51 protein-coding genes (1 of these 51 cut by a window edge) are annotated in these 57,671 nt (G+C 73.2%); 35 read left to right on the top strand and 16 right to left on the bottom strand.

The window, feature by feature from the left end:
* The first annotated feature begins 179 nt into the window (after positions 1-179).
* Positions 180-1,673 carry an extracellular catalytic domain type 1 short-chain-length polyhydroxyalkanoate depolymerase gene (locus tag ACZ402_RS08960; protein ID WP_375823021.1) on the top strand — a complete coding sequence of 498 codons (1,494 nt, stop codon included), beginning with the start codon at positions 180-182 and terminating at the stop codon, positions 1,671-1,673.
* A gap of 106 nt (positions 1,674-1,779) precedes the next feature.
* Here ACZ402_RS08960 and nhaA read toward each other — a convergent pair whose 3' ends face one another.
* A complete protein-coding gene (gene nhaA, locus ACZ402_RS08955; protein ID WP_375823020.1) occupies positions 1,780-3,099 on the bottom strand; it encodes a Na+/H+ antiporter NhaA in 1,320 nt (439 codons plus the stop codon).
* A 181-nt stretch (positions 3,100-3,280) separates the two neighbouring features.
* Between nhaA and ACZ402_RS08950 the strand changes: the two genes are divergently transcribed.
* Complete coding sequence (locus tag ACZ402_RS08950; RefSeq protein WP_375823019.1) at positions 3,281-4,192, top strand: YqeB family protein; 912 nt, start codon at positions 3,281-3,283, stop codon at positions 4,190-4,192.
* Positions 4,193-4,935: 743 nt separating this feature from the next.
* On the opposite strand, the gene ACZ402_RS08945 is transcribed toward ACZ402_RS08950, so the two are convergent.
* Complete coding sequence (locus ACZ402_RS08945) at positions 4,936-5,520, bottom strand: DUF1697 domain-containing protein (RefSeq protein ID WP_375823018.1); 585 nt, start codon at positions 5,518-5,520, stop codon at positions 4,936-4,938.
* Entirely contained in the window at positions 5,487-6,953 is a 1,467-nt protein-coding gene (locus tag ACZ402_RS08940; RefSeq protein WP_375823017.1) for an amidase, read from the bottom strand. Before ACZ402_RS08940 ends, ACZ402_RS08945 begins: the two co-directional genes overlap by 34 nt.
* 168 nt (positions 6,954-7,121) lie before the next feature.
* Here ACZ402_RS08940 and ACZ402_RS08935 point away from each other — a divergent pair, with 168 nt between their 5' ends.
* From ACZ402_RS08935 to ACZ402_RS08920, 4 genes are all read left to right on the top strand, one after another.
* Entirely contained in the window at positions 7,122-7,742 is a 621-nt protein-coding gene (locus ACZ402_RS08935; protein ID WP_375823016.1) for a PadR family transcriptional regulator, read from the top strand.
* Positions 7,739-9,385 (top strand): DHA2 family efflux MFS transporter permease subunit, encoded by a 1,647-nt coding sequence (locus tag ACZ402_RS08930; RefSeq protein ID WP_375823015.1) that lies wholly within the window; start codon positions 7,739-7,741, stop codon positions 9,383-9,385. The genes ACZ402_RS08935 and ACZ402_RS08930 overlap by 4 nt, the downstream gene beginning before the upstream one ends.
* A 340-nt stretch (positions 9,386-9,725) precedes the next feature.
* The gene (locus ACZ402_RS08925; RefSeq protein WP_375823014.1) at positions 9,726-11,105 is read left to right on the top strand and encodes a PhoH family protein; all 1,380 of its coding nucleotides are present in this window, start codon (positions 9,726-9,728) and stop codon (positions 11,103-11,105) included.
* Between the two features lie 136 nt (positions 11,106-11,241).
* Positions 11,242-11,481 carry a TM2 domain-containing protein gene (locus ACZ402_RS08920; protein ID WP_375823013.1) on the top strand — a complete coding sequence of 80 codons (240 nt, stop codon included), beginning with the start codon at positions 11,242-11,244 and terminating at the stop codon, positions 11,479-11,481.
* 68 nt (positions 11,482-11,549) lie between these two features.
* Here ACZ402_RS08920 and ACZ402_RS08915 read toward each other — a convergent pair whose 3' ends face one another.
* Both ACZ402_RS08915 and ACZ402_RS08910 read right to left on the bottom strand, forming a co-directional pair.
* Positions 11,550-12,995, bottom strand: coding sequence for a class II fumarate hydratase (locus ACZ402_RS08915; RefSeq protein WP_375823012.1), 1,446 nt, complete (start codon positions 12,993-12,995; stop codon positions 11,550-11,552).
* A 97-nt stretch (positions 12,996-13,092) separates the two neighbouring features.
* A complete protein-coding gene (locus ACZ402_RS08910; RefSeq protein WP_375823011.1) occupies positions 13,093-13,764 on the bottom strand; it encodes a carbonic anhydrase in 672 nt (223 codons plus the stop codon).
* 125 nt (positions 13,765-13,889) lie between these two features.
* Between ACZ402_RS08910 and ACZ402_RS08905 the strand changes: the two genes are divergently transcribed.
* The 4 genes from ACZ402_RS08905 to ACZ402_RS08890 all read left to right on the top strand — a co-directional run bounded on the left by ACZ402_RS08905 (position 13,890) and on the right by ACZ402_RS08890 (position 18,451).
* Positions 13,890-15,182 carry a sugar ABC transporter substrate-binding protein gene (locus tag ACZ402_RS08905; protein ID WP_375823010.1) on the top strand — a complete coding sequence of 431 codons (1,293 nt, stop codon included), beginning with the start codon at positions 13,890-13,892 and terminating at the stop codon, positions 15,180-15,182.
* Positions 15,179-16,228, top strand: a complete 1,050-nt coding sequence (locus ACZ402_RS08900; protein ID WP_375823009.1) for a carbohydrate ABC transporter permease — start codon at positions 15,179-15,181, stop codon at positions 16,226-16,228. The genes ACZ402_RS08905 and ACZ402_RS08900 overlap by 4 nt, the downstream gene beginning before the upstream one ends.
* Complete coding sequence (locus ACZ402_RS08895) at positions 16,228-17,079, top strand: carbohydrate ABC transporter permease (protein ID WP_375823008.1); 852 nt, start codon at positions 16,228-16,230, stop codon at positions 17,077-17,079. Before ACZ402_RS08900 ends, ACZ402_RS08895 begins: the two co-directional genes overlap by 1 nt.
* A 118-nt stretch (positions 17,080-17,197) precedes the next feature.
* Complete coding sequence (locus ACZ402_RS08890) at positions 17,198-18,451, top strand: ABC transporter ATP-binding protein (protein ID WP_375823007.1); 1,254 nt, start codon at positions 17,198-17,200, stop codon at positions 18,449-18,451.
* Positions 18,452-18,512: 61 nt separating this feature from the next.
* Here ACZ402_RS08890 and ACZ402_RS08885 read toward each other — a convergent pair whose 3' ends face one another.
* The 5 genes from ACZ402_RS08885 to ACZ402_RS08865 all read right to left on the bottom strand — a co-directional run bounded on the left by ACZ402_RS08885 (position 18,513) and on the right by ACZ402_RS08865 (position 23,525).
* Positions 18,513-19,478, bottom strand: coding sequence for a carbohydrate kinase family protein (locus tag ACZ402_RS08885; protein ID WP_375823006.1), 966 nt, complete (start codon positions 19,476-19,478; stop codon positions 18,513-18,515).
* Positions 19,475-19,774, bottom strand: coding sequence for an exodeoxyribonuclease VII small subunit (locus ACZ402_RS08880; protein WP_375823005.1), 300 nt, complete (start codon positions 19,772-19,774; stop codon positions 19,475-19,477). Before ACZ402_RS08880 ends, ACZ402_RS08885 begins: the two co-directional genes overlap by 4 nt.
* A gap of 61 nt (positions 19,775-19,835) precedes the next feature.
* Positions 19,836-21,179 (bottom strand): exodeoxyribonuclease VII large subunit, encoded by a 1,344-nt coding sequence (gene xseA / locus ACZ402_RS08875; RefSeq protein ID WP_375823004.1) that lies wholly within the window; start codon positions 21,177-21,179, stop codon positions 19,836-19,838.
* Positions 21,180-21,261: 82 nt separating this feature from the next.
* Positions 21,262-22,725 carry a polysaccharide deacetylase family protein gene (locus ACZ402_RS08870; protein WP_375823003.1) on the bottom strand — a complete coding sequence of 488 codons (1,464 nt, stop codon included), beginning with the start codon at positions 22,723-22,725 and terminating at the stop codon, positions 21,262-21,264.
* A 188-nt stretch (positions 22,726-22,913) separates the two neighbouring features.
* A complete protein-coding gene (locus ACZ402_RS08865; protein WP_375823002.1) occupies positions 22,914-23,525 on the bottom strand; it encodes a transposase in 612 nt (203 codons plus the stop codon).
* 15 nt (positions 23,526-23,540) lie between these two features.
* Between ACZ402_RS08865 and ACZ402_RS08860 the strand changes: the two genes are divergently transcribed.
* Positions 23,541-24,944: an RNA-guided endonuclease InsQ/TnpB family protein gene (locus ACZ402_RS08860; RefSeq protein ID WP_375823001.1), complete on the top strand. Its 1,404-nt coding sequence runs from the start codon at positions 23,541-23,543 to the stop codon at positions 24,942-24,944.
* A gap of 148 nt (positions 24,945-25,092) precedes the next feature.
* Positions 25,093-26,103: a 4-hydroxy-3-methylbut-2-enyl diphosphate reductase gene (locus ACZ402_RS08855; protein ID WP_375823171.1), complete on the top strand. Its 1,011-nt coding sequence runs from the start codon at positions 25,093-25,095 to the stop codon at positions 26,101-26,103.
* Between the two features lie 30 nt (positions 26,104-26,133).
* On the opposite strand, the gene ACZ402_RS08850 is transcribed toward ACZ402_RS08855, so the two are convergent.
* Positions 26,134-27,645, bottom strand: coding sequence for a DNA recombination protein RmuC (locus ACZ402_RS08850; protein ID WP_375823000.1), 1,512 nt, complete (start codon positions 27,643-27,645; stop codon positions 26,134-26,136).
* Positions 27,646-27,766: 121 nt separating this feature from the next.
* Between ACZ402_RS08850 and ACZ402_RS08845 the strand changes: the two genes are divergently transcribed.
* The 3 genes from ACZ402_RS08845 to ychF are packed head-to-tail and all read left to right on the top strand — an operon-like array spanning position 27,767 to position 31,363.
* Positions 27,767-28,657, top strand: a complete 891-nt coding sequence (locus ACZ402_RS08845) for an ABC transporter ATP-binding protein (RefSeq protein WP_375822999.1) — start codon at positions 27,767-27,769, stop codon at positions 28,655-28,657.
* Between the two features lie 17 nt (positions 28,658-28,674).
* Positions 28,675-30,225 carry a hypothetical protein gene (locus ACZ402_RS08840; protein ID WP_375822998.1) on the top strand — a complete coding sequence of 517 codons (1,551 nt, stop codon included), beginning with the start codon at positions 28,675-28,677 and terminating at the stop codon, positions 30,223-30,225.
* A gap of 52 nt (positions 30,226-30,277) precedes the next feature.
* Positions 30,278-31,363, top strand: a complete 1,086-nt coding sequence (ychF, locus tag ACZ402_RS08835; protein WP_375822997.1) for a redox-regulated ATPase YchF — start codon at positions 30,278-30,280, stop codon at positions 31,361-31,363.
* A 57-nt stretch (positions 31,364-31,420) separates the two neighbouring features.
* Here the strand turns inward: ychF and ACZ402_RS08830 are convergent, their stop codons facing one another.
* The 3 genes from ACZ402_RS08830 to ACZ402_RS08820 all read right to left on the bottom strand — a co-directional run bounded on the left by ACZ402_RS08830 (position 31,421) and on the right by ACZ402_RS08820 (position 33,127).
* Positions 31,421-31,714 (bottom strand): DUF1330 domain-containing protein, encoded by a 294-nt coding sequence (locus ACZ402_RS08830; RefSeq protein ID WP_375822996.1) that lies wholly within the window; start codon positions 31,712-31,714, stop codon positions 31,421-31,423.
* A 211-nt stretch (positions 31,715-31,925) separates the two neighbouring features.
* Positions 31,926-32,612, bottom strand: coding sequence for a haloacid dehalogenase type II (locus tag ACZ402_RS08825; RefSeq protein ID WP_375822995.1), 687 nt, complete (start codon positions 32,610-32,612; stop codon positions 31,926-31,928).
* Between the two features lie 101 nt (positions 32,613-32,713).
* The gene (locus ACZ402_RS08820; protein WP_375822994.1) at positions 32,714-33,127 is read right to left on the bottom strand and encodes a VOC family protein; all 414 of its coding nucleotides are present in this window, start codon (positions 33,125-33,127) and stop codon (positions 32,714-32,716) included.
* A 201-nt stretch (positions 33,128-33,328) separates the two neighbouring features.
* Here ACZ402_RS08820 and ACZ402_RS08815 point away from each other — a divergent pair, with 201 nt between their 5' ends.
* The 8 genes from ACZ402_RS08815 (at position 33,329) to ACZ402_RS08780 (ending at position 41,314) form a co-directional block, all read left to right on the top strand.
* Positions 33,329-34,228: a LysR family transcriptional regulator gene (locus ACZ402_RS08815; RefSeq protein ID WP_375822993.1), complete on the top strand. Its 900-nt coding sequence runs from the start codon at positions 33,329-33,331 to the stop codon at positions 34,226-34,228.
* Between the two features lie 161 nt (positions 34,229-34,389).
* The gene (locus ACZ402_RS08810; RefSeq protein WP_375822992.1) at positions 34,390-34,869 is read left to right on the top strand and encodes a carboxymuconolactone decarboxylase family protein; all 480 of its coding nucleotides are present in this window, start codon (positions 34,390-34,392) and stop codon (positions 34,867-34,869) included.
* 48 nt (positions 34,870-34,917) lie between these two features.
* Positions 34,918-35,340, top strand: a complete 423-nt coding sequence (locus ACZ402_RS08805; RefSeq protein ID WP_375822991.1) for a DUF1801 domain-containing protein — start codon at positions 34,918-34,920, stop codon at positions 35,338-35,340.
* Positions 35,341-35,454: 114 nt separating this feature from the next.
* Positions 35,455-35,892, top strand: coding sequence for a hypothetical protein (locus ACZ402_RS08800; RefSeq protein WP_375822990.1), 438 nt, complete (start codon positions 35,455-35,457; stop codon positions 35,890-35,892).
* Positions 35,889-36,218, top strand: a complete 330-nt coding sequence (locus ACZ402_RS08795) for a winged helix-turn-helix domain-containing protein (protein ID WP_375822989.1) — start codon at positions 35,889-35,891, stop codon at positions 36,216-36,218. The genes ACZ402_RS08800 and ACZ402_RS08795 overlap by 4 nt, the downstream gene beginning before the upstream one ends.
* A gap of 432 nt (positions 36,219-36,650) precedes the next feature.
* Positions 36,651-38,504: an ABC transporter family substrate-binding protein gene (locus tag ACZ402_RS08790; RefSeq protein ID WP_375822988.1), complete on the top strand. Its 1,854-nt coding sequence runs from the start codon at positions 36,651-36,653 to the stop codon at positions 38,502-38,504.
* Between the two features lie 246 nt (positions 38,505-38,750).
* A complete protein-coding gene (locus tag ACZ402_RS08785) occupies positions 38,751-40,280 on the top strand; it encodes an ABC transporter permease (protein WP_375822987.1) in 1,530 nt (509 codons plus the stop codon).
* Complete coding sequence (locus tag ACZ402_RS08780) at positions 40,277-41,314, top strand: ABC transporter permease (protein ID WP_375822986.1); 1,038 nt, start codon at positions 40,277-40,279, stop codon at positions 41,312-41,314. Before ACZ402_RS08785 ends, ACZ402_RS08780 begins: the two co-directional genes overlap by 4 nt.
* Before the next feature lie 65 nt (positions 41,315-41,379).
* Here the strand turns inward: ACZ402_RS08780 and ACZ402_RS08775 are convergent, their stop codons facing one another.
* Complete coding sequence (locus tag ACZ402_RS08775; protein ID WP_375822985.1) at positions 41,380-41,958, bottom strand: PH domain-containing protein; 579 nt, start codon at positions 41,956-41,958, stop codon at positions 41,380-41,382.
* A 65-nt stretch (positions 41,959-42,023) separates the two neighbouring features.
* On the opposite strand from ACZ402_RS08775, the gene ACZ402_RS08770 reads away from it, so the two are divergent.
* The 9 genes from ACZ402_RS08770 to ACZ402_RS08730 all read left to right on the top strand — a co-directional run bounded on the left by ACZ402_RS08770 (position 42,024) and on the right by ACZ402_RS08730 (position 55,322).
* A complete protein-coding gene (locus ACZ402_RS08770; RefSeq protein WP_375822984.1) occupies positions 42,024-43,856 on the top strand; it encodes an ABC transporter ATP-binding protein in 1,833 nt (610 codons plus the stop codon).
* Between the two features lie 115 nt (positions 43,857-43,971).
* Positions 43,972-45,918 carry a BCCT family transporter gene (locus ACZ402_RS08765; protein ID WP_375822983.1) on the top strand — a complete coding sequence of 649 codons (1,947 nt, stop codon included), beginning with the start codon at positions 43,972-43,974 and terminating at the stop codon, positions 45,916-45,918.
* A gap of 116 nt (positions 45,919-46,034) precedes the next feature.
* Positions 46,035-47,945: a translational GTPase TypA gene (gene typA, locus ACZ402_RS08760; protein ID WP_375822982.1), complete on the top strand. Its 1,911-nt coding sequence runs from the start codon at positions 46,035-46,037 to the stop codon at positions 47,943-47,945.
* A 28-nt stretch (positions 47,946-47,973) separates the two neighbouring features.
* Entirely contained in the window at positions 47,974-48,996 is a 1,023-nt protein-coding gene (locus ACZ402_RS08755) for a PIG-L family deacetylase (protein ID WP_375822981.1), read from the top strand.
* A gap of 10 nt (positions 48,997-49,006) precedes the next feature.
* Positions 49,007-49,456: a hypothetical protein gene (locus tag ACZ402_RS08750; RefSeq protein WP_375822980.1), complete on the top strand. Its 450-nt coding sequence runs from the start codon at positions 49,007-49,009 to the stop codon at positions 49,454-49,456.
* Between the two features lie 76 nt (positions 49,457-49,532).
* Complete coding sequence (locus ACZ402_RS08745) at positions 49,533-52,430, top strand: VanW family protein (RefSeq protein WP_465285851.1); 2,898 nt, start codon at positions 49,533-49,535, stop codon at positions 52,428-52,430.
* A 32-nt stretch (positions 52,431-52,462) separates the two neighbouring features.
* Positions 52,463-53,368 (top strand): hypothetical protein, encoded by a 906-nt coding sequence (locus tag ACZ402_RS08740; RefSeq protein ID WP_375822978.1) that lies wholly within the window; start codon positions 52,463-52,465, stop codon positions 53,366-53,368.
* Positions 53,365-54,327: a prephenate dehydratase gene (locus tag ACZ402_RS08735; protein WP_375822977.1), complete on the top strand. Its 963-nt coding sequence runs from the start codon at positions 53,365-53,367 to the stop codon at positions 54,325-54,327. The genes ACZ402_RS08740 and ACZ402_RS08735 overlap by 4 nt, the downstream gene beginning before the upstream one ends.
* Entirely contained in the window at positions 54,324-55,322 is a 999-nt protein-coding gene (locus tag ACZ402_RS08730) for a prephenate dehydrogenase (protein WP_375822976.1), read from the top strand. The genes ACZ402_RS08735 and ACZ402_RS08730 overlap by 4 nt, the downstream gene beginning before the upstream one ends.
* Before the next feature lie 8 nt (positions 55,323-55,330).
* Here ACZ402_RS08730 and ACZ402_RS08725 read toward each other — a convergent pair whose 3' ends face one another.
* The gene (locus ACZ402_RS08725; protein WP_375822975.1) at positions 55,331-55,633 is read right to left on the bottom strand and encodes a putative acetyltransferase; all 303 of its coding nucleotides are present in this window, start codon (positions 55,631-55,633) and stop codon (positions 55,331-55,333) included.
* Positions 55,634-55,787: 154 nt separating this feature from the next.
* On the opposite strand from ACZ402_RS08725, the gene fdxA reads away from it, so the two are divergent.
* The 3 genes from fdxA to ACZ402_RS08710 form a co-directional block, all read left to right on the top strand.
* Complete coding sequence (gene fdxA, locus ACZ402_RS08720) at positions 55,788-56,105, top strand: ferredoxin (RefSeq protein ID WP_024841122.1); 318 nt, start codon at positions 55,788-55,790, stop codon at positions 56,103-56,105.
* 19 nt (positions 56,106-56,124) lie between these two features.
* Positions 56,125-57,255, top strand: a complete 1,131-nt coding sequence (dapC, locus tag ACZ402_RS08715; RefSeq protein WP_375822974.1) for a succinyldiaminopimelate transaminase — start codon at positions 56,125-56,127, stop codon at positions 57,253-57,255.
* Between the two features lie 126 nt (positions 57,256-57,381).
* Positions 57,382-57,671, top strand: partial view of a citrate synthase gene (locus tag ACZ402_RS08710; RefSeq protein ID WP_375822973.1) — the beginning only. The gene runs 1,009 nt beyond the window's last position; 290 of the gene's 1,299 nt are visible here — the first part of the coding sequence; the start codon lies at positions 57,382-57,384; its stop codon lies beyond the right edge, outside the window.

Here is a 57,671-nt window from a genome sequence, read left to right as displayed (position 1 = left end):
CGCGACGAGCGCGGTGTCAACCCGCGCCGGTCACGATCCGGCCACGGGGCCGACGAGGCGATGTTGACAGGTGATTCAGGTCACACGTAACGTCCGGTTCGCCCGGGTCCGGCGCGCGACGGTGCGCGCCGCAGCGCGTCCGGCGCTGACGGCGACCCGACCTCGACGTGGAGGTTCAGATGGTCAGGCACTCCCTCAGGCGGCGCGGCCGCGCCCGCCGGTCCGCGGCCGCGCTCGCCCTCGGCACGGCGCTCGCCGTCGTGCTCGCGCCGCTCGTCACGGCCCCCGCGTCCGCGGCCGGCTCCTGGTCCCAGCGCTCGGCGGGCGGCATGACGGTCGAGCTGTACCGGCCGACGACCGCGCCCGCGCTCCCCGGCGGTCGGGCGCTCATGGTCTCGCTGCACGGCTGCGTCCAGACCTCGCAGGTGCTCAAGAACGCGGGCAACTGGACCGCGACCGCCAACGAGCACGGCATGGTCGTCGCGATCCCCGCGGCGCCGAGCGGCGGCGTCCTGCTCGGCTGCTGGGACTACTACGACACGAACCACAGCCGGACGAACCCCGCGCGGCACGACGACAACCTGCTCGACCTCGTCTCGGCGCTGCTCGCCGACACCTCGCTCGGCATCGACCCGGACCAGGTGTACGTCAGCGGGCTGTCCTCCGGCGGCGGCCAGGCGATGGTCATGGGCTGCCTCGCGCCCGACGTGTTCGCCGGCGTCGGGATCGCGGCCGGGCCCACGGTCGGGACGACGTCCGGCCAGATCGGGAGCGTCGCGACGACGCTCGCGCAGGCGCGCTCGACGTGCCGGACGTTCGCGGGGACGCACGCGGCGGAGTTCGCCACCCAGGTGACGTCCATCGTCTTCGGCAGCGCGGACACGACCGTCGCGACGGGGTACGGGACGCTGAACGCCCAGGTCATGGCCGACCTCTACGGCGCCGGGACGACGTCGTCGTTCTCCCTCGCCGGGCTCGCGGGGACGAACACGGCGGGCTCCGGCTCGCTGTGGTCGGACGCCGACGGCCCGCGCGTCTCGCTGGTCCGGAACACCGGGCTCGCCCACGCGTGGCCCGCGGGCGGCGGGCCGGGCGGGTCGTACGTGTCGACGAACAGCATCGACTACCCGGCCTACCTCACCGACTTCCTGTTCGAGAACAACCGCCGGGTCGACCGCGACCCCGGCACCGGGCCCGAGCCCGACGTCGTCGCTCCGACGGTCACGATCACGTCGCCGACCGCGGGCGCGACCGTGACAGGGGCCGTCCGGGTCGCCGTCGCGGCGGCGGACGACCGCCGCGTGGACCGCGTCGAGCTGAGCGTCGACGGCACCGCGCTCGCGACGCTGCGCACCGCCCCGTACGCGGACGACTGGGACACGACGGCGCTCGCGGCGGGCGCCCACGTGCTCGCCGCCCGCGCGGTCGACGCGGCGGGGAACGCGACGACCGCACAGGTCACCGTGACGGTGCAGGTGCCCTCCGGACCGTGGTGCGGCACGGCGACGAACGCCCAGCACCAGGCTGCGGGTCGCGCGATCTCCTACGGCGTGGACCCGTACAACCCGTACTACGCGGTGGGCTCGCTCGCGTACCTCGGCCAGGGCGACGCGACGGTCACGACGCTGCGCGAGGCCGCGCCGGGCCGCTACGAGGTCGCGACGACCTGCTGAGCGGGCCCCACGCGGCGCACCGACCGGTGCCGAACCCGGGGATACGGGCGAGCTGGGCCCTCGCCTCGCCCGCAACCCCGGGTTCGGCGAACGCGGACGGCCCGGGTCAGTGCTCCAGGCGGTCCTTCGCGTCGCCGATGTGGTCGGTGACGTCGTCCGGCAGGTCGTCGAGGTTCATGTCGTTGCTGCGCGCACGCCGGGCGTCCCAGCGCAGCGCGACCGCGGCGAGGGCGGCGGCGATCGTCGACGCGGCGAGGACGGCGATCTTCGCCGCGTCGGTGTGGGTCGAGTCCGGGAACGACAGCTCCGCGATGAGGAGCGACACGGTGAACCCGATGCCGCCCAGCAGGCCGACCGGGAGCAGGTCGCGCACCCCGATGCCCGGCGCGAGGCGCAGCGGGGTGAACCGTGTGACGAGCGCCGTCACCCCGAGCACGCCCACGAGCTTGCCCAGCACGAGGCCGAGGACGATCGCGAGCACGACCGGCTGGCCGAGGACGTCGCCCCCGCCGCCGACGAACGTCACGCCCGCGGCGAAGAACGCGAACACCGGCAGGGCGATCCCCTGGGAGACCGGGCGCAAGGCGTGCTCGAACCGGTGCGTGCGCGACTCGGTCTCGCCGTGCATCGCGAGCGCGGGGACGGTGAAGCCGAGCAGGACGCCCGCGATCGTCGCGTGCACGCCGGACTCGTGGACCAGCACCCACGCGACGACCGCGACGGGCACGAGGAGCCACCACCGGGTGCGCCGTGCCCGGACCAGCACGGCGAACAGCGCGACCGCGACGAGCGCGAGGCCGAGGAACCCGATGCGCAGGTCGGCCGTGTAGAAGACCGCGATGACGACGATCGCGAGCAGGTCGTCCACGACCGCGAGCGTGAGGAGGAACGTGCGGATCGCGGCGGGCAGCCCGCGCCCGAACACGGCGAGCACGCCGAGCGCGAACGCGATGTCCGTGGCCGTCGGGATCGCCCAGCCGTGCAGCGCGCCGTCGTCGCCCGCAAGCAGCACGACCGCCGTGAAGATCGCCGCCGGCACGGCCATGCCGCCGACCGCGGCGAGCATCGGTACCCCGGCCTGCCGTGGGCTCCGGAGGCTGCCCGCCACGAACTCCTGCTTGAGCTCGACGCCCACGACGAAGAAGAAGATCGCGAGCAGCCCGTCGGCGGCCCAGGTCTCGAGGCTCAGGTCGAGGTGCAGGGACAGCGGGCCGATCGAGGCCGGCCCGACCACCGTCTCCGAGAGGGTCGTGTACGCGTCCCGCCACGGGGAGTTCGCCCACAGCAGCGCGAGCAGCGCCGCGCCGATGAGCAGCGCGCCGCCCGTCGTCTCTCTGCTCACCCACCGGCGCAGCCGCACGCGAGGCGAGGGCCGGTCCGTCGACGGGGCGGGGTGGGTGCCGGAGGGCGGGGTGGCGTGGGTCATCGTGCTCCCGGGGTCGCTGTCGTGTCGCACGGCCCGCGGACGCGAGACCGTGGCCGACCAGACTTCCCGGCACACCGTCCTCGATTCTACGGGGGCCGTACCCCGCGCGGCCGACGTGCTCGTCTGGCGATCATCCTCCCGGGCGACGCCGCCCGCGGCCAGCGCACGTGAGGATCGGCAGGTGCCCGACAACGTCCCCCGCCCCGCGCCCGACCTCACCCCGGCAGAGTCCACCGACTCCGCCCCGACCCCGACACCTGCCCCGACGCCGTCCCCGACCCCGTCCCCGGACGGGACGGTGTCGCCGGACGTGCCGACCGTCGTCGGACCGACGGCGCTCGACCGCTGGCTCCTGTGGGGCGGGTCGCCGGTCCTCGGGGCGCTGCTCGCGTACGGGGCGCTCCACCTCGCCGGATGGATGGCGGGACTGCGGTGGGCGCCGTTCCAGGGACTCGCGCGCGCCATCGACGAGCTCCTCGGCGAGCGGGGAACCCTCGGCGTCGCGATCTGCCTCGCCCTCGGGGTCGGTGCCGGGCTCGTGTTCGCCGCGCACGCGGTGCGGGACATCGCGGTCGTGACGCTCGACGCCGCGCACGCAGCCGTCGACCGGCGCGGCGACCGCACCGAGCTGGACCGGGACCACGTCACCGCCGTGCTCGTCGACCGCAAGGACCTCGTCGTGCTCGGCCGTCGGACCCCGACCGCCACCGACCGGCCCACGTCGCCCGCGGCGCGCACCGCACCCGACGCCGGCGTCGACATCGTGGACGGCGACGCTCACGACGCACCGGTCGTCGAGCTCCTGCACGTCCGCACCGAGCTCGCGACCCACCGTCTTGCCGACGCGTTCCGGTCGCACGGCTGGCCGTGGCACGACGGCGACCCGTGGGCAGAGGAGTTCCGGCGCTGGGTCCCCGGCGACCCGTCGCTCCCGCCGAGCGCCGACGCGGTCCTGCGCGCCCGCGCGACGATGCTCCAGGCCGACAAGACGTCCGACGCCGCCGACCTGCGGCGCGAGCTCGCCCGCCTCGACGTCGTCGTCCGCGACGTCGACAAGGTCCAGCACTGGCGCCCGGCCACCCCGCCGAGCTAGAGCCCTGGTTCGTGTGTTCGACGGCGGTCTGGTCACCTTGGGTGGCGGGATGGGTGGTGGTGCCGCGTCTACCATCCGCCGCTCGTTCCTCGCGGCTCCCGCCAGGCCCGCCACGACGCGGCACCACCACCCACCCCGCCCGGCGTCGTCTCGCCCTGGTCTCCGCTCACCTCGGGCGACTGCCCGCGGTGTCGGTTCCCCGAGCATGTTCCCGCTGTCGCGTTCGGTAGCCGCGTGGCACGGTCGTCCCGGCTCCCGGCTCCCGGCTCCCGGCTCCCGGCTCCCGGCTCCCGGCTCCCGGCTCCCGGCTCCCGGCTCCCGGCTCCCGGCTCCCGGCTCTCGGTGCCGTTGCGCCGTGGCCGTGGGTTGCGTCACCGTCGCGACGGTTCTGGTCGTCGCGATGTCGCGTCGAGTCGTGGCGACATGACGTCGAGCAGGTGGTTGTGGTTCGTCGGGGGTGTCTGACGAGCCGTGGTCGCCTGTTCGGCTTACGGGGATGGCCTGGTCGGCCGGGCGGCAGGCCCGTGGTGGGCCGACGGCTGAGCGGTGGGGGTGGACTCGGATGCGAAGGGGCGTCAGAGCGGCGCTCCTAGAACCCACGCCCGAAAGACCAGGGTGAGGGCGCCGCAGCCCCGAGCACCGAGGACACCCGCGCCGCGGACCCGACCCCGCGGGCTTGAATTCCGAGCACGCCTACCTCGCCGGACCACGGCTCTACCCTGCGTGACCCCTCGGCGGGGCGGTCAGGCGGAGGTGTCCTCGGCGAGGGTGAGGAGGCGGGTCATGGTGTTCCAGTTGCGGCCGGTCACCGGGGCGCCGGCGGCCTTCGTGAGGACCGCCGTCGTGAGCTTCGAGCGGCCGATGCCGTCGGGGTAGGCGACGTACAGGACGCCGTTCGCGACGGCGGCGCGCTCCGTCCCGCCGCGGTCGTCGATCGTGGCGGCGCCGTCCGGGTCGACCGGGGTCTCGCCGACGAGGACGAGGAGCGCGGCGGGTCGCTCCTGTGCGTCGTCGGGGAGGGGGTTGCCGCGGACGATCTTGCGCAACCGCTCGGTCGTGAGCACGGCCACGGCGGCGTCGACGCCGAAGCGTTCGGCGACGGCGTCGTGCAGGAGCCGCGCGACGTCGTCGGGACCGGACGCGCCCGAGGTCCCGGGCGCGACGACGAGGTTGCCGCTGTTGACGACCGTGCGGGCGTGCGCGAACCCGAGCTCGCCCGCGAGCTCGCGCAGCGCGGTCGACGGGACCTTGCGCCCGCCCACGTTCACGGCGAACAGCAGGGCGACGTAGGCGGTCACGACGCCGTCCCCGGTCGGCGGTGGGACCACGGCGCGGCCTCCTCCAGGCGGGCGGCGAGGTCGAGGAGGAGCGCGTCGTCCCCGTGGTCGGCGCCGAGCATGACGCCCACGGGGACGGTGGCGGACGACCCGTCGGGGTCGGTCACGTGCGCCTCGCCGAGCGGGAGCGAGATCGCGGGGCGGCCGGTGAGGTTCCACACGCTGGTCCAGGGGGTGAACGCGGTCTGTGCGGCGAAGTCGGCGGCCGGGTCGTCGTCGATCCGCTGGCTGCCGACGAGCGCGGGCGGCTGCGCGAGCGTGGGGGAGAGCACGACGTCGACCCCGGCCCAGGCGGCGGCGACCTCTCGCGTGAGCTGCTGCACCCCGGCGAGGGCGGTGGCGTACGCGAGCCCGCTCACGCCGCGCCCGCGCTCGCGCAACCACCGCGTGAGCGGGACGAGCAGGTGCTCGCGGTCCGGCGGGACGGGGGCCTGGAGCGCGCCGACCGACCACAGGGCGGCGAACGCGTCCCAGCGCTCGGCGCCGAACGGCGGGGGGATCTCGACGACGTCGTGCCCGAACCCTGCGAGGAGCGCGGCGGTCGTGCTGGCCGCGTCCGCGCACGCGGGGTGCACGGGCGCGTCGGCGGCGATCACGGGGTCGAGCAGGAGCCCGACGCGGAGCCGCCGCCCCGACGGTGCGGCGGCCAGGCGTGCGGTGAACGTGTCGCCCGGCCACGGGCGCGCGAGCACGTCGAGGAACGCCGCGGCGTCCCGGACCGACCGGGTGAGGACGCCGTGCGTGGCGAGCCCCGCGCCGTCGACCCCGTACGGCCCGGGGCTCACGAGCCCGCGCGACGGCTTGAGCCCGACGAGCCCGCACGCGCTGGCGGGGATCCGCAGCGAGCCGCCACCGTCGCTCCCGTGCGCGACGGGGACGACGCGTGCCGCGACCGCGGCCGCGGCGCCGCCGCTCGACCCGCCCGCGGACCGTGCGAGGTCCCACGGCGTCCGGGCCGTGGGCCCGACGTCGGGCTCGGTGTAGCAGGGCAGGCCGAGCTCCGGGGTGGTCGTCTTGCCGACCATGACGGTGCCCGCCGCGCGCAGGAGCGTCGCGACGCCGTCGTCGTAGGGCGCCGGGAACGGGTCGATCGCGGCCGACCCGGCGCGGATCGGCACGCCCTCGACCATGGTGAGGTCCTTGACCGGGCACGGGACGCCGAGGAACGGCGGCGGCGCGCCCGGCTCCGTGGACGCGGCGACGAGGGAGCCCGCGCGACGTGCCGCGACGAGCGCGGCCTCCGCGGCGAGCGCCTGCGTGTGCGCGAGGTCGGCGGTGACGACGGTGAACGCTCCGACGTCCGCGCCGACGCCCGTGGCGGCGTCGAGCGTCGCGTCGAGCACCTCCGTCGGGGAGGCGTCGCCGCTCCGGAGCGCGTGGGCGAGGGCGGTCGCGTCGAGGTCGAGCAGGTCGGTGACGCTCATGGCTCGTGAACCTACGCGGCGGGCCGCGACCGCGCGAACCGCCCGGGGTCGACACCCCGCCGGGTCCGGCGTATATTCCAGTCGGAATATTCCTTGCGGACCTCCCTGTCCGGGCCACCTGCCCGCACCGTCCGCCGCCCCCGCCGTGAACCCGTCCCGGAGACGACCGTGCCCGCACCGCGCCTGAGCCCCACGGCGACCCTCGTGCTCGCCGTGCTGCTCGACCAACCCATGCACCCGTACGAGATGCTCGTACGCCTGCGCAAGCGGCGCGACGACCGGCTCGTCCGGCTCAACCCGGGCGCCGTCTACCACGCGGTCGACCGGCTCGAGCGCGACGGCCTCGTCGAGCGCGCGGGCGTCGACCGCGACGGCAACCGGCCCGAGCGCACCCTCTACGCCATCACCGACGCGGGCGTCGCCGCGCACCACGACCGCACGCGCGACCTCGTCCGCGAGACGCCGCCCGAGTACCCGGCGTTCCCGGTGGGGCTCGCGCTCGTGCACGACCTCCCGCTCGAGGACGCCCTCGCCCTCCTGCGGGAGCGCCGGGCAGCGCTCGCGGCCGCGACGGACGGGGTGCGCGAGCACCTCGACGGCGTCGTCACGCGCGGGCTGCCCCGGCGCTACCTGCTCGACGCGTCGTTCCAGCTCCACCAGGCCGAGGCCGAGATCGCGTGGCTCGACGCGACGGTCGCCGACCTCGAGTCGGGCGCGCTGAGCTGGACCGACCAGCCCGCGCCTGCGTTCCGCTTCCCCCGCACGACCTCACCTCAGGAGCCCTCGTGACCACTCCCGCCCCGGGCAGCAGCCCGAGCACGGCCCCGGCGCCCGCCGACGGCGGCTCGCGCGTGGTGCCCCTCGTCGACCTCCACGGCCGCAGCGCCTGGAGCATCCTGCCGCCGCTCATCCTCGGCTTCTTCATGATCATGGTCGACACCACGATCGTGAACATCGCCGTCCCGACGCTCCAGACCGAGCTCGACGCGTCGCTCGTCGCGGTGGGCTGGGTGAACAGCGCCTACCTGCTCTCCTACGCCGTGCTGCTCCTGCTCGCCGGGCGCCTCGGCGACCGGTACGGCCCCAAGCCCGTGTTCGTCGTCGGGCTCGCGGTCTTCACGATCGCGTCCGCGTGGTGCGGGTTCTCGGGATCCATCGAGATGCTCATCGCGGCGCGCGTGGTCCAGGGCGTCGGCGCGGCGCTCATGACGCCGCAGACCATGGCGATGATCACGCGCGTCTTCCCGCCGCGGCAGCGCGGCGCGGCCATGGGCCTGTGGGGCGCGACCGCCGGCGTCGCGACGATCGCCGGACCGCTGCTCGGCGGCGTGTTCGTCGAGTCGTGGGGCTGGGAGTGGATCTTCTTCGTCAACGTGCCGGTCGGCGTCGTCGCGCTGTGGTTCGCGCTCACGCGCCTGCCGCGCCTCGCGACGAACAAGCGCTCGTTCGACGTCCTCGGCGTCGTGCTCTCGGTCGTCGGCCTGTTCGCCGTCGTCTTCGGCCTCCAGGAGGGCGAGACGTACGACTGGGGCACCATCACCGGGCCGATCACGGTCTGGGGCGTCATCGGCGCCGGGCTGCTCGTGCTCGTGGGCTTCGTCCTGTGGCAGCGCCACCTCGGCGACGGCGCGCTCCTGCCCCTGCGGCTCTTCCACTCCCGCAACTTCTCGCTCGCGAACATCGCGGGCATGTCCGTCTCGTTCGCGATGATCGGGATCTTCTTCCCCCTGACGATCTACCTGCAGTCGATCCTCGGGCTGTCGCCGCTGCACGCCGCCCTCGTCAACCTGCCGGGGTCGCTGGTGTCGGGGATCGTGGCGCCGCTCGCGGGTCGCCTGTCCGACAGGGTGCCCGCCAAGTGGGTCGTAGCGACCGGGTTCGGCGTCCTCGCGGTCGCGATCGGGTGGCTCGCCCTGGTCGTCGGCCCGGGGGTGTCGGTCGTGACGATCGTGCTGCCCATGACGCTGTTCGGCATCGGCACCGGCTGCGTGTTCTCGCCGCTCGCCAACCTCGCGACGTCGGGCCTCGACCACCGCACCGCGGGCGCCGGGGCGGGCGCGTTCAACACCACGCGCCAGGTGGGCGGCGTCATCGGCTCGGCGGCGATCGTCGCGACCCTCACCGCGCGCCTCGCCGTCACCCTCCCCGCCGCCGCGCAGGACGCGGCGGCCTCCCTCCCCGAGCAGTTCCGCCAGCAGTTCGTCGACGGCTTCGCGAACGCCGGGTCGCTCCAGGGCGGCCAGGGCGGCTCCTTCCCGCTCCCGCCCGGGGTGCCCGACGACGTCGCGCGCCAGGTGACCGACGCCGCCACCGCCGCGTTCCACCAGGGGTTCGCGACCGCCGTCGGGCAGACGCTCGCGGTCACGGCCGCGGTCCTGGTGCTCGGCTTCGTGTGCGCGATCGCGATGACACCGAAGCACGTCGAGCACTGACCCGCGAGATCGGCCCGTACGTCGCGAGATCGGCCTCCCGAGGGTCGATCTCGAACGCTCGGGCCGATCTCGCGGAGCACGCTTCCGGACCACCGCGTGAACGGAGGGTTAAACCTCGCCCCGGAGGCGTGTCGGGGGTGGTGAGCGGAATCACACCGGCGTAGTTTCGATGAGACGGACGGCACCACCGCCGTCCTCCGGGAGGCCAGCCGATGGGGTTCACGCTCCGCTCAGGAGGGCCGGCACCGGCGCTGCTGAGCCGTGGCACCCACGGCCCGACGGCCGGTCGCCCGCCTCGCCCAGAGAGAGAACGGCGCCCGCGCGCCGGAGGGGAGCCCTCGTGGTCCGCACCTCACCCACCCCCGGTACCTCACCCACCCCGCAGGATGACGCGAGAGACGACGACGCGCGCCGCACGTTCGTCGTCGACACCTCGGTCCTGCTGAGCGACCCCCGCGCGATCGGGCGGTTCGCCGAGCACGACGTCGTCCTCCCGGTCGTCGTCATCACCGAGCTGGAGGCCAAGCGCCACCACGCGGAGCTCGGGTACTTCGCCCGCAGCGCGCTGCGCATGCTCGACGACCTGCGCGTGAAGCACGGCCGGCTCGACGCCCCGATCCCGGTCGGGGACGTCGGCGGGACCCTGCGCGTCGAGCTCAACCACACCGATCCCGACGTGCTGCCCGCCGGCTTCCGGCTGGGGGACAACGACACGCGCATCCTCTCCGTCGCCGCGAACCTCGCGGCGGAGGGGCACGACGTGACGGTCGTGTCCAAGGACCTGCCGATGCGGGTCAAGGCGTCGGCGGTCGGGCTGCGCGCGGAGGAGTACCGCCACGAGCTCGCCGTCGACTCGGGCTGGACCGGCATGGGGGAGATCTCCTTCACGGACGCCGAGGCGGCGTCGCTCTGGGAGCACGAGTCCGTCGAGCTCACGAGCCTCGACCCGGAGGTCGTCGAGGCCGCCGGACCCCTGCACTGCCACACGGGCCTCGTGGTGCACTCGCCGCGCGGCTCCGCGCTCGGCCGCGTCACGGCGGACAAGCACGTGCAGCTCGTGCGCGGCGACCGCGAGCTCTTCGGTCTGCACGGTCGCTCGGCGGAGCAGCGCGTCGCGATCGACCTGCTCCTCGACGAGTCCGTCGGCATCGTGTCGCTCGGCGGCCGGGCGGGGACGGGCAAGTCGGCGCTCGCGCTGTGCGCAGGGCTGGAGGCGGTCATGGAGCGTCGGCAGCACCGCAAGGTCATGGTGTTCCGCCCGCTCTACGCGGTGGGCGGCCAGGAGCTCGGGTACCTCCCCGGCTCCGAGGCCGAGAAGATGAACCCGTGGGCGCAGGCCGTCTACGACACGCTCGGCGCGCTGGTCTCGCCCCAGGTGCTGGACGAGGTGATCGACCGCGAGATGCTCGAGGTGCTGCCGCTCACGCACATCCGCGGGCGCTCGCTGCACGACGCGTTCGTCATCGTCGACGAGGCCCAGTCGCTCGAGCGCAACGTGCTGCTCACGGTCCTCTCGCGCATCGGTCAGTCGTCGCGCGTCGTCCTCACCCACGACGTCGCGCAGCGCGACAACCTGCGCGTCGGGCGGCACGACGGCGTCGCCGCGGTCATCGAGGCGCTCAAGGGCCACCCGTTGTTCGCGCACGTGACGCTCACGCGCTCCGAGCGCTCGCCCGTCGCGGCGCTCGTCACGGAGATGCTCGAGTCGATCGAGGTCTGAGGCGCGTCGCGCGCGCGTCTCCGGAGGCGGGTGAAATCTCCGCGGACGGATCCACGGACCCACCACGGCACGCTACGCTTCGGCCGCCGTCGTGGTGGGCGCCGTGCCCGTCACTCGACTTCCCGGAGGAAGCCCCATGTCCGTCCCCGTCTCGAACCAGGCCACGAGCCCCAAGCTCCTGCTGCCCGCGGTGCTGCTCTGCTTCTTCCTCGGCACGCTGGGCGTGCACCGCTTCTACGTCGGGAAGATCGGCACCGGCGTGCTCATGATCCTCACGCTCGGCGCGTTCGGGGTCTGGACGCTCGTCGACCTCATCATGCTGATCGTCGGCGCGTTCCGGGACAAGGAGGGGCGCAAGCTCACCCAGTGGACCTGAGCGAAGGCTGAACGACGCGGGCCAGGTGCGAACGCACCTGGCCCGCGTCGTGCCGTCTCCGCGGTGGGTCAGGCCTGCGGCGGGCGCGTCATCGACAGCACGTCGAGCGCCTCGTCGAGCTGCGCCTCGGTGACCTCGCCGCGCTCGACGAACCCGAGGTCGATCACGGCCTGGCGGACGGTGAGGCCCTCGTTGACGGAGTGCTTCGCGACCTTCGCCGCCGCCTCGTAGCCGATCACGCGGTTGAGCGGCGTGACGATCGACGGCGACGACTCGGCGAGCGCGAGCGCCCGCTCGACGTTCGCGGTGATCCCCGCGACGGTCTTGTCGGCGAGCACGCGGGACGCGTTCGCGAGGAGGCGGATCGACTCGAGGACGCCCTGGGCGATGACGGGGATCTGCACGTTGAGCTCGAACGAGCCCGACGCGCCCGCCCACGCCACGGTCGCGTCGTTGCCGATCACGCGCGCGGCGACCATGAGCACGGCCTCCGGGACGACCGGGTTGACCTTGCCCGGCATGATCGAGCTGCCCGGCTGCAGGTCGGGGATGAAGATCTCGCCGAGGCCCGTGTTGGGGCCGGAGCCCATCCAGCGCAGGTCGTTGCAGATCTTGGTGAGGGACACGGCGATCGTGCGCAGCGCGCCGGACAGCTCGACGAGGCCGTCGCGCGAGGACTGCGCCTCGAAGTGGTCGCGCGCCTCGGTGAGCGGCAGGCCGGTGTCCTCGACGAGCAGCGCGATGACACGCTGCGGGAACCCGGCGGGCGTGTTGATGCCCGTGCCGACGGCGGTGCCGCCGAGCGGGACCTCGGCCGCGCGGGGCAGGGCCGCCTCGAGGCGCTCGACGCCGTAGCGGATCGCGGCGGCGTAGCCGCCGAACTCCTGCCCGAGCGTGACGGGGGTGGCGTCCATGAGGTGGGTGCGGCCCGACTTCACGACGGTCTCGAACTCGGCCGACTTGGCCTCGAGCGCCTCGGCGAGGTGGCCGAGCGCGGGCACGAGGTCCCGCACGACGCCCGCGGTGGCGGCGACGTGCACCGACGTGGGGAACACGTCGTTGGAGGACTGCGAGGCGTTGACGTGGTCGTTCGGGTGCACGTCGCGCCCGAGCGAGCGCGTGGCGAGCGTCGCGAGGACCTCGTTCGTGTTCATGTTCGACGACGTCCCGGACCCCGTCTGGTAGACGTCCACCGGGAAGTGCGCGTCGTGCGCGCCGGAGGCGACCTCGTCGGCCGCGGCGACGATGGCGGCGGCGACGTCCTCGTCGAGCACGCCGAGCTCGGCGTTCGCCCGGGCCGCGGCCTTCTTCACGCGCGCGAGGGCCTCGATGTGGCCGCGCTCGAGCGGGGTGCCGGAGATCGGGAAGTTCTCCACGGCGCGCTGCGTCTGCGCGCGGTAGAGAGCCTGCGCGGGGACGCGCACCTCGCCCATGGTGTCGTGCTCGATGCGGTACTCGGTCGTCGGTGCGGCCTCGCCGGCGGCGGCGCCGGAGGCCTCGGGAGATGCAGTCATGGGGCCATCCTGCCGCACCGCGCGCGGGCTCCCGCAACCCGCGTGACCCAGGTCACGCGGGGTGCGGGCGGCCCGGCCGGGCGCCGGTGCCGGGGCCTCAGTCGTCGGCGAGCGGTGCCTCGCCGACGTCGCCCACGACGTCGACCAGGCGGGCGCGGCCCTCGGCGAAGTCGTACTCGACGCCGACGATCGCGCAGCGCCCCTCCGCGACCGCGGCCGCGAGCCCGGCGGAGTACGAGTGGAGCATGTCGACCGTGTTGCGCACGTGCTCGCGGCGCAGCACGGCCGGGTCGAGGTTCTCCAGCGAGCCGTTCCCGGCGCCGGTGATCTTCGCGATCGACGGGATGACGCGGTCGACCACGGCGCGGACGAACCCGTCCGCCTGGGCGCCGGTCGTCAGCGTGTCCACCGCGGCTCCGACGGCGCCGCACGAGTCGTGCCCCAGCACCACGACGAGCGGCACGGACAGGAGCTCGACCCCGTACTCGATCGACCCGAGCACGGTCGTGTCGACGACGTGGCCCGCCGTGCGCACGACGAACATGTCGCCCAGGCCCTGGTCGAAGATGATCTCCGCCGCGACGCGCGAGTCCGAGCACCCGAACAGCACGGTGTGGGGGTGCTGCGACGACGACGTCTCCCGCCGTCGGTCCGCGCCCTGCGACGGATGGAGCGGGGCGTCCGCGACGAACCGGTCGTTGCCGGAGCGCAGGGTCGCCCAGGCCTCGGCCGGGGTGAGGGGGGCGGGGGTCGGGGAGGCAGACGTCATGGCCTCATGATCGCAGCCCGCGTCCGCGCAGGCCGGAGCCGTTCGCATGGCGAACCACCGGGTCCGGGTGTAGCCATGGAGGGGGACGCCGGGAGACCGGCTGGCCGCGACCGAGGGGAGCTGACGTGCGTCGACGCACCCGAGCGCTCGCCGTCCTCGTCGCCGTGGGGCTCGTGGCGCCGCTCGCCGCGTGCGGCCCGGGCGACGACGGGACGCCGGTGCTCACGTGGTACATCAACCCGGACAACGGGGGGCAGGCCGACATCGCCGCGTCCTGCACGGAGGCTGCCGGGGGCGCGTACCGGATCCAGACCGAGCTGCTGCCGCGCGACGCCGCGTCGCAGCGCGAGCAGCTCGCCCGCCGCCTCGCGGCGAAGGACTCGTCGATCGACGTCATGAGCCTCGACCCGGTCTTCATCGCGGAGTTCGCGGAGGCCGACTTCCTCGCGCCGGTGCCCGCCGACGTCGCCGACGCGACGACGCAGGACGTCGTGCAGGGCGCGATCGACGCGTCGACGTGGAAGGACGAGCTGGTCGCCATCCCGTTCTGGGCCAACACCCAGCTCCTCTGGTACCGCAAGTCGGTCGCCGAGGCCGCGGGGCTCGACATGTCGCAGCCCGTCACGTGGGACCAGATCATGAAGGCCGCGCAGGACCAGGACAAGCTCCTCGCGGTCCAGGGCGCCAAGGCAGAGTCGCTCACGGTGTGGATCAACGCGCTCGTCGAGGGCGCGGGCGGGCACATCCTCGAGAACCCGGAGGCGCCGGCGGACGAGGTGAAGCTCGGCCTCGACACCGACGCGGGCAAGGCGGCCGCGACCATCATCGGCGAGATCGGCACGTCGGGCGTGGGCGGCCCCGGGCTGCCGAGCGAGGACGAGCCGGCGTCCCTGACGAAGTTCCAGGGCGACAGCGGATCGTTCATGGTCAACTGGCCGTTCGTCTGGTCCTCCACCCAGGGCGCGGTCGACGCGGGGTCGCTCGACCAGTCCCTGCTCGACGACATCGGCTGGGCCCTCTACCCGCAGACCACGGAGGGCGAGGACGCCCGTCCGCCCTACGGCGGCATCTCGCTCGGCATCGGCGCGTTCGGCAAGCACACCGACCTCGCGTACGAGGCGGCGCAGTGCATCGTCAGCCCGGAGAACCAGGCCGAGTACTTCGTGACCAACGGCAACCCCGCCGCGAGCATCAAAGCCTACGACGACCCCGACGTCCAGAAGGCCTTCCCCATGTACGACGTCATCCGCGACTCGCTCGACCAGGCCGCGCCGCGACCGCAGACGCCGTTCTACAACGAGGTCTCCACGGGCCTGCAGCAGACGTGGTACCCACCGGCGTCCGTCGACCCCGACACGACCCCGCAGCAGTCCACCGAGTTCATCACCGCCGTCCTGCGAGGGGAGCGACTCCTGTGAACGCCGGACCTCCCGCCGAGCCCGCACCCCGCGGCCGGCACGCCACGCCGTCGACCACGACCGAGGAGGCTTCAGCCCGTCGCGAGACCCGCCGCGGGTCCCGGGACGACGCCCGCGGCGCGCCCGACGCCGCCGCGAAGGCCGCGCGCAGCGACCGGGCCCGCGCCGAGGCGCGCCTCGGGTGGTACCTCGCCGGGCCGGCGTTCGTCGTCATGCTCGCCGTGACGCTGTACCCGATCCTGCAGGCGGTCTACGACTCGCTCTTCAACTACAAGCTCACCGCCCCGGACGACCGCGCGTTCGTCGGGCTCAACAACTACGTCGTGATCCTCACGGACCCCGTGTGGTGGAAGGCCCTGTGGGTCACCGTCCTCATCACCGTGATCACCGTCGCGATCGAGCTCGTCCTGGGCTTCGCGCTCGCGCTCGTCATGCACCGCGCGATCAAGCGCCTGCGCGGGCTGCTGCGCACCGCGATCCTCGTGCCGTACGGGATCATCACGGTCGTCTCGGCGTTCGCGTGGTTCTACGCGTTCGACATCACGTCCGGGTACGTCAACCACTGGTTCGACTGGGTGCCCGGCATCGGTCCCGACCTCAACTGGTTCGCCCAGCAGGGCACGAGCCTGTTCGTCATCATCATGTCCGAGGTCTGGAAGACGACGCCGTTCATCTCCCTCCTGCTCCTCGCCGGCCTGGCGCAGGTGCCGGGCGATCTCGAGGAGGCCGCGAAGGTCGACGGCGCGACCGCGTGGCAGCGGTTCACGCGCGTCATCGTGCCGAACATGAAGGCCGCGATCATGGTCGCCGTCCTGTTCCGCGCGCTCGACGCGTTCCGCATCTTCGACAACGTCTTCATCATGACGAACGGCGCGAACGGCACCGAGGTGCTGTCGCTGCTCGCCTACCGCACCTCGATCGGCCAGCTCCAGATCGGCATGGGATCGGCCATCTCGGTGCTGCTGTTCCTGTGCGTCGTGCTCATCTGCTTCATCGCGATCAAGCTCTTCAAGGTGGATCTCGCCGGCGCGAGGGGGGAGAAGTGATGGGCAGCGTCCTCAGCACCCGGGCCAAGATCTGGTGGGCCGTCATCACGGTCGTCGTCCTCGTCGGGGCGCTGTTCCCCGTGCTGTCGATCTTCATGACGAGCTTCAAGGCGTCGAGCGACATCAACTCCGGGACGTTCCTCCCGCCGCGGTGGAGCACCGAGAACTACGAGCAGATCCTCGCGTCGGACGGCTCGGCGCAGGAGCTGTTCCTCTCCGCCCTGCGCAACTCGATCGGCATCTCGCTCATCGCGACCGTCATCGCCGTCGTGCTCGCGACGCTGTGCGCCTACGCGATCGCCCGCCTCGACTTCCCGGGCAAGCGCCTCATCCTCACGACGGCGCTCGGCGTCTCGATCTTCCCGGTCGTCTCGATCGTCACGCCGCTGTTCAACCTCTGGCGCAACATCGGCCTGTACGACACGTGGCTCGGCCTCATCATCCCGTACCTGTCGCTCACGCTCCCGATCTCCATCTGGACGCTCGCGGCGTTCTTCCGGCAGATCCCGTGGGAGCTGGAGCAGGCCGCGCAGGTCGACGGGGCGACCCCCTGGCAGGCGTTCCGCAAGGCGATCGTGCCGCTCGCGGCGCCCGGCGTCTTCACGACGGCGCTCATCGCCTTCTTCATCGCGTGGAACGACTTCGTCTACGGCATCTCGCTCACGTCGACGAGCGCCGCGCGCCCGGTCCCGGCAGCGCTGGCGTTCTTCACCGGCGCGTCGTACTTCGAGGAGCCGACCGGAGCGATCTCCGCGGCGGCCGTCGTCGTGACGATCCCGGTCGTCGTCCTCGTCGTGCTCTTCCAGCGTCAGATCGTCTCCGGCCTGACCCAGGGGGCGGTGAAGGGATGAGCACGACCGATCGCCGGGCGACCACCCGGCAGCCGCCCCTGCTGCCCGCCGCGGCACCGCCGCGCCCCGCCCGCGCCGTCGCGCACCGTGCCGCACGCCGAACCCGAGGAGAGAGCTGATGGCGTCGATCACCCTCAAGGACATCGTCAAGCGCTACGGCGACGGGTTCCTCGCGGTGGACCGCGTGAACCTCGACATCGCCGACGGCGAGTTCGTCATCCTCGTCGGCCCGTCCGGCTCGGGGAAGTCGACGGTCCTGCGCATGATCGTCGGGCTCGAGGACATCACCTCCGGCGAGCTCGACATCGACGGCACGCGCGTCAACGAGAAGGCGCCACGCGAGCGCGACCTCGCGATGGTGTTCCAGAACTACGCGCTGTACCCGCACCTCACGGTCGCCGAGAACATCGCGTTCCCGCTGCGCCTCGCCAAGGGCAAGCACAGCGAGGAGGAGATCCGCGAGAAGGTCGAGCGCGCGGCCGACATGCTCGACCTCCGCGAGCACCTGGACCGCAAGCCCGCGAACCTGTCGGGCGGCCAGCGCCAGCGCGTCGCGATGGGGCGCGCGATCGTGCGCGACGCGAAGGCGTTCCTCTTCGACGAGCCGCTGTCCAACCTCGACGCCAAGCTGCGCGGTCAGACACGCACGGAGATCGCCAGGCTGCAGCGGCGCCTCGGCACGACGACCGTCTACGTCACCCACGACCAGACGGAGGCCATGACGCTCGGCGACCGCGTCGCGGTGCTGCGCCGCGGTGTCCTCCAGCAGGTCGCGAGCCCGCGCGGGCTCTACGAGCAGCCCGTCAACCTGTTCGTCGCGGGGTTCATCGGCACGCCGCCCATGAACTTCCTGCCGGGCGAGGTGTCGGGCGGGCGGATCACGCTGCCGTTCGGCGAGTTCGACATGCCGGAGAACGTCGCGTCGGTCGTCGGCGACCGGGGCCTCGTCATCGTGGGGCTGCGGCCAGAGCACTTCGAGGACGCGCGGCTCGTCGACCCGTCCAAGAAGGACCGCGGCCACACGTTCGAGATCCAGATCGACGTCACGGAGTGGCTCGGCGCGGAGCTCTACGCCTACGTGCCGTTCGACATGCACGAGTCCGTGAAGGGCCAGCTCGAGGAGCTGGACCGCGAGCTCGACGGCGAGGGCCTGCGCAGCCAGTTCGTCGTCGCCCTGGACTCCGCGTCGCGCGTGCGCGACGGCGACACGACGGAGCTGTGGTTCGACCCGACGAAGATGATGATCTTCGACCCCGAGACGAGCGAGAACCTCACGCGCGACGACGCCGAGGCCGACCGCATCGAGGAGGAGAACGCCGAGGACCGCAAGCGGTCGCTCGAACGGGCCCAGAAGCAGGACGCCCAGGTCTGAGGTGCGGCGTCGGCCGCCCGGGCGACCCGTCCGGGCGGCCGACGCGCGCCGGGAGACCGGCTCAGGCGGGCGCGAGCTCGGCGCGGCGCGGCGGGTTGGCGCCGGCGCGCGAGACGGTGACGGCGGCGACGGCGGCGCAGCGCTCGAGGAGGCGGGTGAGCGTGGCGGTGTCGACGGCGCGCAGCGCGTCGCGGCGGTCGGCGCCGAGCAGGCCGGCGTCCCAGAGCCCGTCCAGGAGCGCGCCCATGAAGGAGTCGCCCGCGCCGACGGTGTCCACGACCTCGACCCGCGGGGCCGTGACGCGCTGCTCGCCTGCCATGGTCAGAGCGAGGGCGCCCTCGCCGCCGTAGGTGACGACGACGAGCGCGGGGCCGAGCGCGAGCCAGTCGCGCGCGACCGCGACGGGGTCCGTCCCGGGCACGAGCCAGGCGAGGTCCTCGTCGCTGACCTTGACGACGTCGGCGAGCGCGACGAGCGCCTCGATCCGGGCGCGGGCGTCGGCGGGGTCGCCCATGAGCGCGGGGCGGGCGTTGGGGTCGTAGGTGATCGTGGCGGTGTCGCGCGCGGCGGCGACCAGGGCGCGCACGTCGGACGCGCCGGGCTCCAGGACGGCGGCGATCGAGCCCGTGTGTACGGCGAGCGTGCCGGCGCCCGGGGCGGTGCCGGCCGGGACGCGCCACTCCAGGTCGAACTCGTAGGTGGCGGCGCCCTGGCCGTCGAGGTGGGCGGTGGCGACGCTGGTCCGGTCGGCGCCGGTGCTGCCGGGGGCGAGGGTCACGGCGGAGTCGTCGAGCCAGGACCGGACCGCCTCTCCGTGGGCGTCGGTCCCGAGCCAGGTGGCCAGGCGCGCGTCGCGCCCGAGCCGCCCGAGGGTGAGGGCGACGTTGGCGAGGCTGCCGCCGGGGTGCTCGTCGACGCTGCCGTCGGCGCGGTGCACCACGTCGATCAACGCCTCGCCCACCACGAGCACGTGCTCGTGGCGCTCCGGGGCGCCGTCGGTCGCGGGGGCGGCGGGGGAGGTGCTCATCGGTCGTCTCCGGTGGTGTCGTCGGGGGTCTCGTCGGACTCGTCGTGCGTGCCTCCCGCGTCCTGGGAGCGTGCGGCGTCGAGCCGGGCCCGCGCACCGTCGAGCCACTCCTGGCAGCGCGCGGCCAGCGCCTCGCCGCGCTCCCAGAGCGCGAGCGACGCCTCGAGCGGCTCGCCGCCGGCCTCGAGCCGCGCGACGACCTGCACGAGCTCGTCGCGCGCCTGCTCGTAGGAGAGCGTCGCGACGTCGGTCGTGACAGCGTTGTCAAAGGAAGTCACGGCAGTATTCAACCCCATCTGTGCGTCATGGTCGGACCGGGCGTCCGGGAACCGGGCGCCGCGGGGTGCGGGACGCGGCTCACGGCGCGCCCCGGGAGGCGTCGGGCGAGGGCTCGCCGTCGTGCGTGGTGGTCACCGCGGCGTCGAGCGCGCCGCGCGCGAGCCGCACGCGGACGACGTCGCCCGCCGCGACGTCGTCGGGGGAGCGGACCACGTGTCCGTCAGCCCGCTGCACGACGGCGTACCCCCGCTCGAGCGTCGACGCCGGCGACAGGGCCCGGACCTGGGCATCCAGCCGACCGACCTCGCCGGAGGCGCGGACGAGCCGCGTGTCGAGAGCGCGTCGCGCGCGGTCGCGCAGCGCGGCCACCCGCTCGGCGTGGTCGGCGAGCATCGTGCCGGGGGTGGCCAGCACCGGGCGGGACCGGAGGCCGTCCAGCAGCGCCTGCTCACGCGCGACGCGCCCGGCGATCGCCGTCCGCAGCCGGTGGCGCCCCTGGGCCAGGCGTGCCCGCTCCTCCGCGACGTCCGGGACGACGCGCCTCGCGGCGGCCGTCGGCGTCGAGGCGCGGTAGTCCGCCACGAGGTCGAGGATCGGGCTGTCCGTCTCGTGGCCGATCGCGCTGACGAGCGGGGTGCGGCACGCCGCCGCCACCCGGACGAGGGCCTCGTTCGAGAACGGCAGCAGGTCCTCCACCGCCCCGCCGCCGCGCGCGACGACGATCACCTCGACGTCCGGGTCGGCGTCCAGCGCGCGGATCGCGTCGCCCACCTGCTGGACGGCGTGCGCTCCCTGGACCGCGACCTCCCGGATCTCGAACCGGACCCGGGGCCAGCGGGCGCGCGCGTTGACCACCACGTCGTGCTCGGCCTTGGACTCCCGGCCGCACACCAGCCCGACGACCTTCGGCAGGAACGGCAGCGGCCGCTTGCGGTCGGCGTCGAACAGGCCCTCGGCGGCGAGGACGCGCTTGAGGTGCTCGATGCGCGCGAGCAGGTCGCCGACGCCCACCGGACGGATCTCGCGCGCCTGGAGCTGGAGCGAGCCGCGCCGCGTCCAGAAGACCGGCTTGGCGTGCACGACGACGTGCGCGCCCTCCGTGAGGGGCGTGCCGTCCAGCACGCGCGTGGCCGCGGACACGGGCAGCGACATGTCCAGGTCGGTGTCGCGCAGCGTGAGGAAGGCGGTCGAGGTCCCCGGCCTCCGGTTGAGCTGCACGACCTGGCCCTCGACCCACACGGGAGCCATCCGCTCCACGTACTGCTCGATCTTGCGGGCGAGGAGCCGCACCGGCCACGGGTGCTCCGGACTCGTCTCGAGCGCGCGCGCCGGAAGCGGGCCGCGGTCCCCGGGCCGGGCGCCCCGCGCGGACGAGACGCCCGGCCGGGGGGCGTCGTCGGGCAGGGGGAGCGAGGCGGTCACGGGTCCAGCCTGCCGCACCCCACCCACGCCCACCCGGCGCGCCCGCCCGTCGGCACGTGCGCCGCCGGGTCCGCGTGGTCGCTCACGGGGCGAGCAGGTCGACCGTCACCAGCAGGTACCCCTGGGCGCGCAGGTCGTCGATGATGCCCGGCACGGCGTCGACCGTCGTGGCGTGGATGTCGTGCATGAGGACGACGCTCCCCGGCCGGGCGCCCTCGACGGCGCGCCGCCGGGTCTCCGCGGCGTCCTTCGTCTTCCAGTCGAGCGTGTCCAGGTTCCAGAGGATCACCTGCAGCCCCGTGCGGGTCGCGACCGACCGGACGCGGTCGTCGACGTCGCCGTAGGGCGGGCGCAGGAACGTCGGCGTCGCGCCGGACGCCGTGGTGATCGCCTCCTGCGTGCGCTCGAGCTCGGCGCGCACCTCGTCGTCGTCGAGCGTCGTGAGCTGGGGGTGGTCCCAGGTGTGGTTCGCGAGCAGGTGCCCCGCCGCGGCCGTGTCCCGCACCACGTCGGGGCGCTTCTCGACGTTGGTCCCGACGAGGAAGAACGTCGCGGTGACGTGCTTCTCCGCGAGCGTCTGCAGCAGTCGCTCGGTGTCCGCGCCGGGCCCGTCGTCGAACGTCAGCGCGACGCAGCGGTCGACCGTGCAGTCCACTCCCTGCGCGCGCCCCAGCTCGCGGCGCTGCTGCAGCGTCAGCGCCAGCCGGTCGCTCCAGACCGCCTCGGTGGCGCCGAGCACGGCGTCCCGCTGCGCCACCGTCTCGGCGACGGGATCGCCGCCCACGCCGGCGTCGAGCGTCGTGCCGGCGGCGGCGAGCGCGGTGTCGAGCGCCGTGCGGTGCGCCTCGTCCGAGACGAGCCCGGCCGACTCCGCGAGCACCGGTCGCCCCTCGGCGACCGCATCCTCGAGCCCGTCGTACGCCCACTGCTGCCACGCCGTCGCGACGTCCTGCGTCGCGGCGGCGACCGCCGAGGCCGCGTCGTCGAGCGCCTCGGGGGACGGCGTGGACCCCGTGACGACCTCGAACCGCCGTTCCGGCAGGGTCCGTGGGAAGAACGGGTTCGGGCGCGACAGCGCGTCGACCGTGCGGACCTCGACCGGGTACTCGACGGGTGTCCCGACGAGCGACCCGGCCTCCGGCAGCGCCGCCGCCAGCGGGTCGCGCACGGCGGGGTCCTCGACCTGGCCCTCGCTGCCCGCCAGCACGGCACCCCCGACCACCTCCGTCGCGGCGAGCGCGGCGAGGCGGGGCTCGTACGCCGCCACGGCCTCGGCGCGGGCGGTCTCGGCGTCGCGCTCGGCCTGCTCGACGTCGGCGCGGTGCTGGTCGACGGACGCGACCCACCGGTCGTGCTCTACCGTCGCCGCGAGGACCAGCGCGCCTGCCACCACGACCGCGACTCCGGGCACGAGCCACCACCACACGCGCCGTCGCGGCCGTGCCGGTCCGGCGGGTCCGGCGGGGTCGCTGGTCCCTGTGGGGCCGCTCGGGTCGGCGGCGTCGGGGGGAATGTCGGGGTCGGTCGGGTCGAGGTCGTCGGCCATCCCTCGATCCTCACGGGCGCCCGGAGGTCCGGCGACCGGGAGGGCCGTCCCGGTCGGGTGAGATCCGTCTCCGCGCGTCGGCCCCCGCGGACGCTGGGGAGGGGCGGTGGGCCACCGGCGGCGGTGCTGTGAGGAGGGCGGGCCCGGGTCGGAGGTGACAGGCCTCACCGAGGTCGGCGCGCGGGCGCTCACCTAGAGCCTGTCGAACAACTACCCGTGGTGATCAAGGCGGCGCAGGAGGAGTCGGACCTGGGACAGGATGACGAACGCTTCACGGGCGGTGAGTGTGGCTTCCTACTGCCGCACGAGGCGGCGCCGGTTGCCCCACGCGTTCGTCCGCTCGACGACCCGGCGCCCTGGTTGAACGACGAACCTTCCGGCGGGTTGGGGGCCAGAGACGATCTCCAGCTTGTTCCCTGCCGCGGTGCCGCGTCGGCGGGTGCTTGCCCCGTGTAGCCCTTGTCGGCCCAGACATGCGCCACGGACGGCCACGGGTTCTTCGGGCCGCGGACCAGGAGACGGTGAAAGTCGTGCGGGAGCGCCTGCCATGGGATGCCCGTGGTCACGACGAAGAGAAGCGCGTCGACGTACTCGCGCCAACGGTGCTCGCAGGAAGGCCGCCCGCCGCGGGTGTGGGTGGGGATCTCGAGCGCGGGGATGCGCGCCCAGGCCGTGTTGGTCAGGTCGGACGGGCAAGAGCGCCGCGGCGATGGTTCACACGTGCGCCATCGTCCTGACCAGGTCTGACATCCCAGTCGTTGTCGGTGCCGGCCGGTAGCGTCCTGGTCGTGTCGAGGCATACGACGTTCCAGCTGGTGGCTGACCCCACCGGGGAGCAGGCACGCGCCCTGGCCCGGCACGAGGGCGCGGCCCGGTTCGCGTTCAACCAGGGCCTGCGCCTGCACCTGGACGCCCGCGACGCTGCCAAGAACGGCGCCGTGGAGGTGAAGGTCCCATGGACCGGGTTCGACCTGATCAATGCGTTCAACGCGTGGAAGAAGACTGAGGACGCCGGGCGCCGCTTCGTGGTCGACGGTGCGGGTGTCGCCGAGCTGGAGGTCACGGGCCTGGCCTGGCGGACCGAGGTCAGCGCCCAGGTGTTCGAGGAAGCCGTCGTCGACCTCGGCAAAGCCCTGAAGGCGTGGACCGACTCCCGGCGCGGCAAACGCGCCGGACGCACCGTGGGACACCCGAGGTTCAAGAAGAAGAACCATGGGCGCGGATCGTTCCGGATGCGCAACAAGGTGTCCAGGACGACGTCGGGTGAGCGTTCCATGATCCGGCTCGGCGAGAAAGGTCCACGCTCGGTGACCCTGCCCGGCATCGGTGCCATCCGCGTGCATGACGACACCCGCCGCCTGCGGCGCATGCTCGCCCAGGGGCGGGCGCGGATCCTGTTCGCGACCGTCTCCCGCCGTGGTGGCCGGTGGCGCATCAGCGTGAACGTCGAAGCCGCCGACCTGCACCCCGGCGCCCAGCATCCTGTCCGTGACGACGCCGACCACAGCGGGTGGGCGGGCATGGACCGCGGGCTGCACACACCCGTCGTCGTCGCCCTGGCCGACGGCACCCAGACCCTGCGCATCGACGCCGCACCCAAGGCACTGCGTGTGGGCCAGCCCCTGACCCGGCGGTTGCAGAAGTCCGTGTCCCGCAAGGCCAAGGGCTCCGGCAAGCGGCGGTCCGCCGTGGCCCGGTTGGCTCGTCACCACGAGCGGGTTCGTGCCCGCCGTCACCACTTCCTGCACCAGGTCTCGAACGCGCTGGTCAAGACCCACGACCGGCTCGTCATCGAAGACCTCAACGTCACCGGCATGCTCGCCAACCACCGGCTCGCCGCAGCCATCTCGGACGCGGCCTGGGGTGAGTTCGCTCGCCAGATCACGTACAAGATGGCCTGGTACGGCGGGCACGTCCTGACCGCGGACCGGTGGTTCGCGTCGTCGAAGACCTGCTCGGCGTGCGGAGACGTGAAGAGCACGCTCACCCTCGCGGAGCGGGTCTTCACCTGCGAGCAGTGCGGGCACACCATCGACCGCGATCTGAACGCCGCGATCAACCTCGCCGCCTGGGGCGGGAACAAAGCCTCCCAGGTCCTGGACCCCGAAGCACGAGGCCAGGTCACCAACGCCCACCGACGGGAAGGCTCTGGCCCGCGCGCCCGCGCGAGTGAAACCAGCCCGGACGACGTGGGAACCCTCACCGCCACCGCGGCATAGGGACGTCCGAGAAGGACGCTGCCGAACACCCCAACGAGGTTGTTCGACAGGCTTTAGACTCGGTGGCGTGAGCGACCTCCCCGCCGGCTCGTCCGCGCACTCGTCCGACCTCCCCGTCGTCCCGTCGGAGACGGCCCCGCAGGGCTCCGTGCCGCGCAAGCGCGTCCTGCTCGCCGCGCCGCGCGGCTACTGCGCGGGCGTGGACCGGGCCGTCGTCGCGGTTGAGAAGGCGCTCGAGCACTACGGCGCGCCGGTGTACGTGCGCAAGGAGATCGTGCACAACAAGTTCGTCGTCGAGACGCTGAGCGAGCGCGGTGCGGTCTTCGTCGACGAGACCGACGAGGTGCCGGAGGGCGCCCGCGTCGTGTTCTCGGCGCACGGCGTCTCGCCCGCGGTCAAGGCCGCCGCCGCGGCCCGCAACCTCGACACGATCGACGCCACGTGCCCGCTCGTGACCAAGGTGCACAAGGAGGCCGTGCGCTTCGCCAAGGACGACTACGACATCCTCCTCATCGGCCACACGGGGCACGAGGAGGTCGAGGGCACGGCCGGTGAGGCGCCGGACCACGTCCAGGTCGTCGACTCGCCCGACCACGTCGACGGCGTCGTGGTCCGCGACCCCGACAAGGTCGTGTGGATCTCGCAGACCACGCTGTCCGTCGACGAGACCATGGAGACGGTCCGCCGGCTGCGGGAGAAGTTCCCGACGCTCCAGGACCCGCCGAGCGACGACATCTGCTACGCGACGCAGAACCGCCAGGTCGCGGTGAAGAAGCTCGCGCCCGACGCGGACGTCGTCATCGTCGTCGGCTCGGCGAACTCGTCGAACTCGGTCCGCCTCGTCGAGGTCGCGCTCCAGGCGGGCGCCGGGGCGTCCTACCGGGTCGACCGGGCGAAGGAGATCGACCCCGCCTGGCTCGACGGCGCGACGACCGTCGGGGTGACGTCGGGCGCGTCGGTGCCCGAGATCCTCGTGGACGACGTCCTCGCGTACCTCGCGGAGCGCGGGTTCGGTGAGGTCGAGGAGGTCCGCACCGCGACGGAGGACCTCATGTTCTCGCTGCCGCGCGAGCTGCGCGCCGACCTCAAGTCGTCGGGTTCCGACGGCGGCCGCCCCACCCGAGGGGGCCGCACGTCGCTCTCGGTGCAGCCCGTCTGACCGTCGTCCGCGCCGCCTGCGAGCACTGGGTCAGGCGCTCGCCTCGTCGTGCGACGCCCCGCGCCGGGACTCGGCGTCCCGGTCCTCGGGCCGCTCGTCGATCGCGACGACGGACTCGTTGACCGAGGCGAGGAGCTCGGGCGCGCTGATCGCACTGAGCTGCGGGTTGACGGTCGCCGGGGTCGCGAGCTCGTCGTCGACGACGTGCAGGTCGGCGAAGCGGCGGGCGCTCACGAGCACGCGCGTCTCGAGCGACCCGACCGTGCGGTTGTACGCGTCGGAGGCGTTCTGGAGCTGACGCCCGAGCTTGGCGAGGTGCGACCCCATGACCGCGAGCCGGCCGTGGAGCTCCTTGCCGAGCGTGAGGACCTGCTGCGCGTTGGTGGCGAGCGCGTCCTGCCGCCACGCGTAGGCGATCGTCCGGAGCATCGCGACCATCGTCATGGGCGTCGCGATGACGACGTTCTTCGACACCGCGTGCTCGAGGAGCGACGGGTCCTGCTCGACGGCCGCCGAGAGGAACGACTCCGCGGGCACGAACATGACGACGAACTCGGGCGCCGGGCCGAACTGGTCCCAGTAGCGCTTGGCGCCGAGGTCGTCGACGTGCTTGCGCATGTGGCGGGCGTGCGCGGCGAGCCGGTCGGCGCGCACCGCGGGATCGGTCGCGCCCTGCGCGTCGAGGTAGCCGAGGAACGCGACCTTGGCGTCGACGACGACCTGCTTGCCCCCGGCGAGGCGGACCACCATGTCGGGGCGCAACGTGCCGTCGTCGGTCGCGACCTGGTCCTGCTCCACGAAGTCGACGTGGGGGAGCATGCCGGCCGCCTCGACCACGCGGCGGAGCTGCAGCTCGCCCCACGCGCCGCGCACCTGCGACGACCGCAGCGCGGTGACGAGCTGCGACGTCTCGGCGCGCAGCAGCTCCGACGCGTCGCGGACCCCCCGCACCTGCTCGGCGAGGCTGCCGTGCGCCGCGAGCCGCGCACGCTCGGCCTCGGCGACCTCGGCGCGCACCTTCTCGAGCGCGCCCGCGAGCGGCTCCACGAGGTGCCGCACCGCCTCCTCGCGGCGCTCGAGCTCGGCCGCGCCCTGCTCCTGGCTGCGGCGCAGGCGCTCCTCCGCCTGGACGAGGAACTGCTCCGTGCCCGCGGCCAGCACCTTGCGCGAGAGCGCCTCGAACTGCGCCTCGAGCCGGCGGTGGTCGCCCTGGACCTCCTCGACGCGGCGCTCGGCCGCGGCCCGCAGCTCGGCGAGCTGCTGCTCGTGGGTCGCCTGCGCGAGGTCGAGACGCTCGTCGGCGCTGCGCTGGGCCGCGCCGAGCTGGCGCACGAAGCCCTCGCGCTCGGCCTCCAGCCGCTCCGCCAGACCCGCGCCGCGCGCGGCCTCCTGCTGCGCCTGGCCCAGGAGCTGGGTGAGCCGGCGGACCTCCGCCGCGGCGGCGTCGGGCGACGCGCGCCGCACGGTGAGGACGAGCGCGGCGCCGCCGACGAGCCCCAGCACGAGGCCGACCGCGAAGAGCAACCATCCCGAGGTGTCCATGGCGGCACCCTCCCACGGGGGACCGACACGACGGGTCCGACACGTCGCACGCCCCGTCCCGGCGGACACGTCGTGACAAAAGGCACCGCCCGGCGTCGGGACCCTCCGCTACGTTGGCGGCATGGTCGATCCCACGCCCCTACCACCCGTCGCCCCGGCCGGCCCGCCCGCCCCCGGCCCGGTGCCCGGCACCGTGCCCGGACCCGTGACCGGGCCCGTCCCCGGGACGCAGCCCGGGCCCCCCACGCCGCCCGACCCGGCCGCCGCGCTCTCGCTGCGCGGTCTCTGGAAGCGGTTCGGCGAGAAGATTGCGGTCGCCGGGATCGACCTGGACGTCCCGGCGGGCTCCTTCTACGGGCTCGTCGGGCCCAACGGCGCCGGCAAGACGACGACGCTCTCCATGGCGACCGGGCTCCTGCGCCCCGACGCGGGCTCCGCGCACGTGCACGGCACCGACCTCTGGGCCGACCCCGTCGCCGGGAAGCGGCAGCTCGGCGTCCTGCCCGACGGCGTCCGGCTCTTCGACCGGCTCACCGGTGCCCAGCTCGTCACGTACGCGGGCCTGCTGCGCGGCATGGACCGCGACACCGTGGCCGAGCGCACGGCGGAGCTCCTCGCGGCGCTCGACCTCGCGAAGGACGCCACGACGTTCGTCGTCGACTACTCGGCGGGCATGACCAAGAAGATCGCGCTCGCGACCGCGCTCATCCACGCCCCGCGCACCCTCGTCCTCGACGAGCCGTTCGAGGCCGTCGACCCGGTCTCGGCCGCCAACATCCGCGACATCCTCGCGGGCTACGTCGCCAGCGGCGGGACCGTCGTCGTGTCCTCGCACGTCATGGACCTGGTGCAGCGCATGTGCGACCACGTCGCGGTCGTCGCGGGCGGCCACGTCCTCGCGGCCGGCACGGTGGACGCGGTGCGCGGCGACCAGAGCCTCGAGGACCGGTTCGTCGACCTCGTCGGCGGTCGGCAGAGCACGGAGGGCCTCGCGTGGTTGCGCAGTTCGTAAGGCTCAAGCTCACCCTGATGGGCAACAGGTTCCGGCGGAGCGTGTGGCAGACCATCGGGTTCCTCGTCGGCGCGCTCTACGGCCTGTTCGTGGTGGGGATGCTCGTCGTCGGGATGGTGGTCCTCGGCACGGACGACCCCGCGCTCGCCGGGTCGATCATGATCCTCGTCGGCGCGCTCGCCGTCCTCGGGTGGTGGGTGATCCCACTCTTCGCGTTCGGGGTGGACGCCACCCTGGACCCGCAGCGCTTCGTCCTGTTCGGCATCCCGCAGCGACGGCTCCTCGCCGGGCTCGCCGTGGCGGGCGTCGTGTCGATCCCCGGGATCGTCACCGCCCTCGCCGCGCTCGGTGTCTCCTTCGCGTGGTGGCGCACGCCCCTCGCGGTGCTCGCCGCGCTCGTCGGCGCGGTCCTCGCGGTGGCGCTCTGCGTCGTCGGCTCGCGCGCGACGACGACGGCCCTCGCCCCGCTGCTCGAGTCGCGCCGCTACCGCGAGGTCGTGACGATCGCGGCGTTCGTGCCGCTCGTCCTCGTCGGGCCGGCCTTCGCCTGGGTCGGCTCGCAGCTCGGGGAGGGCCCGGTCGACGGCGACGCGGTGCGGGGCATGGTGACGCGTCTCGCGGAGATCGCGGCCTGGACCCCGTTCGGCGCCCCGTGGGGCCTGGGTGCCGCGGTGCACGACGGCGCGTGGGGCCTCGCGCTCGCGCGGCTCGTCGTCGCGCTGGTCACCCTCGCCCTGGCGTGGGTCGTGTGGGACAAGGCGCTCGCCCGCGCGCTCGTGACGCCGCCCGCGGCGGGCTCCGGAGGCCGGGCCAAGGGGCTGGGCTTCTTCTCCCGGTTCCCCGCGACGCCGACCGGGGCCGTCGCGGCGCGCACCGCGACGTACTGGCTCCGCGACCCGCGGTACTCGGGGTCCATCGCGGTCGTCCCGCTCATCCCCGTCGTGCTGCTCGTGGTGGGCGGGGGGTCGGGCTCCGGGATCTTCCTCGCGCTCGCGCCGTTCACGGCATGGATCCTGGGCTTCTCGATCTCGGCCGACATCGCGTACGACCACACGGCGTTCGCGCTGCACGTGTCGACGGGAGTCTCCGGGCGTGCGGACCGGTGGGGCCGCGCCCTGCCGGTGCTGGTCGCGGGGAGCGTCGTGACGCTCGTCTTCGCGGTGGCCTCCGTCGCCGTGGCCGGACGCTGGGACGCACTGCCGGCGCTGCTCGGCCTGACGGTCGGCACGCTCCTGGTCGCGACCGGCGTGTCGAGCGCGACGTCGGCGCGGCTGCTGTACCCGGTGCCCAAGCCCGGCGACAGCCCGTTCAAGCAGCCGCAGGGCGCCGCGATGGCGACGCTCGTCGCGCAGTCGGTCGCGATGCTGCTCGTCCTCGCGCTGTCGCTCCCGTTCCTCGTGCCGGGGCTCGTCGCGATCCTGGCCGACCAGCCGGTCGTGGGCTGGGTGACGCTCGTCGTGGGGGCGGTCGTCGGGGTCGTCGTGCTGCTCCTCGGCGTCCGCTGGGGTGCCCGCGCGTACGACCGGCGCGCGCCCGAGCTGCTGCAGAAGGTGATGTCCGCGGCCTGATCTCCGGGCCGGGGTCCGCGCACCGCGGCCCCGGCCCGTAGACTCGGGCGACGTGGCACTCACTATCGGCATCGTCGGCCTGCCCAACGTCGGCAAGTCCACCCTGTTCAACGCCCTGACGCGCAACCAGGTCCTCGCCGCGAACTACCCGTTCGCGACGATCGACCCGAACGTCGGCGTCGTCTCGCTCCCCGACCCGCGGCTCGACAAGCTCGCCGAGATCTTCGGCAGCCAGCGCATCCTGCCCGCGACCGTGTCGTTCGTCGACATCGCCGGGATCGTCAAGGGCGCCAGCGAGGGGGAGGGGCTCGGCAACAAGTTCCTCGCCAACATCCGCGAGGCCGACGCGATCTGCCAGGTGACCCGCGCGTTCGCCGACCCGGACGTCGTCCGGGTCGAGGGCTCGACGGACGCCGAGGGCGACATTGAGACCATCAGCACCGAGCTGATCCTCGCCGACCTCCAGACGCTCGAGAAGACGGTTCCTCGCCTCGAGAAGGAGGTGAAGATCAAGAAGGGCGACGCCGCCCTCCTCGACGCCGCGCAGAAGGCGCAGGCGATCCTCGAGGCCGGCACGACGCTCTTCCAGGGCGCGGCCGCCGCCGGGCTCGACCTCGCCGACGTCGCCAGCCTTCAGCTCCTCACGGCCAAGCCGTTCATCTACGTCTTCAACACCGACGACGCGGGCCTCGCGGACGACGGCATGCAGGACCGCCTGCGCGCGCTCGTCGCGCCCGCCCAGGCGATCTTCCTCGACGCGAAGTTCGAGTCCGAGCTCGTCGAGCTCGAGCCCGACGAGGCGAAGGAGATGCTCGCCGAGTCGGGGCAGGACGAGGCCGGGCTCGACCAGCTCGCGCGCGTCGGGTTCGACACCCTCGGGCTGCAGACCTACCTCACCGCAGGCCCCAAGGAGGCGCGTGCGTGGACCATCCGCAAGGGCTGGACCGCGCCGCAGGCCGCCGGGGTCATCCACACCGACTTCGAGCGTGGCTTCATCAAGGCCGAGGTCGTCTCGTTCGAGGACCTCGTCGCGACGGGGTCCGTCGCCGCCGCGCGCGCCGCGGGCAAGGCGCGCGTCGAGGGCAAGGACTACGTCATGGTCGACGGAGACGTCGTGGAGTTCCGCTTCAACGTCTGACCCTGAGTGGTCGTGAGCGAACGGAGCGAGACGAGACGTGCACGTCGGCTCACCCGGTCAGTCGATGCCTTCGACGATACGGAAGTCGCGCTGGAAGCCTGGAGGGAGGGCCGCCAGCGCATCCTGGTACGTCTCGCTCTCGTATGCCGCGGTCGCCTGTTCAAAGCTGTCGAACTCGATCAGGACGACGCGTTCGGCGATCCCGGCCTCGTGGGCGACGACTCGACCGAAGTTCGACAGGACGCGCCCGCCTCCGGCCCGGACGGCCAGACCGGCCAGGTCGTTGTAGCGAGTCAGCCGTTCGCGGTCGGTGATGGCGGGGTAGACGCTGACCCAGTAACCCTTGGTCATGGACGCTCCAGTGTCGAGATGGGTGGATCTAGCAGACGAGCAGGTGCGGGCGGGCGTCGGTGTGCCAGAGCGAGGCAGGTCAGCGTGGTGACCACCATGATGCCGATGCCCACCAGTGCCGGCGGTCGTGTAGGCGTCCTCCTCAGGGAGGAGAACGCCGGGGTCGGTGCCCACGCTGAGGATCAGACCGCCGAGGGCGCTCCCCAGGCGCTCACGCCCGCAGCAGAGCGTGCAGGTGGTGGAGGTCGTCGGCGTAGACGTCGAACTCGTCGTCGCTCGTCGGCGGGTCGCCGCCAGGCCGGGGCACGTACGCGGTCCGCATCCCCGCGTTCGCTGCCGCACGCAGGTCCCAGGCATGGGCGGCGACGAGGTACGGCGGCGGCGACCCTGCAGGGGCGGCCGCCAGAGCGAGCTGGTAGACGGCGGGGGCGGGCTTGTAGGTCCTGACGTCCTCGGCCGACAGCGTCAGGCGCCAGCTCATGCCGGAGGACTGGGTCAGCGCGGACAGCACCGGGTGACTGGCGTTGGAGAGGCCGCCGACGGTCATGTCCTCGGCGAGCAGGGCGAGACCCTCGACGGAGTCCGGCCACGGGTCGAGGCGGCGCGGCACGTCCGCGAGCCGAGCGCTCAGACCACCGGGAAGCGTGCCGTCCGCCACGAGGTGAGCCAGCGCCAGGGCGTCCAGGTCGTGGCTGGGGGAGAACGGGAGCTCTCCGGCGACGATCCTCCGCTCCTGCGCGGCGACGTGCTCGAGCCACTCCGTGACGAGGTCGCCCGCGCGACGTTCGCTCCACCCGGTGGCGACCTGTGTCTGCCGTCGCATGCTGCCTGCCTGGTCGACGAGCGTGCCGAGGACGTCGAACACGACGAGAGGGCGGGAACCGTCGGCGGTGCGCATGCCGGGGTGAACACGGCCGGCCGCGGGGGTGTTCCCGCCGCCGCCGCCCGCGCCCGGGCCGCCGACGGCGCTGCCGCCTCGGCCCGGGCACGGGCGCTCCGCTACTCGGCGTAGGGCTGGTCGGGCGAGTGATCGCTGTAGCCGAGGCTCCAGATGTAGCCGTCCGGGTCGGCGAAGGTGCCACCGTAGCCACCCCACGGCAGCGCGCCGGCGGGCTTGAGGACCGTGGCGCCGGCGGCCTGCGCCTCCGCCATGATCTCGTCGACGCGTGCTTGGGTGCGGACGACGTACGTCAGCACCAGCCCGCTGAAGCCGCTGCCCTCGGGGCTCGTGCCCACCTGGTCGGCCAGTCCCTCGCGGCGGTAGAAGCCGACCGGTGAGGCACCGTCCGACTCGAAGAACACCGAGATGCCGAAGTCGCTCTGGATCTTCCAGCCGAGCCCCTCGGTGTAGAACTGCTTGGCTCGATCCATGTCCTGAACGCCGAGAAGGATCGAGCTGACGTGTGCTCTCATGTCGTGCTCCTTGTCCGGGGAGGTTGCGTTCCCAGCATCCGGGAGGCGCGGTGGCCCATCAACGGGAGATGCCTGACCTGGTCGATCAGCCGCGCTGATGACGACAGGAGCACGGCGGGGCCGCCAATGTCGTGGTGGTGCCGCGCGGTCCGGCGTACCGTGAGCCGGACGACCGCACCTGAAGGACCAGATGGGGACGCCGTGGAGCTTCGTGACATCGAGATCTTCCTGACGCTCGCCGAGGAGCTGCACTTCGGCCGCACCGCGGCACGGTTGCACCTCTCGCAGGCACGGGTCAGCCAGGTCGTCGCCCAGTGCGAGCGGCAGATCGGCGGCAGGCTGTTCGACCGCTCCAACCGCCGCGACGTCCGTCTCACACCCCTCGGCACGTCGCTCCGCGACGATCTCGAGCCCGTCTACGGGGACCTCCGCGAGAGCCTGCGACGCGCCCAGCGCGCGGCCCGCGGTGTCGACGCCCAGCTGCGCGTCGGACTGATGCCGTTCAACGTCCCCGCCCTGCACGGCTACTGGGAGACCTTCAGCAAGCGCCACCCCCGGTACGAGCTGCGCGTGCGCTACGCCTCCTTCACCGATCCGTTCGGGAGCCTGCGGCGGGGCGAGATCGACGTCCTGGTCACCTGGCTCCCCGTCGAGGAGGTCGACCTGACGGTGGGGCCGACGCTGTTCGTCGACTCCCGGGTCCTCGCGGTGGCGGCCACGCACGAGCTGGCGGGCCGGCCGTCGGCGCCCGTCGAGGCGCTCGCGGACTTCGCCCACGTCAAGCTGCCGAACCTGCCGGAGACCTGGGAGAACGGCTACCTGCCCTTCCGCACCCCGGGCGGCAAGAGGATCGAGCGCGTGGAGTCCGTCGCCAACGCCGACGAGCTCCTGCAGCTCGTGAGCACGGGCGAGATCATCCATCCCTTCCCCGCCCACGTGACCCAGTACTGGTCCATGCCGCACATCCGGTGGCTGCCGGTGCCCGACCTGAACCCGCTCTCCTACGTGCTCGTCTGGCGCACCGATGCGGAGAACGAGCCCGTCCGGGCCTTCGCCCGGACCGTCCAGGACCTCGCACCCCTCACGGACGGTCGCGTCTGACGTCGGAGCCTGGGCGAACGGCCCTGCCGCGAGGCCGCGCCGCCCGTCCGATCGTTAACCCAGGGCGCAGGGGACGTTGCTCGACCCGCCGTTGTTCGAGGTCGGACGGGCTGCGAGGCTCGAGACGTACCGAGCAGCCACCACGGCAAGGAGAAACTCAGATGACCTCGACGACCCCCCTCGCGGGACCCCGGATGTCGAACCCGGCCGCGCTCCTCGACGGCGCCTCGGGCGCGATCTTCGCGCTCATGAAGGCAGCCCGCCAGACGGACCTGCCGCACTCGACGCTCGAGCTGGTGCACCTCCGGGTCAGCCAGATCAACGGCTGCAGCGTCTGCGTCGACTCGGGCGTGCGGTCCGCGAAGCAGGCGGGCGAGACCGACGAGCGCCTCCACGCGGTGGTCGCGTGGCGCGAGACGCCGTACTTCACCGACGAGGAGCGCGCCGCGCTCGCGCTGGCGGAGAGCGTGACCCGGCTGGCCGACCGCCCGGACCCCGTCCCGGACGACGTGTGGGACGAGGCGGCGAGCTTCTTCGACGAGCGCCAGCTGGCGGCCCTGGTCCTCTACGTCGCGACGACCAACCTGTTCAACAGGCTCAACGCCACGACGCGTCAGCTCGCCGGCGCTTCCTGGAGCTGAGCTCCCGACCTGATCAGACGACCTGCCCCGACACGCGAGAGGCACGACATGGCAGCTGTGCGAGGCCAGAGATCCGAGAACGCCGACGAGACGTCCGCAGGGAAGGAGATCGATGCGATCGTCGCCCACGCGGGCGGGTGGCGTGCGGAGACGCTCGCGCGGGTCCGTCGGGTGATCCTCGGCGCCGACCCGGGGATCGTGGAGGAGATCAAGTGGCGCAAGCCCTCGAAGCCCGAGGGCGTCCCCACGTGGGTGTGCCAGGGGAACGTCTGCATGGCGGACCTCCTGAAGCGGGCCGTGCGGCTGACCTTCCCCGCGGGGGCCCGGCTGGACGACCCGGCTCGTCTCTTCAACGCGCGCCTGGACGGCGCCACGGTCCGGGCGATCGACCTCGTCGAGGGCGCGGAGATCGACGACGACGCGCTCCGCGAGCTCGTGCGTCGCGCGGTCGCCGAGAACCGTCGGGGGTGATCCAGAGCCTCCGCCGCACCTCCGGTGAAGTACTTGAACGATCGTTGAGTACGTGATTTCATGGCAAGCATGAGCTCGTCTCGTGCAGGTACCCGTTCCAGAGCTGGAGGCATCGTGTCGACACCGGAGGACACCAGCGGTACGTGGCCGTCGACAGCGGCGGAGGCTCTCGCCGCGGCGGACGCGGTCGGTCGTCGGATCCGCTCGCGCCGGCGGTGGTACGTCGTCGGCGCGCTCGTCATGGCGACCACCCTGACCGCGTTCACCGTCGCGCTGGCGTCGTGGCCCGAGCGCCTGGCCGGGGTGATCGTCCCCGGCCTCGTCGTCGTCGGCGCGACCCTCGCCCTCCTCGCGTGGTGCGGACGGACCGTCCCGGCCGCCGCCACGGCGGCGACGCAGCGCGCACTCTTCCTCGGCGCCCTGCTCCTCGTCGTCGCACTGCTCCTGATCCGGCTGGTCCTCCCCGAGGGCTTCTCCGGATGGGTCGTGCTCGTCGGCCTGCTGCCCGCCCTGCCCTTCCTCGATCTCGCACGGCGGGTGAGCCGAGCGTGACGCACGCGCGTCATCGCCTCGACGACCTCATCCACTCGCCGGTCCGGCTCTCGGTCATGGCCTCGCTCCGCGCCGCGGACGCCGTCCACTTCGGGCTGCTCCGGGACACGCTGGAGGTCAGCGACTCCCTGCTGTCCAAGCACCTCGCCGCGCTGGAGTCGGCCGGCTACATCCAGGTCACCAAGGGCTATGCCGGCCGTCGGCCGCGCACGTGGTACTCCCTCTCGCCGGAGGGGCGGGCGGCGTTCGACGCGTACGTCGCCGCGCTGCGCGAGATCGTCGACGCGTCCGACCCCTCGGACCCGCCTCCTCGTTCCCCGCGGTGAGGGAGTGCGTGTCGCGCTCGGACCGTGGGTCGCGCCGTCGGCGCTCCGTCGGTGCCCGGCGGCATGGCGGCCCGCCGTGCGCGACCCTGAGGGCGAGGCGCCCCGGCCCGACCCGGGGGCCGGTGGACGCCCGCCGCATCGTGAGACGCGGCGGGCGTCACCGCCTCGCTCGACGGCACGTTTCGCGCGTGTTTCCCTGCCGTCTCGGGGTGGCGACGCGCCCGTACCAGCCAGTATCAACTCGATAACGATCGACCGCAGCAACCGGGCAAGGGGGAGAAGCGTCGCAACTTGCTGGGTAGCGTTGCCTCAAACCGTGGTGGGCATTCCCGTCCACGCGCACCGACACCAAGCGGACGCGCGGGAGACGGGGCGGCCGGGGGGCGAACGACGCCCGTCCGTCCGCGCCCATCATCCCTTGGAGGAGGAACATTGAAGATCAGGCGCACGAGTGCCGCCCTTGCGGTGACGGTCACCGGGGCACTGCTGTTCTCGGCGTGCAGCGGCACGTCGGGTGAGGGCAACACCGAGACCGACGACTCCGGCATCAACACCGAGTCCGCCGTCACCGTCGCGTGGGAGGCACCCCTCAACGAGCTCAACCTGAGCTCCGCGAACGGCAACGCGACGCAGAACGCGGTCATCAACTACATGCTCAACTCGGGCTTCAACTACTACGACGCCGACCTGAACCTCGTCCAGGACGAGTCGTTCGGCACGTACAAGAAGGTGTCCGACGACCCGCTGACGATCGAGTACACGGTCGGGGACGACACGAAGTGGTCTGACGGCACCCCGTTCGACGCGACCGACATCCTCCTCGAGTGGGCCGGCTCCGGCACCAACCTCAACACGGTGCAGGCGGAGACCGACGAAGAGGGCAACGTCACCAACCAGGACGCAGTGGACGCCGGTGTCTACTTCGACGGCAGCTCGCCGGGCGTGGCGCTCATCCAGGACACCCCGACGATCAGCGACGACGGCAAGACCATCACGACGGTCTACTCGAAGCCGTTCGGTGACTGGGAGCTGAACTTCACCAACCAGTTCGTCCCCGCGCACGTCGTCGGCCAGAAGGCCCTCGGCATCGAGGACGCGCAGGAGGCCAAGGACGCCGTCCGCGACGCCATCCTCAACAACGACACCGCCGCGCTGTCGAAGATCTCGGCGTTCTGGAACTCGGGCTTCGAGTTCGTCAAGATGCCGGACGACCCGGCGCTGACGGTCTCGACCGGCCCCTACACGCTCGACGCGTACGAGGAGAACCAGTTCCTCACGCTCAAGGCGAACCCCGACTTCGCGGGCCAGAACAAGGCCTCGATCGACACCGTCACGGTCCGGTACATCGACGACCCGATGGCCCAGGTCCAGGCGCTGCAGAACGGTGAGGTCGACCTCATCGGCCCGCAGGCCTCCGCCGACGTCCGCACCGCGCTCGAGGCGCTCGACGGCATCGAGACCCGCTCGGGCATCGAGGGCACGTACGAGCACGTCGACCTCGTCTTCCAGAACGGTGGTCCGTTCGACCCGGCCACCTACGGCGGCGACGCGGAGAAGGCCAAGCTCGTCCGCCAGGCGTTCCTGCTGACGATCCCGCGCCAGACGATCGTCGACAACCTCATCAAGCCGCTGAACCCGGACGCCGAGGTGCGCAACTCGAACATCCTCATCCCGGGCTCGCCGAACTACGACCAGATGGTCGCGGAGAACGGCTCGGCCGAGTACCCCGACGCCGGTAACGTCGAGAAGGCGAAGGAGCTCCTCGCCCAGGCGGGCGTCGCCCCCGGGGTCGAGGTGCGCTTCGCGTACAACAACGAGAACACGCGCCGCGTGAACGAGCTCGCGCTCATCACGGACACCGCCTCCCAGGCCGGGTTCACGATCGTCGACACGGGGCGCCCGGCCGCCGAGTGGGGCACGCTGCTCCAGTCCGGCCAGGACCAGTACGATGCCTCGCTCTTCGGCTGGCAGTCGACCTCGACCGCCGTCACCGAGTCGGACGCCAACTTCCGCTGGTCGCCGACGCCGGGCATCAACAACTACGGCCAGTACAACAACCCGGCCGTGGACGCCGCGCTGGACAAGCTCCAGGTCTCGACCGACCCCGAGGAGCAGTTCCAGCTCCAGCTCGAGGTCGAGAAGAACCTGTGGGCGGACGCCTTCGGTGTGACGATCTTCCAGTTCCCGGCCATCCAGGGCTGGAACGACGGCCTGAAGGGTGTCGAGCCGATCACGATCAGCCCGACCATCTTCCACGGCTTCTGGAACTGGTCGTTCGAGGGCTGACAGCCCTGACCGCCTGACGTGGCCCGCCGCCGTCCGCGAGGACGACGGGGGGCCCGTCCGGACGTGAGAGACCGGGGGTCTCGACGGCCCGCCCGTCGAGGCCCCCGGTCCTCGCGTGCTCCCGTCCCCGACGTCTTCTCACCGCGGCGTCCCGTGCCCCTCGGTTCACGATCACGCGAGACCCACGCGTAGAATCGACCGGCCCCAGACCCGGGGTCCCTACCGACCAGCGAGGTAAGACCTCCGATGTTCTCCTTCATCTCGCGGCGTGTGCTGGCAGGGTTGGCGACCCTCCTCGTGTCCACGTTCGCGATGTTCCTGCTCGTCAGCGCCGCGATCCGGCCGTACATCTTCCAGGATCTCGAGGCCAGCACGAACCCCAACAAGGCGCAGCAGATCGCCCAGCGCACGCTCGACCTCGACCTCAACACGAACGTCGTCATCCGCTACTTCAAGTGGCTCGGCGACTTCGTGCAGGGAGACTTCGGTGTCGCATGGCGCTCCGGCCAGCAGGTCACGACCCTGCTCCAGGGCGCCGTGATCTCGACCATCCAGCTCGTCGCCGCAGCAACGGTGCTCGCGGTCGTCTTCGGCGTCATGGTCGGCATCGTCAGTGCGCTCCGTCAGTACAGCACCTTCGACTACCTGACGATCTTCGTCTCGTTCGTCCTGTACTCGCTCCCGGCCTTCTGGGTCGCGGTCCTGCTCAAGCAGTGGGGCGCGATCGGCTTCAACGACTTCCTCCGGGACCCCAACCTCTCGATCCTCGCGATCGCCGTCGTCGGCGTGGTCATAGGTCTCCTGTGGTCGCTCGCGTTCGGGGGGACAGCACGACGACGTGCGACCGTGTTCGGCATGGGCTTCGCCGCGAGCGCGCTCGCGCTGCTCTACCTCCAGCTCTCGGGCTGGTGGGCCGAGCCGAACCTCGGTCCCGTGATCATCGTCGTCACCGGCACCGCCCTCGCGTTCGCGATCACCGCGCTCGTCTCGGGCCTGCAGAACCGTCGTGCGCTCTACGCCGCGCTCACCACGGTCGTCGTCGGGGTCGTCGTCTACTTCCCGATCCAGTCCGTGCTCCGCCAGGTCGACAACTGGTGGCTCGTCCTCGTCCTCGCCGTCGTCACCGTCGCCGTCGGCATCGGGATCGGGTTCGCGTGGGGCGGTCCGGACAAGGGCGTGTCGGCGCGTGCTGCGGCGATCACGGCCTTCCTCGTGGGGTCGATGATCTTCGTCGACAAGGTGATGTCCGTGTGGCCCGCCTACTTCGCCGCCCCGGCGATCAACGGCCGGCCCATCCCGACGATCGGCAACAGCACGCCGAACCTCGGCGGCAACTTCTGGGTGCAGGTCCTGGACCAGTACACGCACCTGCTGCTCCCGACGATCGCGCTCGTGCTCATCCAGTTCGCCGGGTACACGCGCTACTCGCGCGCGAGCATGCTCGAGGTGATGAGCCAGGACTACATCCGCACGGCGCGCGCCAAGGGCCTGCCCGAGCGGACCGTCGTCATGCGGCACGGTTTCCGCAACACGCTCATCCCGCTCGCGACGATCGTCCCGATCGACGTCATCACGCTGCTGGGCGGCGCGATCATCACCGAGAAGGTCTTTGGCCGGCCCGGCATGGGCCTGCTCTTCCTCAACTCGCTGCAGCGAGGCGAGATCGACCCCGTCATGGCCTATCTCGTCATCGTCGCGGCCCTCGCCATCATCGCCAACATCGTGGCTGACCTCATCTACGCAGCCCTCGACCCGCGGATCCGGGTGAACGCATGAGCAACACACCGAACGACGCGTCGCAGAGCGGCGCGCTCGAGAACCAGATCGAGCTGCTCGAGGTGGAGGGCCTGTCGCAGGGCCAGATCGTCCGGCGGCGCTTCTTCCACCACAAGGGCGCGGTCGTCGCGCTCGTCGTCCTCATCGGCATCGTGCTGCTCGCGGTGACGTCGATCGGCGTCGCGGGCTGGAACGGCTGGTACGCCTACAAGGCGACCGGCCAGGGCTCGACCTACCCGCTCGTCAACGGCGGCGCCCCGTCTGCCGAGCACATCTTCGGCCAGGACGAGGCGGGGCGCGACGTGTTCGCGCGCGTCATGCTGGGTACCCAGACGTCGCTCCTCGTGGTGCTCTCCGTCGGTGTCATCTCGACCGTGGCGGGCATCCTCTTCGGGGCGCTCTCCGGGTTCTTCCGCGGTCGCGTGGACTCCTGGCTCATGCGGTTCACCGACCTCATCATCACGATGCCGGTCATCGTCATCGGCGCGGTGCTCGCCCTGCTCTCCGGCGGGAGCAACCCGCTCATCCTGGGCGCGTTCCTCGGGCTCGTGCTGTGGCCGCCGCTCGCGCGACTGGTCCGGGGCGAGTTCCTCTCGCTGCGCGAGCGCGAGTTCGTCGACGCCGCGCGCGTCGCGGGGGCGAGCAGCAGCCGGATCATCTTCAAGCACATGCTGCCCAACGCCGTCGGCGTGATCATCGTCAACGTGACGCTGCTCATGAGCTCGGCGATCCTCCTGGAGACGGCGCTCAGCTACCTCGGCGTCGGCATCCAGAACCCGGCGACCTCGCTCGGCAAGCTCATCAGCGACTACCAGGAGGCGTTCGCGACGCGTCCGTGGCTGTTCTGGTGGCCGGGCCTGTTCATCGTCGCGATCGCGCTGTGCGTCAACTTCATCGGCGACGGCCTGCGCGACGCGTTCGACCCGCGCCAGAAGCGCATCCCGTCGGAGCGCAAGATGGCCCGTGCGCAGCGCGTCGCCCGTCCGACGGCCACCGCCACGCCGGGCGCGACCGGTGAGGCCGGGGCGAGCTGATGACCGTCGTCGTCGCCGCCCGCCCGAGGGGTCGTGGACCTCTCGGGCGGCGCGGCGCGCCGCGGTCAGGCGGTGAGCACCACGGCCGTCCCCGCGACGAGCGCGCCCAGCACGGCGAGCTGCATGACGTGCCACGTCGTGCGCGCGCCGGGAGCGCCCGGCACCGCGCGGTCGAGGTGGCCGGCGGCCGCGAGCAGGCCGTGACGCTGCGTCACGGCCTCGGCGACGGTCTCGGCGTTCGCGCCGGTGACCACCCGCTCGCGGTCCACGGGGTGCCTGCGGGAGCTGCGCAACCAGCGGGCCGACCCGCTCGACCGGGGCGCCGCCCAGGCGGTCACGCGACCGCCGGCGTAGCGCACCTCGAGCGAGTAGCGGGTCTCGACGCCCTCGTACGCGGTCCACGGCACGTGGACGGTGCGGGTGACGTTGCGGACCTCGACCCCGCCGTCGGACACCTCGACGGCAGGACGCCAGAACAGCATCCAGACGAGGTACGTCACGAGCGCGGCGGGCACCAGAGCCCCCACGACCGCGCCGGCGTCCCCCGTCAGGGCCGTGCTCACGCCCAGCGCGACGGCGACGACGCCCGTCGCCAGCGTGAGGACTCGGCCGTACGTCGAACGGAAGACCAGCGTGGGACCCATGCGCCCATGCTCGCAGAGTCGCGGCGCCACGAGCGCCGGCTCCAGCAGGAAGGACACTGATCAGCGTGGCCATCGAGACGTCTCCCGCGGCCCCGGCCGCGCGCCAGGGCAGCCCCGTGCTGACCGTGCGCAACCTCGGCGTGGACTTCTACGTCGACAAGGCCTGGTACCCCGCGGCCACGGACGTGAGCTACGACCTCCACTCCGGTGAGGTCCTCGCGATCGTCGGCGAGTCCGGCTCGGGCAAGTCCCAGTCGTCGCTCGCGCTGCTGGGCCTGCTCCCGCCGAACGGTCGCGCGCGCGGCTCCGCCAAGCTCGGCGACCGCGAGCTCATCGGCATGACGCACGGCTCGCTGCGGCACGTCCGCGGCAAGGAGATCTCCATGATCTTCCAGGAGCCGATGACGGCGCTGAACCCCGTGTACACGGTGGGCTTCCAGATCGTCGAGACCATCCGGACGCACTTCACCGTCGGTCCGGCCGACGCGAAGAAGCGCGCGATCGAGCTCCTGCGGCTCGTGGAGATCCCGGAGCCCGAGCGTCGCTTCGACGCCTACCCGCACCAGCTCTCCGGCGGCCAGCGCCAGCGCGCGATGATCGCCCAGGCCCTCGCGTGCGACCCCAAGCTGCTCGTCGCCGACGAGCCGACCACGGCGCTCGACGTCACGGTCCAGGCGGAGATCCTCAAGCTCCTGCGCGACCTGCGCTACCGCGTCGACGCGGCGATCATCCTCATCACGCACGACATGGGCGTGGTCGCGGACATGGCCGACTCGATCATGGTCATGAAGGACGGCCAGGTCGTCGAGCGCGGGACCTCGGCGGAGATCTTCGGCAACCCGCAGCACCCCTACACGGTGCGCCTCCTCGAGGCGGTCCCGCACCTCGGTTCGAAGCGCGACGCGACCACGGTCACGGACCGCGTGCCGTCCGGTGCGGCGACGCAGGACCGCCCGCTCGTCCTCGACGCGCAGGGCATGGTCATCGAGTACCCCGGGCGCCGGCGCCAGGCGGCGTTCCGCGCGGTCGACGAGGTCTCGCTGCAGATCCACCAGGGCGAGGTCGTCGGGCTGGTCGGGGAGTCGGGCTCGGGCAAGACGACGATCGGCCGTGCCGCCGTGGGTCTCCTGCCCGTCACGGGCGGGTCGCTCCGGATCGTCGGCAGGGACATGGTCGGCGCGAAGCCCAAGGACCTCAAGCCGCTGCGCACCGAGGTGGGCATCGTCTTCCAGGACCCGGGGTCCTCGCTCAACCCGCGCCTGCCGATCGGCGAGTCGATCGGCGAGCCGCTCATGCTGCACAAGGGCGTGAAGGGCAAGGAGCTCAGCCGCGAGGTCGAGCGCCTGCTCGACCAGGTCGAGCTCCCGCGCGCGATGCGCAACCGCTACCCGCACGAGCTCTCGGGCGGTCAGCGCCAGCGCGTCGGCATCGCGCGCGCGCTCTCGCTCGAGCCCAAGCTGCTGGTGGCGGACGAGCCGACGTCGGCGCTCGACGTGTCGGTGCAGGCGAAGGTCCTCGACCTGTTCACGGACCTGCAGCGCGAGCACGGCTTCGCATGCCTGTTCATCTCGCACGACCTCGCGGTCGTCGAGCTGCTGTCCGACCGCATCGCCGTCATGCACAAGGGCAAGCTCGTCGAGGTGGGCGAGACGTCGCAGATCGTGCACGCCCCGCAGCACCCGTACACGCGGCGACTCCTGGCGGCCGTGCCGGTGCCGGACCCGGCGGCGCAGCGCGAGCGCCGGGCCGCGCGGGACGCGCTCCTGGAGGCGGCGGCCCGCGACATCGCGAACGACGAGGCCTCGTCCCTCGCGGGCGAGGAGCGTGCGCTCGCGGAGCACCGGGACGACGTCGACCACGAGCGCAGCGCGCCGCCCACGGCGGGCGCCGGGTTCTGACCGGACCGACCGGCACGTCCACCGGTCCTGCCGACGCCTCGGGGGCGACCGCGCACGCGGTCGCCCCCGAGGCGTTCCGGTTGCCGGGGCACGCCCGCACGACAAGCCTGGGTCCATGAGCACGACGGAGGGCGGGATCCCGGGCGACCCGGGACGGCACCATGACCAGGACCAGGCGCGCGACGTGGGCGGCGCGCCGTCGCCCCGGGCCGTGAGCGGCGGCGGCCTGCCGTCGGACCCCGTGAGCCCCGCCACGGACGTCGGCGATGCCGCGACGGACGCGGGCTCCGCGCCGGTCGCGGTCGCCGTCGCGGCGTCGCACGACCCGGACGCCCCCCGCACCGGTCGCCCCGACCCGCGCGTCTTCTACCCCGCCGCGGGGATCATCCTGCTCTTCGTGCTCGCCACGATCCTCTTCACCGAATCCGTGACCGCGCTCATGGAGACGCTCCAGCGCGACGTCATCGGGGTCTTCGGCTGGTACTACGTGATCGTCGTCGCCGGGTTTGTGGTGTTCTCCCTCTGGATGGGGCTGAGCCGGTTCGGCGACATCGTGCTCGGCAAGGACGAGGACGAGCCCCTCTTCCGGCTCCCCGTCTGGTTCGCGATGCTGTTCGCGACCGGCATGGGGATCGGGCTCGTGTACTGGGGCGTGGCCGAGCCGCTCTCGCACTACGTGAGCCCGAAGCCCGGGGTCGAGGGCAGCGACGCGGCGCTCGCGCAGGCCGCGATGGGCCAGAGCTATCTGCACTGGGGCATCCACGCCTGGGCGATCTACGTCGTCGCGGGGCTCGCCCTCGCCTACGCGATCCACCGCAAGGGCCGCCCGGTGTCGATCCGCTGGGCGCTCGAGCCGTTGTTCGGTGACCGGGTCAAGGGGCGGCTCGGTGACGTGATCGACGTCGTCGCGATCATCGGCACGGTCTTCGGCGTCGCGACCTCGCTCGGGTTCGGCGTCTTGCAGATCGCAGCCGGTCTGGGCTACCTCGACGTGGTCGAGCCGAGCACGGCCCTGGAGATCGGTCTCATCGTCGCGATCACGGCGCTCGCGACGATCTCCGTCGTCTCCGGCCTGGGCAAGGGCATCAAGTGGCTGTCGAACGGCAACATGGTGCTCGCCGGCGTCGTCCTGGTCCTCGTGCTCGCGCTCGGGCCCACGCTCTTCCTGCTCCGGGAGTGGGTGCAGTCGTTGGGCTACTACCTGCAGAACATCGTGCGGCTCACGTTCGACACCACAGCGTTCCAGGGCGAGGCGGGCCTGAACTGGCAGTCGTCCTGGACGATCTTCTACTGGGGCTGGTGGATCTCGTGGGCGCCGTTCGTCGGGGTCTTCATCGCCCGCATCTCGCGCGGGCGCACCGTGCGCGAGTTCGTGCTCGGCACGCTGCTGGTCCCGACCCTGGTGACGACCCTGTGGTTCTCCGTCTTCGGAGGGTCGGCACTCTTCCGGGAGGTGTCCGACCCGGGCAGCATGCTCGTCGACGGCGAGGTCGACACCGACACGGCCCTGTTCCAGCTTTTCGACGGGCTGCCCCTCGGCGGGCTCCTGACGGTGGCGGGGATCGTGCTCATCGTCGTCTTCTTCGTGACCTCGTCGGACTCCGGTTCCCTGGTCGTCGACATGCTCGCGAGCGGCGGCAACCCGAACCCGCCGACGTGGAGCCGCATCTTCTGGGCGTGCACGTCGGGGCTGCTGGCCATCGCGCTCCTGCTCGCCGGCGGGCTCGAGGCGCTGCAGACGGCTGCGATCCTCATCGCGCTGCCGTTCTCCGTCGTGATGATCGGGATGGCCGTGTCGACGGTGCGGGCGCTGCGTGTCGAGCACGCGGCGATCCTGCGGGCGGAACGCCGGGCGGCACGGGCGGAGCTGACCGAGCAGGTGACGACCCGTGTCACGGAGTCGATCTCGGAGCAGTGGGTGGAGCTCTACCCCGACCGGCCCGAGCGGTGGCGGGCCCTGGCGCGCTTCCCGCGGCGCGGCGGCCCGTCCCGGCCGCGCACCGGCCCGGGAGCGGGGAGTGACCCACGTCATGGTGGCCGAGGTGACGACCCGGTAGGATAGCCGCGCCCGGGTGACGGCCCGTGCTCCGTGGTGCCGCGGCGGGCTGCTCCCGCGCCGTGCGCGCAGAGGTGGCCGGCCGTCGTCGCCCCTCGAACCCCACGAAATGAGAACCGTAGATGTCTGTGCGCTCCGACCTGCGCAACGTGGCGATCGTCGCCCACGTCGACCACGGCAAGACCACGCTCGTCGACGCGATGCTGCGCCAGTCCGGCGCCTTCTCCGCGCACCAGCACGTGGACGAGCGCGTCATGGACTCCGGTGACCTCGAGCGCGAGAAGGGCATCACCATCCTCGCGAAGAACACCGCGGTCCGCTACGCCGGCCCGGCCGCCGCCGCGGTGGGCGAGCCCGACGGCATCACGATCAACGTCATCGACACCCCGGGCCACGCCGACTTCGGCGGCGAGGTCGAGCGCGGCCTGTCGATGGTCGACGGCGTCGTCCTGCTCGTCGACGCGAGCGAGGGCCCGCTCCCGCAGACCCGGTTCGTGCTGCGCAAGGCGCTCGCCGCGAAGCTCCCCGTGATCATCGTGGTCAACAAGGTCGACCGTCCGGACTCGCGCATCACCGAGGTCGTCGCCGAGGCGACCGACCTGCTCCTCGGGCTCGCGTCCGACCTCGCCGACGAGGTCCCCGACCTCGACCTCGACGCGATCCTCGACGTCCCGGTGGTCTACGCGTCGGCCAAGGCGGCGCGCGCGTCGCTCGACCAGCCGCTGGACGGGCAGCTCCCGGCGAACGAGGACCTCGAGCCCCTGTTCTCGACGATCCTCGAGAAGATCCCCGCCCCGACGTACGAGGAGGGCGCACCGCTGCAGGCGCACGTCACCAACCTCGACGCGTCGCCGTTCCTCGGTCGGCTCGCGCTCCTGCGCGTCTTCAACGGGACGCTGCGCAAGGGCCAGGTCGTCGCGTGGGCCCGCCACGACGGCACGCTCCAGAACGTGAAGATCACCGAGCTCCTCGAGACGAAGGCGCTCGAGCGCGTCCCCACGGAGTCGGCCGCCCCGGGCGACATCGTCGCCGTCGCGGGCATCGCGGACATCACGATCGGCGAGACGCTGACCGACCCCGAGGACCCGCGCCCGCTGCCGCTCATCACGGTCGACGACCCGGCGATCTCCATGACCATCGGGATCAACACCTCGCCGCTGGCGGGCAAGGGCGGCAAGGGCCACAAGGTCACGGCGCGCCAGGTCAAGGACCGCCTCGACTCCGAGCTCGTCGGCAACGTGTCGCTGCGCGTCCTGCCGACCGAGCGCCCCGACGCGTGGGAGGTCCAGGGCCGCGGCGAGCTCGCGCTGGCGATCCTGGTCGAGCAGATGCGCCGCGAGGGCTTCGAGCTCACGGTCGGCAAGCCGCAGGTCGTCACGCGCACGATCGACGGCAAGACGCACGAGCCGATGGAGCGCATGACGATCGACGTCCCCGAGGAGTACCTCGGCAACGTCACCCAGCTCCTCGCGCAGCGCAAGGGCCGCATGGAGACCATGTCCAACCACGGCACCGGCTGGATCCGCATGGAGTTCATGGTCCCGGCGCGCGGGCTCATCGGTTTCCGCACGCGCTTCCTCACGGAGACGCGGGGTACGGGCATCGCGGCCTCGATCTCCGAGGGCTACGAGCCGTGGGCCGGGCACATCGAGACCCGCACGACGGGCTCGCTCGTGGCCGACCGCGCCGGCAAGGTGACGCCGTTCGCCATGATCAACCTCCAGGAGCGCGGCTCGTTCTTCGTCGACCCCACGCAGGAGGTCTACGAGGGCATGATCGTCGGCGAGAACTCGCGCAACGAGGACATGGACGTGAACATCACCAAGGAGAAGAAGCTCACGAACATGCGGTCGTCGACGGCCGACAACTTCGAGAACCTCGTCCCGCCGCGCCACCTCACGCTCGAGGAGTCGCTCGAGTTCGCGCGCGAGGACGAGTGCGTCGAGGTCACGCCCGAGGTCGTGCGCATCCGCAAGGTGATCCTCGACCAGACCGAGCGCGCCCGCGCCACGTCCCGCGCCAAGCGCGCCTGACGTCGTCGCGCGGGTGACCGTTCCGCCGGTGCAGCAGGCCGCCGTCGTGCCCGACGGCGGCCTGCTGGCCGTGCACGCCCACCCCGACGACGAGACGCTCGCCACGGGTGCGCTCCTCGCGACGTGGGCCCGGGCCGGGCAGCGCGTCACCGTGGTGACGTGCACGCGCGGCGAGCGGGGCGAGGTGATCGACACCCCGGCGCACCCGACCGGCGTCGGGCACCTCGAGGGCGACGGCCCCGCCCTCGCCGCGCACCGCGAGCGCGAGCTCGCCCGCGCGCTCGCCGCCCTCGGCGTGGTGGACCACGTCTTCCTCGACACGGTCGCGCTGCCCGCGTCGGGCGCGGTGCCCGACGACGGGGCGCACCCCCGGTACGAGGACTCCGGCATGGCGTGGGTCGCGCCGGGGGTCGCGAGCTCGGTCGCCACGGATCGGCTCCCGCCCCGCGCGTTCGTCGGCGTCCCGGTCGACGAGGCGGCCGCCCGGCTGGCCGCCGTCGTGCGCGACCGCCGCCCCGCGGTCGTCGCGACGTACGAGCCCGGCGGCGGCTACGGGCATCCCGACCACGTGCGCGCGCACGACGTGACGGTCCGGGCGCTCGAGCTGCTCGATGCCGACGGGGAGCCCGCACCGGCGCTCTGGCTCGCCGTCGCCCCCGAGAGCACGGTGCGCGCGGCGCGGCGGGCGCTCGCCGCCCACCCCGCGGTCCGCGCGCTCCTCGCCGCGGACCAGGGCCTCACCCTGCCCGACCCGGACGAGGACCTGCCGCCCGTCGCGCGCCCCGACGCCTCGCTGCCCCCGCTCGTGGGCGTCCCCGTGGCGCCCGTCCTCGACGAGCTCCTCGCGGCGATGCGCGCGCACGCGACGCAGGTGCAGCACGTGACCGCCGCCGCGACCGCGGGGTCCACCGCGGGGGAGGAGCCCACGGGCCTCCTGGGCTGGTACGCCCTCAGCAACGACGTGCTGGCGCCCGTCCCTTCACACGAGTTCTACGCTCCCTCCGGCGGCGCTCTCCCGGGCGACCCGGTCCGGCGCGGGCCCACGCGTTAACCTGGGGCCCGTGGAGACCGGTATGGGGCGGCACATCGGCCGCGGGGTGGCGTGCGCGCTCGTCGGCGTGCTCGTCGGGCTCGTCGGCACCGTCGCGCACCGGGCGCACCTGCTCGGCGTGGACCTCCCCGGAGGCGTCGGGCTGGGCATCGTGCTCGCGCTGCTGACGGTCTTCGCGGCGGGCACCCTCGCGCGCGCGTGGGGCGGCATGGCCGGCCTGCTGGGCTACGGCATCGGATGGGTCGTCGTGGTCCAGCTCCTCTCGCTCGAAGGGCCTGGCGGCGACGTCCTCGTGCCGAGCGAGCCCGTCGGGTACGTGTGGATCTACGGGGGTCTCCTCGTGGTCGCGGCGGTCGCCTTCCTGCCGCGCTCGTGGTTCAGCGACCGCCCCGTCCGCCCGGCGCTCCACGGGCGTCCCACCAGGCACGACGGACCCGAGGATCCCCTCGCGTCCCGCTAGAATTCGCCGTGCGGGTCCCCGCACACCCCTCGTCGTCGCGCGCTCGACCGCGCGCCTTTCGTCACGGAGACAGTGGATGGGTCAGCCGACCGACCGAGACGCCGAACTCGACTCCCCGCAGGACGCTGCGCCCGGTCAGGTGCCCGAGCCCGCCGCGCCCGGTGAGGCGGCCGCGCCCGTCGACGACGCCGGTGACGACGCGCCCGCGACGGTCGACGACACCGCGGAGCGCGAGGGCGACGCGGTCCGCGGCGACGGGACGGCCGAGGAGACGGCGCCTGCCGAGCAGGACGAGGTGCCTGCGGCGGCGGAGCGGGACGACGCGCCTGCGGAGCCCGCGGCACCGGCCGGTCAGGTCGAGGACCTCGCGGAGCCGGCGACGGCTGCCGTGGAGGCCCCGGCGGTGGAGGCCCCCACCGACCAGGTCGAGGAGCCGGACGTCGTGACGAACGAGACCCCCGGGGACGTCGCCGGCGAGGCGGTGGCGGATCCCGTGGAGCCGGCCGAGCCCGTCGGACCGGCCGAGGCCGGGACGGAGGACGCTGCGCCGGTCGAGCCCGCCGCGCCGGTCGAGCCCGAGGCCGCGGAGCGACCGGCGGCCGCGACGCCGACGGCGGGCGCGGACGTCTCTGCGGTGGCCTCGGGCCCCGAGGACGACCCGGTCGGGGTCGGCAGCGTCGAGGTGAGCGCGACGACCGACGCCGCCGCGACGGTCGAGTCACGGGGCGATGCTGCCGCGTCTGCATCGGCGCCGGAGGCGCCGACCGCGCCCGAGGGCGAGGCGTCCGCGCAGGGCGGCGACGACGAGGACGAGCCGTACGTCCCGCGCGTGTTCGCGTTCGACCCCAGCGTCCCGGCCGTGCTCGTCCCCTCGCCCGGCTCCGAGGCGCAGCCCGCCGCGGTGACGGGCGACCCGTCCGTCGATCCGGTCGACCCGTCCGCCGCGGCACCGAAAGCCGGGGCCCGAGCCGCGGCGGTGCCCGCGGCGGAGGAGCCCGACGCCGACCAGACGGCCGTGGTGCCCGTGGTGTCGCCGCAGGCACCCGCCTCGCCCGTCGCGTCGCCCGGTGCTGCGGAGCCGACGTCGGCGTCGGACGCCACGCAGGTGATCCCGCCCGTCGACCCGTGGTCGCGGCCGGCCCCGGTCGTCCGCACGTCCGTCCGGCCGGCTCCTCCGGCCGCGACGGAGGCGGCGGCACCGGCGGCGACCCCCGGGGTCGCGCCGGCGGCGGGCCTGGCCGGCGCCTTCAGCCCCGTCCCGCCCGACGAGTCGCGGGAGACCTCGCCCTTCGAGGGCTTCGAGGAGGAGGCGCCGCGGCGCGGCTGGGTGCGCGGGCTGCTGTGGACCGGCGTCGGCGTGCTCGTCCTCGGCGGCATCTACACCGGTGCGCAGTGGTTCTTCTCGGACAAGGTCCCGAGCGGGACGAGCGTCGCCGGCGTGGACGTCGGGGGTCAGACCCGGACGGCGGCGCAGGACACGCTCGAGGCCGAGCTCGGACCGCGTGCGGCCGAGCCGGTCACGCTCACGGCGGGCGAGGCGAGCACGACCCTCGACCCGGCGGCCGCCGGGCTGACGTTCGACGCCGCGGCCACCGCCGAGGAGCTCACCGCCTTCTCGATGAGCCCGGCCCGGCTGTGGCAGCACCTCTTCGGCGGCCAGGACGAGGCGCCGGTGCTCTCGATCGACGACGCCGCGCTCGACGCCCAGGTCGAGGCGCTGCGGGGGAGCCTCGAGATCGAGCCGGTCGACGGCACGGTGCAGTTCGTGGACGGCGCGCCGACGAGCACGCCGGCGGCCGACGGCTCGGCCCTCGTGACCGACGAGGTCCCGGCGGCCGTCACCGGGAGCTGGCTCGTCACGGACGGCCCGGTCGCGCTGCCGACCGAGCCCGTGGAGCCCGCGATCACGCAGGAGGAGACCGACGCCGCGCTCGCGCAGGCGCAGAAGGTCGTGTCCGCGCCCGTCGTCGTGTCCGTCGGCGGCCAGAACCCCGAGCTGCCGCCGGAGGCTCTCGCGGCTGCCGCCTCCTTCCAGGCGGCCGACGGCGTGCTCACCCTGACCTTCGACGGGGCGATGCTCGTCCAGTCGGTCGTCGACCGGACGAACGACCTGCTCACCGCCGCGGACGACGCCCACTTCGTCTTCCAGGACGGCGCCCCCGTCATCGAGGGCGGGGAGCCGGGCACGACCATCGACCCCGCGGCGATCGCGACGGCCGTCACGACGGCGGCCTCGGGCGACGAGCGGACCGCGACCGTCGAGCTCGTGGAGTCCGACCCGGCGCAGTCGGTGGCCGCGCTCGAGGCTCTCGGGATCACGGAGAAGGTCTCGGAGTTCTCGACCCCCGTGCCCAACGTCCCGGTCCGCACCGCGAACCTGCGCCGCGGCGCCGAGAAGGTGACAGGGACGCTCGTCAAGCCCGGCGAGACGTTCTCGCTCGTCGACACGCTGTCGCCGATCACGCTCGAGGGCGGCTACTTCGCCGCGGGCATCGTCGAGAGCGGGCGGCACACCGAGGGCGTCGGCGGCGGCCTGTCCCAGATGGCGACGACCACGTACAACGCGGGCTTCTTCGCGGGGCTCGAGGACGTCGAGCACCGGCCGCACAGCTACTGGTTCGACCGGTACCCCGCGGGGCGCGAGGCGACGATCTTCGTGGGCTCGATCGACATGAAGTTCAAGAACGACACCCCGTACGGCGTCCTCATGCAGTCCTGGGTCGGCGGCGGCGAGCTGCACGTCGCGATCTGGAGCACCAAGTACTACGACGTGGAGACGTCGTCGAGCGGCAAGTCGAACGTCGTCCAGCCCACGACGGTCACGCACTCGGGCGCCGACTGCGCCCCGACGCCCGCGGGCAGCCCGGGTTTCTCCATCACGAACTACCGCAAGGTCTACCACGAGGGGGAGCTCGTCAAGGACGAGTCCTACCGGTGGACGTACAAGCCGGACAACGCGGTCGTCTGCGAGTAGACGACCCGGTCCACCACACACACGGAGGTCCCATGCTCGGACGCAGCGAACGGGAGTCGGGCGCGCAGGCGCTGCTCGCCGCCACGGCGGCAGGCTGGGTCGCCGGCGACCCCGCCGAGGCGGACGCGCTGCTCGACCTCGGGTCGACGACGGCGACGCTGTCGACCGTCGCGAGCATCGACGGGCTGTCCGCCGTCGTGCACCTGGGGCACCCCGCGCAGCCGTCGCACGAGCTCGAGCGGGCGCTGCTCGCGGCGCCGCCCTCGCTCGTGCTCACGGGTGCGTCGGCCGTGCCGGCGCAGTGGGTCTGGGTCGGGCGGTCGGCCGCCGCCCGGGACCTGACGGGGCACGTCGTCGTGGACGAGGCGGGCATGCGCGACCGCCGCCACGTGCTGCGCACGATGGGGGTGAGCCCGTCCCTCGTCCCGACGCGGACGAGCCTGGAGGAGCGCGTCGCGCTCGCCGGCCCGGACGGCAGCCTCGTCGTGGAGCGCTCCGTGGCCGCAGGCCCCCTCGCCGCGCTCGGGTACACGGAGCTCGCCGGGAGCGAGGTCCTCGGGGACGGCGCGCCCGTCTGGTACGGCCTCCTGGAGAGCCGGGACGTGGTGCCGCGGGCCGACGGCGTCGCGCAGGTCTGGCTCGCGTTCGGGCCCCGGGACGACCACCGCGGCTCGCTGCAGCAGACGCTCGGGCTCGTCGCCCAGGCCGGCATCGATCTCCAGCACCTGCGCAGCCACCGCTCGCAGACCGGGACGCACATCTTCTTCTGCGCGTTCTCCTGCCCGGACGCCGCGACGCTGGACGGCCTCGTCGCGGGCTTCGCGGAGCGCGGCGTCGCGCACCGGCTGCTCGCCGTCCTGCCCGGGCAGGAGTTCGTGCCCGGTCCGGACGCGCTCGCGCCGCGCTGGGCGTCGGCGCCGGACCCCGTGCGCGCGTGAGCGTCGTCGGCTACCTCGGCCCGGAGGGGTCGTTCACGCACCAGGCGGCCGCCGGTTGGTGCGCCGACCGCGGGGAGGGCCAGGCGTTCCGGTCGGCCCGTCTCGCGGCGCGCACGACGGTGGCGGACGTGTTCGCCGGGGTCGCCGCGGGAGACCTCGCGCGCGGGGTCGTGGCGATCGAGAACACGGTCGAGGGCTACGTGGTGCCGTCGCTCGACGCGATCGTCGGGAGCGCGACGGTCGTCGCGGTCGACGAGCTCGTGCTCGACATCTCGTTCGACGCGTTCGTGCGTCCCGGCCACGGCGAGCTGACCGAGGTCACGGCCCACCCGCACGGCCTCGCGCAGTGCCAGGAGTTCGTCCGCCGGACGGGCCTCGCCCCGCGCGCCGCGTCGTCGAACGCGGCGGCGTGCCGGGACGCGGGGCCGCACCAGGTCGCGCTCGGGCCGACGATCTGCGGCGAGCTGTACGGGCTGGAGACGTTCGAGCGCGCGGTCGAGGACTTCGCGGGTGCCCGCACGCGCTTCCTCGTGCTCGCGCCGCGGGCGGAGGCGTCGGCGACGCTGGAGGCCGCGCGCACGCGCGGCGACGGTCCGTGGCGCACCATGCTCGCGGTGACCCCGGTCGTCACGGGGCCGGGCGTGCTCGCCCGGATCACGCGGTCCTTCGGCGAGCGCGGCGTCAACCTGTCGAGCCTCATCACGCGCCCGCTCAAGGCGGTGGCCGGCACGTACGTGTTCGTCCTGACGGTGGACGGCGCGCCGTGGGACGCGCCGGTCCGGGCCGTGCTCGACGACCTGGTCCGCGCGGGCGACTCGCTCAAGACCCTCGGGGTCGTGCCCGCGCGCGGCGAGCTGGACGAGTCGGTGCACGCCGACGTCGACGTCGCGCACGTCCCGGTGGGCAGCGTCGACTCCTCGGCAGATCCGTCCGCGCTCGCGGCGGGGCTGCTGTGGTGACGGCCGACGTCGAGCGCCCGGACGAGACCGCCGCGCTGCGGGTCGGGGTCGTCGGGCTCGGGCTGGTCGGCGGCTCGGTCGCGCGCCTCCTGCACGAGCAGGGCGTCGACGTGACCGCCTACGACGCGACGGCCACCACGCGCGCCGCGGCCCGCGCCGCGGGCCTCCGGGTCGTCGGCGACGTGGCCGACGTGTGCGCGGCGGAGCCCGACGTCCTCGTGCTCGCGGTCCCGCTGCGGGCCATGCGGGCGGTCGCGGCCGAGGTCGCGCGGCACGTGCGCGGCGCGACCGTCGTCACGGACGTCGGGAGCGTCAAGGGCGCGGTGCGCGACGCCGTCCGCTCGGCCGGCCTCGACGCGCGCTACGTCGGGGCGCACCCCATGGCCGGCACCGAGCACTCGGGGTTCGAGGCGTCCGACCCGCGGATGCTCGACGGCGCACGCTGGGCCGTCACGGTCGACGGGACGACGCGCCGCGAGGCGTTCGTCACGGTGCTGCGGCTCGTGACCGGACCGCTCGGCGGGACGGTGCACGTCCTCACCGACGACGTCCACGACGAGTCGACGGCGCTCGTCAGCCACGTCCCGCACGTGCTCGCCACCGAGCTCCTGGGCGTCGTCGCGGACGCACCCGTGCGGGACGTCGCGCGCGGGCTCGCCGCGGGCAGCTTCCGGGACGCGACGCGGGTGGGACGCACCGACCCGCGGCGCACCGAGGCGATGGTCACCGACAACGCCGCCTGGGTGGCGTCCGCCCTGCGCGTGGTCGTGCGCGACCTCGAGCAGCTCGTCGCGGCGCTCGAGTCGAACGCGCCGGTGGGGGAGTTCTTCGACCGGCCCGAGCCGGTCCGCGGTCCGGTTCGCGCGCCGGGCAGCGGGGAGCCGCGGCGGGTCGATCTCGACGCGGCGGGGGACTGGCGCACGGCGCTGAGCGACGCCGGTGCCCGGGGCGCGGTCGTCGTGGACGTCGCGGACGACGCGGTCGTCGTCGCCTGACGGCGGCGTTACCGCGGGGAGGCCGGGCGTCGCGGGGGGCGCGGCGGCACCGGCTTGCCCGCGACGATCGCGTCGAGCGGGACCTGCACGAGGGGCGGGACGTCGTCGTGCGCTCCGTGGCCACGGTGCGGCGGGGCGACGCTCCCGCCCGCGTCCTCGCGCAGGACCAGCTCCGTGGCGGTGGTCCGGACGACCACGCCGATCACGTCCGTGAGCGGCTTGCCCGCCGCGGCGGCCTCGTCGGGCGTGAGGCGACGGCGCACCACCACCCGCGTGCCCGGGGTCCACGTCGTCCAGGGCGCGTCGGGCACGGCAGCGCTCCTCGGGTCTGTGACGTTCGTCCACGGGCTGGTCAGGGAGGGTCGGGCACGGCCCGACCTGAGCGATACTAGTCCTGCGTCTCCCTGTCGTGACCTCGCCCCTCGCCGGGTCGGGGTCCGGACGAATCCAGAAAGGTACTCGGTCGTGACTTACGTGATCGCTCAGCCGTGCGTGGACGTCAAGGACAAGGCGTGCATCGAGGAGTGTCCTGTCGACTGCATCTACGAGGGCAAGCGGTCGCTGTACATCCACCCCGACGAGTGCGTGGACTGCGGCGCCTGCGAGCCGGTCTGCCCGGTCGAGGCGATCTACTACGAGGACGACGTGCCGACGGAGTGGAGCGACTACTACCGCGCCAACGTCGAGTTCTTCGACGACCTCGGCTCGCCCGGCGGCGCCGCGAAGATGGGTCTCATCGAGAAGGACGACCCGATGATCGCCGCTCTGCCGCCGCAGGCCTGAGCACCCGGCGCCGGCGCTCGTGGGACTCGCCGACCTCTCTGGTCTCGCCTATCCCTGGGACACCCTGACCCCGTACGCGGAGCGCGCCCGCGCGCACCCGCGCGGCGTCGTGGACCTCTCCGTCGGGACGCCCGTCGACCCGACGCCGGCGGTCGTGCGCGACGCGCTCGCCGCCGCCTCGGACGCGCACGGCTACCCGACGACGCACGGCACCCCGGCGCTGCGCGAGGCGGTCGCCGCCTGGTTCGCGCGGCGCCGCGGGGTGCCCGGACTCGACCCGGACGCGGTGCTGCCCACGGTCGGCAGCAAGGAGCTCGTCGGGCTCCTGCCCGCGCTCCTGCGTCTCGGGCCCGGAGACGTCGTCGTGCACCCCCGGACCGCGTACCCCACGTACGACGTCGGCGCGCGCCTCGCGGGCGCGACGCCGCTCGCGACCGACGACGTCGACGAGTGGGCGGGGCGGGCCGACGTCCGGCTCGTCTGGGTGAACTCCCCGAGCAACCCGACCGGGCGCGTGCTCGACGCCGCCCACCTCGCGCGCGTCGTCGCGGCGGCCCGTGAGATCGGGGCGGTCGTCGCGAGCGACGAGTGCTACGCGGAGCTCGCGTGGGCCGAGCCGTACGCCTCGACCGGCGTGCCGAGCCTGCTCGACCCGGCCGTCTCCGGCGGGTCCCGCGAGGGGCTGCTCGTCACGTACTCGCTCTCGAAGCAGTCGAGCATGGCCGGCTACCGCGCCGCGTTCGTCGCGGGCGACGCCGCGCTCGTCGCGGACCTGCTCGCGACGCGCAAGCACCTGGGCATGATCGTGCCCGCGCCCGTGCAGGCGGCGATGGTGGCCGCGCTGTCCGACGACGCCCACGTCGCCGCGCAGCGCGACGTGTACGCGCGGCGACGCGAGGTGCTCGTCGGGGCGCTCGGCGACGCGGGGCTGCAGGTCGACCACTCCGAGGCGGGCCTCTACCTGTGGACGCGGCCGGCCGGTGACCACGCCGGCGACTGCTGGCGGACCGTGTCCGACCTCGCCGATCTCGGCATACTCGTCGGGCCCGGAGCGTTCTACGGACCGGAGGGCTCGGGCCACGTGCGCGTCGCGCTCACCGCGTCCGACGAGCGCGTCCACGAGGCCGCCGCTCGACTCTCCGGAGCCTGATCTCTGACGTGACCTGCCTCACAGAGGCGTGGTGTTCTCGTGACGGTTCAGGATTGGTCACGTGCGGGTGAAGCGGGGTACGGTCGACCGCGCGGCAACGGCGCGAGCAGCAGCAGGAAGGGAACCATGACCACCACTCAGCAGGCGAAGGTCCGCCTCCTCGTCGACGACCAGGCGCAGGACCTGCCCGTGGTCACGGCGACCGACGGCAACGACGGCATCGTCGTGTCCTCCTTGCTCAAGTCGACCGGCCTCGTGACGGTGGACCCGGGCTTCATGAACACGGCGTCGTGCGAGTCGAGCATCACCTACATCGACGGTGACGCCGGCATCCTGCGGTACCGCGGGTACCCCATCGAGCAGCTCGCCGAGCAGTCGAGCTTCCTCGAGGTCGCGTACCTGCTCATCCACGGCGA

This window comes from Cellulosimicrobium sp. NPDC030954 (assembly GCF_055571305.1).
Note: the sequence above shows the minus strand (reverse complement) of the source record. Positions and strands in the feature narration are given on the sequence as shown.

Coding starts and splice junctions, on each gene's coding strand:
- ACZ402_RS08745 (WP_465285851.1), top strand. CDS start 49,533: ATGGGTCAGCCGACCGACCGAGACGCCGAACTCGACTCCCCGCAGGAC.
- ACZ402_RS08920 (WP_375823013.1), top strand. CDS start 11,242: ATGTCCGTCCCCGTCTCGAACCAGGCCACGAGCCCCAAGCTCCTGCTG.
- ACZ402_RS08820 (WP_375822994.1), bottom strand. CDS start 33,127: ATGAGAGCACACGTCAGCTCGATCCTTCTCGGCGTTCAGGACATGGAT.
- ACZ402_RS08845 (WP_375822999.1), top strand. CDS start 27,767: ATGGTCGATCCCACGCCCCTACCACCCGTCGCCCCGGCCGGCCCGCCC.
- nhaA (WP_375823020.1), bottom strand. CDS start 3,099: ATGACCCACGCCACCCCGCCCTCCGGCACCCACCCCGCCCCGTCGACG.
- ACZ402_RS08765 (WP_375822983.1), top strand. CDS start 43,972: ATGAGCACGACGGAGGGCGGGATCCCGGGCGACCCGGGACGGCACCAT.
- ACZ402_RS08850 (WP_375823000.1), bottom strand. CDS start 27,645: ATGGACACCTCGGGATGGTTGCTCTTCGCGGTCGGCCTCGTGCTGGGG.
- ACZ402_RS08830 (WP_375822996.1), bottom strand. CDS start 31,714: ATGACCAAGGGTTACTGGGTCAGCGTCTACCCCGCCATCACCGACCGC.
- ACZ402_RS08825 (WP_375822995.1), bottom strand. CDS start 32,612: ATGCGCACCGCCGACGGTTCCCGCCCTCTCGTCGTGTTCGACGTCCTC.
- ACZ402_RS08940 (WP_375823017.1), bottom strand. CDS start 6,953: ATGAGCGTCACCGACCTGCTCGACCTCGACGCGACCGCCCTCGCCCAC.
- ACZ402_RS08865 (WP_375823002.1), bottom strand. CDS start 23,525: ATGCCTCGACACGACCAGGACGCTACCGGCCGGCACCGACAACGACTG.
- ACZ402_RS08960 (WP_375823021.1), top strand. CDS start 180: ATGGTCAGGCACTCCCTCAGGCGGCGCGGCCGCGCCCGCCGGTCCGCG.
- ACZ402_RS08895 (WP_375823008.1), top strand. CDS start 16,228: ATGGGCAGCGTCCTCAGCACCCGGGCCAAGATCTGGTGGGCCGTCATC.
- ACZ402_RS08910 (WP_375823011.1), bottom strand. CDS start 13,764: ATGACGTCTGCCTCCCCGACCCCCGCCCCCCTCACCCCGGCCGAGGCC.
- ACZ402_RS08880 (WP_375823005.1), bottom strand. CDS start 19,774: ATGGGGTTGAATACTGCCGTGACTTCCTTTGACAACGCTGTCACGACC.
- ACZ402_RS08775 (WP_375822985.1), bottom strand. CDS start 41,958: ATGGGTCCCACGCTGGTCTTCCGTTCGACGTACGGCCGAGTCCTCACG.
- ACZ402_RS08870 (WP_375823003.1), bottom strand. CDS start 22,725: ATGGCCGACGACCTCGACCCGACCGACCCCGACATTCCCCCCGACGCC.
- ACZ402_RS08740 (WP_375822978.1), top strand. CDS start 52,463: ATGCTCGGACGCAGCGAACGGGAGTCGGGCGCGCAGGCGCTGCTCGCC.
- ACZ402_RS08805 (WP_375822991.1), top strand. CDS start 34,918: ATGGCAGCTGTGCGAGGCCAGAGATCCGAGAACGCCGACGAGACGTCC.
- ACZ402_RS08780 (WP_375822986.1), top strand. CDS start 40,277: ATGAGCAACACACCGAACGACGCGTCGCAGAGCGGCGCGCTCGAGAAC.
- ACZ402_RS08840 (WP_375822998.1), top strand. CDS start 28,675: ATGGGCAACAGGTTCCGGCGGAGCGTGTGGCAGACCATCGGGTTCCTC.
- typA (WP_375822982.1), top strand. CDS start 46,035: ATGTCTGTGCGCTCCGACCTGCGCAACGTGGCGATCGTCGCCCACGTC.
- ACZ402_RS08890 (WP_375823007.1), top strand. CDS start 17,198: ATGGCGTCGATCACCCTCAAGGACATCGTCAAGCGCTACGGCGACGGG.
- ACZ402_RS08785 (WP_375822987.1), top strand. CDS start 38,751: ATGTTCTCCTTCATCTCGCGGCGTGTGCTGGCAGGGTTGGCGACCCTC.
- ACZ402_RS08810 (WP_375822992.1), top strand. CDS start 34,390: ATGACCTCGACGACCCCCCTCGCGGGACCCCGGATGTCGAACCCGGCC.
- ACZ402_RS08885 (WP_375823006.1), bottom strand. CDS start 19,478: ATGAGCACCTCCCCCGCCGCCCCCGCGACCGACGGCGCCCCGGAGCGC.
- ACZ402_RS08915 (WP_375823012.1), bottom strand. CDS start 12,995: ATGACTGCATCTCCCGAGGCCTCCGGCGCCGCCGCCGGCGAGGCCGCA.